Below are 57,671 nucleotides of genomic sequence, written 5' to 3'. Positions count from 1 at the left end.
AATTTCATAAGTCCTAGAGCAATTATTGCTGCAAAAATTATTATTGGAACTAAGTTTTTAAGAACCATCATTGCTGGGAAGCCTGCAACTAATCCTCCAACAAAAGCTCCAACTGGTATAGTTATAACACCAGCTAATATTCCTGTAGCTAAATATTTTTGATCTCTCTTTTCAATAATTCCAAGTGCTACTGGTATAGTAAACACTATAGTAGGTCCCATCATTGCTCCTACTATTAATCCTCCAAATAAACCTGCTTCTGGGTTAGTTGCAAGTTCCATAGCAAGAGGAGCTCCACCCATATCGTTTGCAAGTATTGATCCCGCAAACATAGCAGGGTCTGCACCTAATGCATTAAAAATTGGTACAACTACTGGTCTTAATACATTTGCAAGTACAGGTGCTAAACAAATAACTCCAACCATTGCAACTGCAAGTGAACCCATAGCCATTATTCCTTCTTCAAATTGTTCACCTAACCCAAATTTATTTCCTAAACATTTATCTATAGCTCCTAAAGCCATAAAGAATACCATTATGTAAATGATAATTTCATTAATACTCATTTTGCTTTCCCCCTCAAATTATATTATGTGTCTAATAAACTCCACTTCTGGAGATGGAATAATTGAAGTTGCTACTATATCTTTAGACTCTACTTCCTCAATAGCTGTATTAATAGAATGCTCTACGCTACTTAACGTACCCGATAATATATAAACTAATTTTCCACCAATTGCAAATGCCAATTGAAGCTTAACTAAATTAACATCTCCAGATTTTAAAGCTTTATCTAATGCCTCTAATCCAGCACAAACTTTGTTTGTTTCCATAATTCCAACGGCTAAGCCTTCAATATCTTTTGATTTATATCTATTTTTTAGACCATTTACTATATCATCATGAACTCTATTTAAAATAAAAGAATCAACTATATACTTTTTATCAAAATTCAACCCATAATTAACGGACTCATGAACCTCAGAAGCATCTCCGCTTATCATTATAATAAACTTCCCAGGACATATACTTTTTGCGTAAATCACATCTACATTTGCCCTCTTAACCATCTCATTAGCAATTTCTATCCCTTTGCTTATGCTTCTAAATTCAATTGACCCTATACTCTTATTCATCGTCTATATCAAGGGAATCTATTATGCCAACAATCGTCGCATCAATTGGTACATCCTTTGAACCAACTGCTTGTCTTGCTGCACCACCTTTAGTTATTAAAACTAAATCTCCATTCCCAGCTCCTACGCTATCACAAGCTACATATAACCCATTTTTCACAGTATCTTTAGATTCTAAAATTTTTACAACTAGAAACCTTTGACCACTAAGTTTTTCATCTTTTCTTGTAGCCCATAAATTTCCTACAACTCTTCCTATCTCCATAGTAGTACCTCTCTTAAATTCTTTCTACTTTTAAATGATGTATCCTTATATAATCAGATGCTAGAGGAGTTATCATTGTCTTTTTATCAACAATAATTTTCTTTGCTCCATTTATATGAGGCTTTTTTAAATCTCCTTCAGAAATAAGTTTCTTATTTCTAAGTTCTATAACTTTCTCCTCAATCTCTACATTTGATATTTCTCTCTCTTTAGTAACTTTACTATTTCTATCTAGCAGTAAAGTATCTATATCCTTTATAACATGTACACCATAACTTACCAATTCTCTTTCAAATAAAACAAATTTCTTATATAATTCTTCTGGTGCAGTATCCTTGTATCTTCTGTATTCTATACCATTTTCCATTACGTATACTTCTTTTCCAAGCATAATGGCTTTTAAGATAAATTTCTCTTCACTTGATATACTTGAACCTTGTGCTAAATTTGATAATCCTCTAAGACATAATGATGAAATTATAACTACATCATACTCTCTTATGCCCTCTTCATATGATATTATTTCATACTTAGAGCTTAACTTTGAATAATTATCTAAATTATCATCCCATAGCACAATAGCTTTTTTCTTATCTATAATCTTATCATTAATAGTTGAATTAGCTTTTTCGTTTAATTTTTTGTATACTTCTTCAACTATTGAATTAATTAAATCATCATAATTCATATATTGTCCCTCCTTTATGAGGTGTCTATTTTATTATTCTTGCAAATGTTCCTGTTTTAAATCCACATGCATTTGCTTCATCATAATCAATATGCATAAAAGTATTATAATTTTCACTTACTCTAATAACTACATCATCAAATATTAATGGTCTTTCTCCAAAAACCTTAACTTTAACTAAATCGTTATCTTTAACTTCAAATTTTTTAGCATCTTCATTTGACACATGTATATGTCTCTTTGCTGCTATTAATCCTCTATCTAAATTAACTGATCCTCTCTCACTTTCAATCGTAATACCTGGAGTATCTAAAAGCTCTCCACTGATTTTAATTGGTGGTTTAACTCCTAATGATAATGCATCTGTAAGAGAAACTTCAACCTGTGATTCTGGTCTTGTAGGTCCAAGTACAACAACATTTTTAAGGCTTCCCTTAGGACCCTTAATTGTAACTCTCTCTTTACATGCAAATTGTCCTGGCTGAGATAAATCTTTTATCTTAGTAAGCTTATAATTAGCTCCAAATAATTTTTCTACATCTTTTTCAGTTAAATGAACATGTCTTCCTGAAGCTTCTACTTCTATAAATGCTTCATCTTTAACTCTCTTAACAACTTCATCTATAATGCTATTTAATAGATCTTTCATTTTTTCCTCCTGGTTACTTGTACTTATTTGTTCTAACTTTAAAGATCATAATCCAGAATGCTGATGACAATCTATTTAATCCTCTTATTATATCTTCTCTAGTAACACTGCCATATTCACCTTTAAACGCTTCAAATGCAGCAAGTTCCACTTCTCTAGTTAAGGCTCTTAAACTGTTTATTGAAACAACTACTTCACCCATTCTATAATCTGGAAATTCATGCCCAATACCAAAGTATTTTTTAGGATTATGTGATTGAGCTCTTAATTCCTCTTCTTTAAGACCTAGAAGTGTAAAATCATTAAGATCCTCATCTAAAACCTCTGCTCTTATCATATTTCTTACAAAAATCAACATCTCTTGAAGTTCATCTACAAGCTTTGGTATACCATTTTTTTGACATAAAATTTGACTCTCTAAAATTTTTGACTCTAGTGTATCCATCCTGCCTCTAAAAACTATTCTTTTATGGTCCTTAAATACTAGAAGGTTTCCCTTTAAATGTGTCATATGCTCAGGTTTATAATCAAGTTTTGTTCCAAACACTGTAACATACTTATATTTTTTTTCTTTAGGCTCTTCTGATTTTATTTCTTTAAATTCAACTCTTTTTTGCTCTCTATATTTAGATGAATTATTATTTTCTTCTTCATCCTTGTATTTTAAAACTATATTTTTTTCAGCTAAATAAGATTTTGCAGAAGGTGTTATTATCTGTCCTTTTTCTATGACAAATTCCTTAACCTCATTTAAATCTGCTCTTTTTAATCTGTTTCTGATTTCACTTTCCGTTAATACTGCCATATTACTAACATCTCCTATCAAAAATCTATAAAATATGCTACCTTAATTTCAGGTAGCACATCTTATAAAGATTTATTTAAACTATTCAGTAACCTTTGGTAATATAGCGTCAACCTCAAAGTGTGGTCTTGGGATTACGTGAACTGATACTAATTCTCCAACTCTTTCAGCAGCAGCTGCTCCTGCATCTGTTGCAGCTTTAACTGCTCCAACATCTCCTCTTACCATTACAGTAACTAATCCGCCACCTACTTGTTCTTTTCCTACTAATTGTACGTTTGCTGCTTTAACCATTGCGTCAGCTGCTTCAATTGCTCCTACTAATCCTTTAGTTTCTATCATTCCTAATGCGTTTGCGTTTGCCATAATAAATTCCTCCTAAATTTTCATATACTTATATTTTTTATTCTTTATTTATAAATTTTTATTGTAAGCTATTTTTGTTTTGGTAATTTAATTTAATTCTTTAAGTATTCTTTTAACTAATAAGTTTATTAATTCTTCTTTGTCATCTAAGCTAATGTTCTCAGTATTCTTTGGTGCATTTCCTCTTAAGTCATCTAACTCTAAAGTTCCTACTGCAACTCTCTTTATGTTTAGAAGATCAAGTGGTCCTATATTATTTGAAGTTGAACTTCCTCCAATTGCACCACAACCTAATGTTAATGCAGGTATTAGTCCAGTGCTTGCACCAATTCCTCCAAGAGTACTTGGTGTATTTAAAACCATTCTTGATACTGGCATTTTAAGAGCAAATCTCTTAACTAATTCATCATTATTAGCATGCATACTAAATGTATGTCCAGCACCTTCATTTAATAAAATTTCTCTACATATGTTGATAGCTTCTTCTAGGTTGTCCATAACATAGAATGCAAGTATTGGTGTAAGCTTTTCTCTTGAAAAAGGAACATCGTGTCCAACTCTATTTTCTCTAACTACTAAAACTCTCGTTCCACTTGGAACTCCTTCAAGATTTGCTAAAGCACAAATTGCTTCAACGCTCTTACCTACAATTTGAGGATTCATAGTTCCATTTGCTCTCATTATAAACTTTGAAAGTTTTTTGCTTTCTAACTCACTTAATATATGAGCTCCTTGAGAAGTTAGTTCTCTTACAACTTCAGCTTCCATTGCTTTTTCAATTACTATTGATTGTTCTGAAGCACATATTGTTCCATTATCAAAAGTCTTTGAGTCAATTATTCTTTTAATTGCAAGTCTTATATCAGCACTCTTATCTATAAATGATGGGCCATTTCCTGGTCCTACTCCAATAGCTGGAGTTCCTGATGAGTATGCAGCTTTTACCATTGCTTCTCCACCAGTTGCAAGAATTAATGCTGTATCTTTGTGTTTCATTAATTGATCTGTAGCTTGCATTGTTAAAATTGTCATACATCCAATTGCACCTTTAGGACATCCTGCTTTAATTGCAGCTTCTGTTATAACTCTAACAGTTTCAAAGATTGCATTTTTTGCATTTGGGTGTGGTGAAAATACAATTGAGTTTCCAGCTTTAAGTGCTATCATAGCTTTATAAATTACTGTTGATGTTGGGTTTGTTGAAGGAATAAGTCCTGCAACAACTCCTACTGGAACACCAATTTCCATAACTTTCTTTTCTTTATCCTCATTGATTATTCCAACTGTCTTTGTATCTTTAAGTGATTCATATACCATCTTTGATGCAAAAACATTCTTTATAACTTTATCTTCCCATTTTCCAAAGCCTGTTTCTTCATTTGCCATTTTAGCTAGCTTTTCTGCATTTTCATATCCTGCGTCTGCAATAGCTTTAACAATTCTGTCTATTTCTTCTTGGCTCATATTACTTAGTTTCTCTTGAGCTTCTTTGGCATCCTTAATTAAAGTTCTAACTTCTTGCAGGGATAATAAATCTTTATCTAAAAGTTCCATTAATTACGCCCCTCTTCTTTGCTTAGTTTTAATAGTAACTCTATTAATTCTTCTTTTTTAAGATATTTTATTTTACTTGAAGTCTTTGCTGGTTTTAAAGTTAAGGCTAATCTTCTAAGTTCTTTAACAGTCATTTTTAATAACTCTTCTCTGTTAAACTTATTTTCTGTGTTAGCTTCTTCTTTTTTTATAGAACTAACTACTAAATCTTCTTTGCCTTCCTTTTCATCTATAACTTCTAAGTTTTTTATTTCATCTATTTCTTGGACTTTTTCAATCTCTATATCTAAGTTTTCAACTTGTATTTCTTCAATTTTTAAATTTTCTTTAATATTCTCAATCTTTATATCTGATCCTACAATTAAAGTTTCAACCTCTAATCCTTGAGTCTCTACATTGTCTACACCGTTAGATTCTTTTTTATTAATATCTAATTGATCCTTAAAAATCCTATTATTAGTATTTATTTCTTCTACTATGCTAAATACATCTTCATGAAGTCTTGAGATTACATGTGCACTTCTTAAGTTTCCACTATGTTCAATCATTGACTTACTTGATTCTACAGCAGCAGTTACAGCACTTACATCTCCTATAATCTTAACTGTTACTATTCCACCTGTAACTTTTTCAATGCCGAGTATATTGACACTTGCAGACTTTACAGCTTCATCAGCTGCAACAATAGCTTGAGTTAATCCTATCACTTCTATAAGGCCTAATGCTTTATTCATAATTTTTGCCTACTAAAATCCTAATGGATTCTCTGAAACACTTCTTACAGCTTCTGCAAATGCATCACAAGCTGCTTTACAAGCTGATTGTGATCCTGTAAGTAATGCTCCTCCAAAGTTTGTTTCTGTTGGCGGTTCAAAGAATTCACATAACTCAACATCTGCTGCCTTAAGTGCTGCATCTAATGCATACATTGCTTCAAGAGGTGGAGCAACTAGATAAGCTAATGCTTCTCCTTCTCTTATGTTTGCAACCTTTGAAAGGTATGAACCGGTTCTAGATACACAGTGCGCATAGTACACTATTGAATCATCATTATTTGCACTTATAAAGCTTGGTCCAAATTCTATAAAATCAATAATTGAGTTAAGTCCACTTCTTACTTCTGCTGGACTTGGCCCTGCAATTATACCAATTACTTCACCTGCAAGTTTAGTTGAAGCATTTCCTGCTCCTGCATACATTGACTTTGCATATACAACATCAACTTCAGCAGCTTTAGTAGCTTCATCTAAAGCAGTGTATGTAACATCATCACAATCTGAAGTTATTAATCCAAGACTTTTATGATGTGACTCTAAATTAAGCTTTTTAGCCATTTCTGGACTAACATTTGATATTATTTTCGTACTTAATACATTTACTTTTATTGCATCATTCTTCAAAACTTTTTCCTCCTAAATATCTATTTAAGGTCAATTCCTGAAGCTTTCTTCTCTAGCATAGTTTTAATTAATTCTGCTATATGAGCTCCTGCCTCAACTGCTGTTGTTCCACCTTCGTGAATATTTGATATGACAGTTCTCTTTGCTTCTGGCATACCTATAGTTGGCTTATATGCTATATATGCTGACATTGATTTTGCAGTTACAAGTCCTGGTCTTTCACCTACTAATAAACAAACAACATCTGCTCCAGTAGCTTCTCCAACTTGATCCATAGCTCCTACTCTACAATGCTTAACAAATACTATTTCCTTTGCTGGTTCAATTCCATACATCTTAAGCCCTTGTTTTATTGAAGGAATAATATCTTCTATATTTGCTTCTATAGCTGCTGAACTTAGTCCATCACCTACCATTATTACAACCTTTTGGTTAGTTCCAACCTTCTCTTTAACTAACTTTAAAGTTTCTTCTGAGAACTTTCTTCCAAGGTCAGGTCTAGTTAAATAAGTATCTTTATCTTCACATAAAGTCTCAATTGAAAGCATATTATTCTTTTTTACAAAATCTTCTGCTACATATGAGAATACTGAGTCTTGTGCTGCTGCATGGTCAGCTCTAACTCTTAAAGCAGTTATAGTTTTGTATCTACATCCAACTCTTCCTGTTCCAAGTCTAGCTGGTGTTCTAGCTTTCATATCTAAATAAGCATCTCTATCCTTTGGGTTATTAACTAGTAGCTGTTTCTTTAAATCTATTTCAGTAATGTCATCAAGGCATCCTTCTGTATTTATAACCGTCTTAGAAACTTTATTTATAGCTTCATTTATTATGTCAGTATTACCACTTCCAACCATCTGGCTTACTAATTGCTCAACCATTAATTTTAATTCTTTTTCATTCATGGTGTTCTGATCCTCCTATCCTAATAAAACTGATGCATCTCCAGCTTTATCTGTTAATTTACCATCTTTAATAAAGCCCATATTTTGCATCCATTCATCGAATTCTTTTATTGCTGTTAATCCAAACATTTCTCTAAGTGCTGCTGTTTCATGATATCCTGTTGTTTGGTAATTAAGCATTACATCATCACCATGAGGAATTCCCATGAAGTAAGTACATCCAGCTGCTGTAAGTAATACCGCTAAATTTTCTATATCATTTTGATCAGCTTTCATATGATTTGTATAACAAGCATCACATCCCATTGGTAATCCTGAAAGTTTACCCATGAAGTGATCTTCAAGGCCTGCTCTTATTACTTGCTTACCATCATAAAGATATTCAGGTCCTATAAATCCAACAACTGTATTAACTAAGAATGGCTCAAATTTCTTAGCAAATCCATAACATCTAGCTTCCATTGTAACTTGATCTATTCCATGGTGAGCTTCTGATGAAAGTTCTGATCCTTGTCCTGTTTCAAAGTACATTACATTTGGTCCTGAAGCTGTACCTTGTTTTAATGCTAATTCTCTAGCTTCTTCTATAGTAGCTGCATTAAACCCAAATGCCTCATTTCCCTTTTCTGAACCTGCTATTGATTGGAATATAAGGTCAGTTGGTGCTCCTTGTCTTATTGCTTCCATTTGCGTAGTTACGTGAGCAAGTACGCAGTTTTGAGTTGGAATATTAAATTTCTCCTTTATTTCTTGGAATCTATTTAATACTTTAACAACACTTTCAACAGAATCATCAACTGGATTTAATCCTAAAACTGCATCTCCAATACCATAAGTTAATCCTTCTAATAAAGATGCAAGTATTCCATCTGGATCATCTGTTGGATGATTTGGTTGAAGTCTTGCAGATAATGTTCCCTTTTTACCTATTGTTGTATTACAGTGTGCTGTAACTTCAATCTTTTTAGCACCACAAACTAAATCCATATTTGACATAAGCTTAGTTACAGCTGCTACCATCTCTGAAGTTAATCCTCTTGAGATTCTTCTTATATCTAGAGAAGTAGTTTTATCATCTAAAATCCATTCTCTTAAATCTGAAACTGTCCATGACTTTATTTCTTCGTAAATTTTTTCATTTACTCCATCTTGGATTATTCTTGTAACCTCATCTATTTCATAAGGTACTGCTGGATTATTTCTTAAATCTTCTAAAGTTATACTAGCTAAAACAACCTTAGCTGCAACTCTTTCTTCTGATGATTCAGCTGATAAACCAGCTAATTTATCACCAGATTTTTCTTCATTAGCCTTTGCCATTACATCGTATAAGTTCTTAAACTCATAAGTACGTCCAAATAATTTAGTTTTTAAAATCATCTGTTGTTCTCCTCTCATCCTAATTGAAAACCAAAGTTTTTATAACTACTGGTAATACTTTACCCTCAGCTATTGGCCCTCCAATATCTATATAGTCTCCATTGTCAACTTTAATGCTATCAATGCAGATTACATCCTTTTTAAAATTTAATAATGAATAAATAGTTTGTCCAAGTACCTTTGCCATGTCATTTTCAACAACAATTACAAGTGGTAACTCTCTCTCTACTAATTCTTCCATACCTTCTATAAGTCCATTTGCATATTCTAAAACTTCCTTAAAAGAAGGACTCTTTTTTCCATCTACAGCTATTGCAACTCTTTGAATATCATTCTCTAATTTAAACCAGTTAAGTTTTTCCCTTATTGCTTTCTTTATGGAATATTGTCCATTTTCTTCATCTTCCTTTGAAAGCTTTAATATAGGTAAATTCTTTATTGGAAAATTATCTTCAGTAAAAGTAATAGTACTTCCACTTATTTCTGTTGTATGAGATCCTGCACCAACAACTGTAGCTCTTATTGTTTCTATAGCTTTTATTACTTTTAAGCTATTACATAATCTTGAAGTTTTAATTGCCTCTCCAAGTATTATTCCAATATCGCCAAATTTAAAATAGTCATCAATCTCTGACTCGTTATATATATAATCTGCAACTCCTCCTGAGAATGATATACATTCTATTTTTTCATTTAGAGCAATTGATTTATTTGTAACTATAAAGTCAAACAAATCTTCTTTTTCTCTAAGCCCTACACTCTCTTCTAAAAGTCTAACCATTATATCTACTACAGGCTTAATATTTTCTACTGTCCCTTTTGTCCCAATCTTTAACCCTAGGTTATTATCTTTAATAATCTTTTCTATTTTAGGTGAAATATAAGTTATCTCTTTAGTTACTTTGTCTAATTTTATAAGCCTTCCACCAATATCTAAGCATCCTGTTTCTTTAACTTCTCCTCTTGTAAATAGTGCAAGGTTGCTTGTTCCGCCACCAATATCAATATTTACGACTGAAGTTGAATGTTCTTTTGAATATATATGAGCTCCTGCACCTTTTCCTGCAATTATACTTTCAAGATCTGGCCCTGCTGTTGCAACAACAAAATCACCAGCAAATCCACTTAATGTATGTAATACATCATTTGCATTTTCTTTTCTTGCTGTTTCTCCTGTTATTATTACTGCACCAGTTTGTATATCTTCTTTATTTACGCAAGCTTTTTTATATTCTTTCTCTACTATTTCTCTTATCTTTTCTCCATTGATTTCGTTATTAGATACTAGTGGAGTAAAATAAACTTCACTTCTGTATATAACTTCTTTATCAACTATTGAAATTCTTGGAACTGAAAAACTTGATGCTGTGTTTTCAACTATTAGTTTTGAAAATATAAGTTGAGTTGTACTCGTTCCTATATCTATTCCAACACTTAACATTTCCTCTCTCATATAATCACCTCCTATTTTTATGGAACTAAAAAGGCTTAAAGTTACAGTGAATAAATTGGAATATTTATAATTCCTATTTAATCTACCTATAACCTTAAGCCTCTTTGCTCAATTAAAACTACGTCTTTGTAATTCATAGTTATTACTTATATTTAATTGTTTAAAAATTTTATTATTGTTTTTGTACCATCATGTCCAGAGTATAATTCTATATGTCCTCCTAATACCTCTGTGATATAACTATTTATTATACCCATTCCAAGGCCTCCTAAGTTAACAGTATTTAAATCAAATCCTACTCCGTCATCTAAGATAGTTATTGTAATATTGTTATCTTCTTTATCTAGAATTATTTTAATATTTCCAGTATCTTTACCTTTAAATGCATGCTTATATGCATTTTGTATTATTTCATTTATGGCAAGTAATAGCGCCGTTGCCTTCTCTCCATAAATTTCAAAATCCTGTCCATATATTGAAATTTTAATTCTACTATCATATTCTATTGAATTTATATTATCTATAATTGAATTTATAGACTCTTTAATACTTACTTTATTATTTTTGCATCTTGATAATAAATCATGAGTTGTAGCAATTGTTAATATTCTACCTATGCTCTCATCTAGTGTTTCTTTTGATTCATCATAAATGCAATCTCTACTTTGTCTTCTAAGTAAAGCCACTGTTGTTTGAAGATTGTTTTTTATTCTATGATGAGCTTCTCTAACTTCAACTTCTTTAAGTTCCATTTCTTTTTCTTTTCTTTTTATATATGTAATATCTTTTATTACACTAAGAACTTGAAATTCTCCCTCATTATTTATAAATGTTCTTGTTATTTTAAAGTAATAATCAGCAAACTTAATTTCTTCTATCACTTTATTTTCTTCTTTAAGCTCTTTAATTAACTCATTATATTTAATTTTAGTCAATGATAAATTATCATAACTCATATTTTTTATATCTTGAAGATATCCTAATTTTTTATATATGTCACTAGCATTTTTATTGCTAATTATTAATTTGCCTGTATTATCAAATATTAAAACAGCATCATCTAAGCTATCTGTTATAATATCATTATTCTTCATTAAATCAACAAGTTCTTCATTTGAGTTCTTTATCCTAAACTCTTCTTTTACCTCTTCACTTATATCTTTTTCTGCAATTATTACACCTATAACTTTATTATCATTTACAATAGGCTGTATCTTTTGCTTTACAATTTTATTTTCTTGAGTTACTGCTGTTATATCTTTGCAAGGAACTCCAGTTTCTAAAGTTTTTAATACACCGGGTTCATTTTCTCTTAATGCTTCTTCACCCGTCATATCCTCTAAATACATGGATTTTACAGTACTTGGTTTTGCATGAAATACTACAATTGCTTTATTTTTATCCATCGATAAAACATCTATAAACACATCTCCATCATAAAAGTCTGCCATAACACCTATTGTTTTGGACACTTCTATAATTTTTTCTATATCATTTTGTTTTAGATATGTGTTTTTTATACATAAGCCATAAATTGTATCTCTAATCTTCATAGCCTAATATTATTACCTTAGCAATCTCTGCCATCGTAGTTCTTTTATCCATGCAAAGTTTTCTAATTCTTCTATAAGCCTCGTCTTCTGATATATTAAATTCCTTTATTAATATACCTTTTGCTCTTTCAATTATTTTTCTTTCATTTAATTTATTACTTACATTATCTAAATCTTTTTTTAACTTTTCAAACTCTGAAACTTTAGATAAACACATTTCAATATTTCTTATAAAAGATTTCTCTTCTATAGGTTTAACTAAATACCCAAATGCTCCTACACTTTTAGCTTTTTCTAAATACTCATCACCTTCATGGGCAGTTAATAGTATTACTCCTCCAGCTAAATTATCCTTAGTAATTATTTTACTTGTTCTTATTCCATCTAAATTTGGCATATCTATATCCATTATTACTAGATTTGGCTTGTACTTTTTACAAACTTCTATTGCATTAAATCCATCATTTGCTTCACCTACTACATTGTAGCCTTTAGCTTCTAGGATGCTTCTTATATCCATCCTTGTAATAGGCTCATCGTCGACTATTACTATGTTTTTTTCCATTTAACCATTCACCTCAAATTAAAACGCTTTTAAATAATTACTTAATTCTTCTACTCCTACATCATCTAAAGTATCAACTTTAAAAATCCTTGAAACTCCAGCTTGCTTTATCCTATCTTCTGCAATCTCTATTCTATTTTTAGAAACTTTATTTATCTTAGTTATAATTCCTATAACATCTTTGCAAAACATACTTGCAAAACCAGGAGCAAAATACCCTTCGTCTTCTGTAGAATCATATACAAGTGCTATAATATCAGCATCTGCTGCTGTTACTATTAGTGCACTATATAAATTTCTATTTTCTAAATATTCCCCTGGAGTATCAATTGAATTATCATATATTTCTACTGATTGAGTCTTTTTATATTTAATTTCTAATTCATTTAATTTTTGACAAAGAGTAGTCTTTCCACTTCCTGTTTTTCCTATAAATATAACTCTACTCATATCTTAAGTCCTCGTTATTACAGTTGATGTAAATTGTAGTAAGTTTCCTAAAACATCTAAAACTTCACTTAACGCAGATTCAACTGAACTTACATCTCCAGTAAAAACTACTGATCCACTGAATCTATCAATAAATCCTAGTGTTACTCCTGAAGCTTTAGTTGCAACATCTGCTGCTATTATTGATGCTTCACTTGGTGTTATTGTTAAAATACCAATTGCATCTTTATTATCTAAGACTAATCCAAGCTTCTTAAAAATATCATCTGTTGGATTTGCTATTATATGAGCAAGAGTAACTTGCTTACCAGGAACATATTCCTGTACAACTCTTTGCTTTTCTTCATTCCCCATACTTATACCACCTTTTATCTTAGAAATTTAAATATATTTGAATAAATTTAAATTTCTATAAAACCTTTTCATCCATTGTTCAAAAAAAGCTCCTTAAAGATAAATCCTTCATTGGATAGAGTATCTTTTAAGAAGCCCCGTTGCTTTCAGTTTAAACATCACACCTTTGTGATAATTAAATTATATTGCTTAAGTAAATAGTTGTCAATATTTTTTTATATTATTTAATTTTTTGCAAAATGTCTATTATTTCTATGTCGTTTGGTGTTCTTGGATTAGTAATTGTACAAGCATCTTTAATTGCAATTTTTGCTATTTCATTTTTCACTTTTAGAACTTCATCACTCTTAATTCCGCATTCTGAAAGGGTTGTTGGCATATTCATATTTTTTTGCATTTTCTTTATCTCATTTACTAAACTCTTAACATTTCCTCTTATATTAGAATTTGATAATCCTACAATTTTTGCTAAATTTGAATACTTATTTGCAGTAATAGAATAATTTGTAGAAGTATATCCTGAAATATTAGCATTATATTCAATTACATGAGGTAATAAAATTGCATTTGTTCTTCCATGCGGAATATGGAATTTACCTCCAAGAACATGTGCTATACTATGATTTATTCCTAAAGATGCTGCGTTAAAAGCAAGTCCTGCAAGACATGATGCATTATGCATTTTTTCTCTAGCCTCTATATCATTTCCATTTTTATATGCTCTAATTAAATATTTAAATACTAAACTTACAGCCTTCTCTGCAAGTGCATCTGAAAAATCTGTTGCATTTTTTGATACATATGCTTCAATTGCATGAGTTAAAACATCCATTCCAGTATCTGCCGTTATAAAATCTGGAGCACTTTTAACTAGTTCTGGATCTAATATTGCTGAATTAGGTAATAGTTCATCTGAAACTAATGGGTATTTTATTCCCTTCTCCTTATCTGTTATAACAGCAAAAGATGTAACCTCTGAACCAGTACCACTAGTTGTCGGTATTGCAATAAACTCTATTTCTTTAATATTTACTATCTTTTTTGAAAAATCCATAATAGCCTTTGCCGCATCAATTGCAGAACCTCCACCTAAAGCTACAATAGTATCTGGGTTAAACTTTCCTATCTTTTCTATACCACTTACAACGAGCTCTATTGGGGGATCTGGTACTATATCACTAAATATTTCATACTCTCTTCCTATTAAATTATCAGTAATTTTATTAATTGTTCCAGACTTAACCATGAATGGATCTGTTACTACAAACACTTTCTTACCTTTTATATTTTGTAGATACTCTAAAGATCCCTCACCAAAATATATATTTGTTTTAATCCCAAAGTTTTTCATTTTACATCCTCCTATACTTTTCCATATAAAAAAACAAGGAGCTCCATAGATATCTATGGAGCTCCTTTGCTCTCTTATACACTTCATTGTGTATATAAAAAATATACTCTGTTGTGTAATCATTGTCAATCTATATGTTTACTTTTTATATTGTATTTATAGTAGATATTTTTTACTTACACAATTTCCAAGTAGTGACACTTATAATTTCTGTCACATAACTATATGACAGAAAATGAATGTTTATGGATATTTTATGACAGATAAAATACAAGAATAAAATTATCATTATTTTAATAAATCAATTATTTTCTTAACAAAAACTTATGTAAATACTTGTTACATTGAAATATTTTATGTAAATGATATATGTAAACATGCACATTTGAAATTTTCTCAATTTCATTTATTAAAACTTTTGTGATATTCTTTATTTCGTGCTTGAGTGATTTTGAGCACTATATATTTTTTAATACGGAGGTTAAGTGATGAAAAAGCTTGATTGTAAACAATTAATTAAGAAACTAGTATTTTTCTTTCTTGGTGTATGGATAATTCAAATAGGTGTAGCAATATTTATAGGAACTAATATAGGTTCTGACCCATTTACAGTATTTACTCAGGGATTGGCTAAGGTTGTAGGTATAACCCCTGGAATAGGTAATATGATTATTACATTTACTTTCTTAGTTATAATATTAATTTTTGCAAGACACTACATAAATATAGGTACGGTTCTTGCTATGATATCTGCTGGTCCATTTATTGATCTAATGATTAGAGTTTTTAGAGACATGCACTTTGAAGACCTAAATATCGTATTTAAAATGATATTACTAGTTCTTAGCTGCGTAATAATCGCTATAGGTTTTTCATTACTTAAAGCTACTGAGCTTGGAGTTGCTCCAAATGATGTAATACCATTTTTATTATCAGATAAATCAAAACTTCAATATCGTGTAGTTCGTATAGCTATGGATATAACATTCTTTGTTGTTGGATATTTACTAGGAGGAGTAATTGGTATAGGTACCGTAATCGCAGCATTACTTCAAGGGCCTTTAATACAATTCTTTATGCCTAGATTAGAAAAATTTGTACATAGAGTTATATATACTGACGATCAATTAGAAGCTATGGCTAATGAAATAGCAGAATAATTTAAGATAAGCTAAAGGGTGCTAATAAGCACCCTTTTTTATTTACCTAATTTTATCTAACAGCAAATTCTTTTTCTTCATCTATTTCCTTACCGCTATTTTTTGCTTTTACTATAATTTTTCTTATCATATCAAACGGAATAATAGTTACCGCTATACCAACTACTAATAACCATCCCTTTAGGCTTATTGGAGTACATTTAAAGAAATCTCCCCCAACATATGTTAATCCAATTTGGACTAACACTATTATTCCCATAACCTTTAAGAAACCTTTATTTTCATTAATATTTTCTAATATATTAACGCCTTCATTTCTAACATTAAATCCATTTGCTACAGCCATAAATACAAACATTGAGAAGAATCCTGTCATAAGCTCTGCTTCACTTCCAAAATAGCTTAAGAAGAATGGTGTTTTTAAGAATATAAAGCTAATTAAAGTAATCCAGAATCCTGCAAATAAAACTTGAGTCATCATCTTTTTAGAGACAATACTTTGACTTCTTGATTTTGGTTTCTCCTCCATATACTCTCTAAGAGGTGGCTCTGCACCTAATGCTAGTGCTCCAAGTCCATCCATCACAAGGTTTATCCATAAGATATGAGTAATGCCCAAAGGTTGTTCTATTCCTAAAAATGGTGCAATGGCACAAACAGCTACAGCTGCTACGTTTATAGTTAATTGGAATTTTATAAACTTCAATATATTATTATATATAGTTCTACCATATAGTATCGCATTTTCTATCGATTTAAAATTATCATCTAGTATAACTATATCGCCGACTTCCTTTGCTACATCTGTACCAGATCCCATAGCAAATCCAACATCCGCCCTCTTAAGCGCTGGAGCATCATTTACTCCATCACCTGTCATTCCACAAACTAAATCTAATTCTTGTGCCAATTTTACCATTCTTGATTTATCTGTTGGCAATGCTCTTGAAATAACCTTCAAACGTGGAAGTATTTCTTTAACTTCTTCATCTGTCATACTATTTAGTTCATCTGATGTTAAAGCTATATCATTACTACTATTTATTAAACCACTATCTTTAGCTATAGCTACAGCAGTCTCTTTTCTGTCTCCAGTAATCATAACTACTTGTATACCTGCGTTTTGAACTTCTTTTATAGCTATCTTTGCTTCTGGTCTTACATCATCTCTTATTCCTACAAATCCTACAATCACCAAATCGTTTGGAAGTTCATCAGACACTAATTCACTGTCGCTGCATGCAAAGGCAAGTACTCTCATTGCCTTTTCTGCTAATTGATCTATCTTTTTCTCTATCTTATCTCTACTTAGTTCTTGTATTTCTCCATTTTTGTCAACATATCTATTAGCATTAGCCAATAATTTCTCTGGTGCTCCTTTATATACAGTTGTATGTTTTAATTGAGCTGCTGAATATTTATTTTTTGAATTAAATTGTTGAGTTCCTTCTACTGCTATATTAGAATACTTATCCATTTCTTCTTTTGTTAAGAAGTTTAATAAGGCTTTATCTGTTGCATTACCACCAATAACTTGATTATCCGCATCAAACATTGCTGTAGTATTCTTACCTATACATAGAGAAACTAGTTCTTTAATTGTTTTACTTTTGTTATAACTATTCTCTAAGTTACCATCAAAAAATTCTACAACTTCAAGCTTTCCTTTTGTTATTGTACCTGTCTTATCACTAAATAATATATTTAGTGATCCTGCGGTTTCAATTCCAACTGGTTTTCTAACTAATACATTTCTTTGAAGCATTTTTGCAGTATTTCTCATAAGAACTATAGCAATCATAAGAGGTAACCCCTCTGGAACTGCCATTACTATTATTACAACAGCAAGCATTATAGTTTCAAGAAAATCTTTAAGTACAAATGCAAATCCAGTATCTAAATATGCATTAATACCTCCACTTATAAGTACCTTATGAAATATTAATGCTAAAGCAATAACAACAGCTCCAATATATCCAAATTTAGATATTTTATCAGCCAAATCTGTTAATTTAACCTTTAATGGACTCTCTACATCCTCTTCAGCCATATCTTCAGCCATTGATCCCATAACAGTACTCATTCCAACCTTTTTAACTTCCATTACTCCATAACCGTTAAATACAACAGCACCTCTAAATAAAGATGATTTATCTACAAAAATATCTCCTGTAACTGCAACCTCTCCATCATATATATAATCTTTAGATACAGCAATCTTTTCACACTCTTCAGCCTCTCCATTTAAAGCTGAATTATCAATTCTTAAATCACCGCTTATTAAAATACCATCAGCTGGTATTTTATCACCAAACTCAAGAATTACTAAATCAGAAACTACCACATCATCAACTGGTATTTCTATAGCCTTACCGTCTCTATAGACTTTACAGATGTCTTTTTCAGCACTACTTTTAAGTTTCCTATACTCATTATCAGATGCCATTTCTGTTTTAGCTGATATAAATGTTACTAAAAATACAGATATAACAATACCAACAAGCTCTCCCCATTCTGCATATCCCATAAAAGCCATCACTGCAAGTATTGCTGCAATTGCTAGTAACAATTTAATCATGGGATCTCCAAAGGCCTCTTTGAATTTATGAAAAAACGTCTCAGGTTCAGCTTCTACTATTATATTGCGACCATATTTATCCCTGCTTTTTTCTACCTCTTTTTTATTTAACCCACTATACAATTCTCTATACTCCTATCTTTTAATATTATATAAAATACTATGTCAATCTTTTCAGATTAACATAGTATTTCAACCCAAACCCATGTAATTATTATAATGTTATTGATATAATGCTAAAACTCCATTCAAGTCTGCTATTTTACCTTCTCCTATAGCTTTAAATTGCCATTCTCCAGCATCCCTATGAAGTTCTGCAAATATTATTGAAGTTGCTGTAGATCCATTTTCTTTTAAATTAAATCTACAGATTTCTCTCTCCCCATTATTCACATCCAATAGTCTAACATATGAATTATTAATCATTCCAAATGTTTGTCTTTTTTCTCTAGCCTTATCTATAGTAACTACAAATACAATTTTTTGTATTTCTGGACTTACGGCGCCTAAATCAATAGAGATTCTTTCATCATCTCCATCTCCAGCTCCAGTTCTATTATCTCCTCCTAATTGAATTCCTTGTCCTACTTTATTGTTGAAGAATATCACATTAGACACAGTATTAAACTTATTATTAGCATCAAGCATAAATGCAGCTATATCTAAATCAAAATCTGTTCCTCCACTTGCTATGTCCCATCCTGCTCCAAGTATTACTTTTTCAAGACCTGGATTTCTTTTTGTTAAATCTAAAACTGTATTCTTCTCTAAATTTAAAATATTTGCGGCTTGATTATTACTATTATTTAAAGGTGAATTACCACCTAAGTTACCTAAATTTATTCCCATCTATTTCACTCCTTAATAAATTATCTATATTCTCTTTCTAAATCTTCTATTGTTATTTGTAATAGGTTTCCTAATGCTTTAAAGTTCCAATCTGATCCGTCTCTATATAACTCTGCAAATAATATTCCTGTATTATCTCCACCGTTTTCCATTAGGTTAAATCTACAAATTTCTTTTTCTCTATTATCTGCATCTAGTAATCTAACATATGAATTTTGTACCATTCCAAAATTTTGTCTTCTTCTTTTTGCACCATATATAACTACTGAAAAAATAACCTTTGTACACTCTTGTGGAAGATTTGATAATGTAACTATTATTCTCTCATCATCACCATCACCTTCTCCAGTTAAGTTATCTCCTGTTAAATATATCCCTTGTGATTTCTTTGACCCAAAATATACTAATCCTTTTTTCTTGATTAGCTTACCATTTTCATCTAATAGTAGAGCTACTAAATCTAAATCGATATCTGCTCCTCTTCTACTAACGTCCCAGCCGGCACCAACTATCACATTATTAAGAGATGGATTTCTTTTTGTTAAATCAAGAATATCATTTTTTTGAAGATTTAATATACCTTGTCCCATATTTTGAGTATTCGTATTTTCGATAGACTTATTTTCTAATTCATTTAATTTTTTCTTAAAAAGTCCAAACATATCTCACATTCTCCAATCTTATATTACATATATAAATTTAATATACCATTTAAGTCTGCTATTTTACCTTCTCCTATAGCCTTAAAATTCCATTCTCCATTATTTCTATAAAGTTCTGCAAATATTACTGAAGTTGCAGTTGAACTATTTTCTTTTAGATTAAATCTACAGATTTCTCTTTCACCATTTTTTGCATCTAATAATCTTACAAAAGAATTCTCAACCATTCCAAAAGTTTGTCTCTTGCTCATAGCTTCAAATATACTTACTACGAAAACTATTTTTTGAACTGCTGGACTTATTTGTGATAAATCAATCTGAATTCTTTCATCATCCCCATCTCCAGCTCCTGTCCTATTATCTCCTTCTAAAAGGATACCTTGTCCTTGCATGTTATTAAAGAAAATAACATTTTGTTGTACATCAGTTACTTTTCCATTTGCGTTTAATAAAAATGCTGATATATCCAAATCAAAACTATTACCCGTTTCTGCTACATCCCATCCAGCACCTAGTATTACTTGCTCAAGTCCTGGTTCTTTTTTAGTTAAATTTAAAACGTCATTTTTCTTTAAATTTAATGCTCCTACTGAATTTTGATTATTTGTCATTCCTGGATTAAAATTTCCACCTAAGTTTATAGCCATAATATCCCTCCCAAATTAGATATATAATATAAAATTTATTATTAACTACTAGTTTTATCATACATAATAACTATATTTAATAACTAATTTCATTTTAACATATAGTATCTCCATGTCAATATATTGCAATTTATAACATTTTTTATATATTAATAAATAAATATACATTATTGTAATAATTATTCGGAAATTAAACTAGTAAGGTTAAAAATATATAGTGATTCTATCTACTTATAAAACAAATCCTATATCTTAAATTATAAGATATAGGATTTGTTTTGTTTTCTTACTGTTTTTAATCTGTTGATAATTTTGGGTTTTTAAGGACTTATTCATAAAGTATTTATAACTTTTTCTATTTTAAGAACTCCTCCAAAATAAATTTTTATTCTCTATTTTCTATTATCTTAGCTACCAATTTGCACAAATCAGCTTAAACTTTTTCAGCTGTTTATACAACTCTTTCGTGTGAATGTTTTGTATTCCTGTCGCCATGTTTGTAGTGCATACTATTCTAAGTACATCTATCCCTAAATAATTAGTTGATGTTAGTTGGAAAATGCACCAATATTTTTTTGAAGTTATAAAGCATACTATATTAATAAACCTTGCAGCAGACTTATATAAGTAAATCAATTTAAAATATAATATCCATAATTATAGATACAAAAAAAGAGTAAGGTATATCTTATATAACTTACTCTTAAAGCTTATATATATTCTATAATTTAGATTCCTTTTATATAAATTATAGTTTTATAGTCTTTTTCATATCTTGCTTAATACTTTCAAGTTTTACAACATTTTGACCTCTTTGTTGCTTATTTGCTTCTTGAATCGCTCTTGTTTCTTCAATACCTTTCATAATAGTATTATAAGATTTTTCAAGAGTTTCTATACTAATTGAGCTTGTAGATGCCATTCTTGCAATATTAGCTGATTGAGTAGCTGTGTTTGCAGCATTTCTTTGTATAAGCTCGTTTGTTTTATCATCTAATTGTTTAATTGACTTAGCTTGTATTTCTTGTCTTTTTAATATTATAGCTTGAGCTAAACATTGCTTAAATATAGGTAATGTTATGATAAATGATGAATTTATTTTTCTCATTAAGTTAAAGTTTGACATTTGAATATTTTGAATCATAGGTACAGCCTGTATTGCAACATTTTCAGCTATTCTTAAATCATAAACACGTTGATCTAACATCTCCTTTGCTGTCTCAAGCTTTTGTACCATCATTTGTTTTTCTTCTTGATTTATTTGATTATTATATTCATATTGATTTATATATAAATTAATTTCTTCTATTGCCATTTCACCAGCAACTATATACTTTTCTAGTAATTGATAAAACTCTATGTTTCCATCATATAATCTTTTAAGCTTATTATTAGACTCTCTTATTTCAGATTCATATCTCTTTAATAACACATATACTTTTTCAACTTCTAATCCCATAGTATCATATTTTTGGAAAAGTTTAGCCACACTTGTTTGAGCTGCTTTAAATATCTTTCCAATAAAAGATGGTTCCTTTATATCTTCAAGCTCTTTAACATCAAACTTGTCCATTATCTTTGTTAAATGAACTAACATTTCACTAACTTCTTCTGATTTAACTTCTTTCATAGAACTTAAAAGCTCATCTGAAATTTTTGATATGTTTGAACTAGCTTGTTGACCAAATTGAATTATTGAATTAGGATTAGCTATTTCAACTTCACTTGTCAAAGCTTGGACTTCTGGTAATTGTCTTAATCTATTTTTATATGCTTCTGCATTTTCCATAATATTAGCTTCTTGAGTTGTTTGTTGCTGGCCATATCCGTTCATCATACCTTGATTACCCATCATATTTTGGTTGCCCATCATATTTTGGTTACCCATCATGTTTTGATTATTCATCATATTTTGATTACCCATCATATTTTGATTATTCATCATATTTTGGTTATTCATCATGTTTTGATTGTCCATCATATTTTGGTTATTCATCATATTTTGGTTATTCATCATATTTTGGTTATTCATCATATCTTGGTTATTCATCATATCTTCATTGCCCATCATATTCATATCATTATTATTCATACTTCTCAATTCTCCTTAAATATTTATTTAAACAATCTAGAAAAAATACTGTTATTTGCAGGTTCAAGCTTTTTGTATTTTGATTTGTAATTCATTTCTTCTAATCTAATTATATTTACTCTATCTTTCCTTATAATTTTACATATATTATATAATCCTGATGGATTGAAGATAATTATATCAACTCCTATAATATGTAAATATGCAAGTAATCTTGTCATATCATCATTAATTTCATCTTCTCCATTTAAGTATATAACTATCTTTGGAATATTTGATGTAAAATCAAAGTTATCAATTAATCTAACAATATTTTTATTTAAAGAAATTACTAAAACCAGTAATTTCAAAATTGTATTTTTATCTAGTGGTTCTACAAACAATGTTTTATCTAATATTACCTCATTAAATTTATTTAAAAGTAAATCCTGAACTTCTATACTATATTTAGAAAATTTATATATTGGAAGTTTCTTTATCTCTTCAATATCAAATGTTCCATCACTTAATTGACAGAACATTAGTTGAAACATATCATCTGTAACTTCAACATCTTCTGATATATCGCCATTATTAAAAAATAAGGTATTTGTAGAATCTGTACAGTGCTTTACTAATTTATAATATTTATCTTTATCTAAATATTCTCCATCAAACTTTTGAAAAAAGCATGGAACTTTAACTGTTTCAGTTGATGTCTTAAATCCTTCTCTTAATTTTGCTGGTTCATTCCAATATATAAATACATCTTCATCTATTCCATTTAACAATACACTCTTTGTATATTTCCCTCTAAATTGCCAAGGGACATACATTCCTGTATTAGTAAATAATTCTTCTCTTACATCTCTTTGAAGCTTTTTAGTTAAAGTCTCATTATTTTCTATTACTCTTCCCATTGAAGTTCTTTCACTAAAGCTTCTAACATCTAGTATGTTCATTTTCTTAATTTCAGTGCTAAGCTTATCTGTATCGATTCCTTCAAAATACTCTTCTTTTAATGGATTAATATAGATTACATCAAAATTCATTAAATATAAAATCATTAAAAAATATACTTCATGTCTCTCTATATTCCCATAAAAAATACACTTTGGATTTATATCATCATTAAAATTAATTTCTCTTAAATATGAATATGCCCAAACAATCAACTTTGTAATGAAATTATTTCTTACATTATCACTAAAGAAATTTTCATTTCTAATTGAAAGTGGAATAACATAATCCATGGCTCTTAAAAATATATTATTAACCTGACTATCATTAAATATAATAATATCCTCATTGACCATGTTGTATATATTCATGGATGATAATTCATTATATATATACTCAATAAGCTCCATCTCTCCATTTAAAGGAATTCCATTATCAAAAATTAATTTTCTGTCAGAAATTTCTTCACACTTCACTTCAATAGTTTTTAACAAATTATCATAGTTCTCAATATCCTCTACCCCTATAAATCTATAAAAATATGGTATGAATTCACCATTATTTTTTCTATCATATTTGCTTCTAAACATAGAGTGAATTATAGTCTGTAAATTTATAGTCATTAAGATCACTCCTCCCATGCACAATTATATTTTATAACAATATATCCAATAATATCAATATTTTATTCCTTAATTTACATATATCTTTCTAGTATATCTAGAATGTCTTCTGTAGAATATATACCATCTTTCTCTGTAATTATGGCATCATCATGTTTAAATATACTATGCTTTGGAAGAATACATCTGCCTCTTCTTGTGAATTCAATATCAACCTCACTATCTCCAGCTGTAAATACATTATTTATATCAAACTTTTCTATAACATAATCAACAGCATGTATCTTATCTATTTTCTCATGTATTATAAAGATCTTAACTCCTATTTGCATCACTTTATAAGGTGATTTAAAGTATTTAATCAAAATACTTGCACCTTCTTTGGCATCAATAACAGTTTCGCATTTTACCGTAATATAAAAATCTTCTATATTTCTAATTTCTATATTTTTTATGTTTAAACTTTTAATAAGTTCTATACTGTCTTCTATCTCTTCTTTTTTAACTAAACTTTTCATTTTTAAATCCCACTCATAATCTAGTACTCCATTCCTATATATCTGTGCTCCATTTGTACATATAATAAGTTTAGGATTATATTCTTTTATAAAATTGATTCTTAAGGTCTGATCTATATTTCTCATAGTGCAAGGTATAAATTCAATAATATTTTCTTTTAGCATATTTTGAAGTTTATTGTAACTTTTTTCTGTCATATAGGTTATTTCTCTATCCCCTATATGTTCAACACATTTAAAGCCTTTATTCTTTGAATGTATTATAGTTCTATCTAAGTCTGTTATAAAATTTATTTTCCCCATATCTTTGCATTCCCCTTTTAATTTATTATTTTATAATAGCAATACATTCATAATGGGTTTTATCATATTTCAAAACTTTAACATCCTTTTCTTTTGAAAGCTGAATTATATGCTTTACATCTTTCTCTTCTATGTCCTTTATTAATATACACCTAACCTGTCTTCTTAAAAGAGCTCTAGATGCTTCTCCGATACTAAGCTTTATCTTATTTATATCAGCTACATCAAACTCTTCTCTTATATCTTGTACAATTTTTTCTGCTGTTTTCTCTCTTTTATATTTCTCTATATCATAATTCTCTACTTTAAAGCATTCTTCAATTTTCTTTATAAATTCATTTGAAAAATCATATTCTTCTAAATAATCCAAGTATTTAGCTCCATGAAAATCATCTTCATTAATATATTTATCATTATGAATAGTTCTGCTTATAAGTCCACTCACAGTAGAATTTAGACAACAATTTGGAATTGCTATATCTTCCCTAGTTCCACATACTGTACATAACATAGCAGGATCAGCTATAGCAGCTAGTCCACTTGAAACATTTTCTCCAAACTCTCTATTAAATAACTCTATTGATTTATCTAACTCCTTAGTTATTGATCCCTTTCCAGTCCATCCATCAACAAATTGTATTAATCCACCTTTATGCTTTTTTAATATAAATTTCAAAGCATTAAAATCTATTCCCTTACCTCTAATTATAGATATACTATAGTGCGGTATATCTATATTGTATTTAAATTTAATGTACTTTTTAATAAGTATTCCAAAAGGTGTTCCTGCTCTTGCAAGAGATACTATTACTAACTTCTCTCCCTTTTCTTTAAATATAGTATCTGAAATTATTTCTACATATTTTGCTATTTCTTCTTTTTTATCCTCTAAAAGACTTAAAAATATTTCTGTCATTTCTTTGCTTGGTATACTTTCCTTCGAAATAAATTCTGAATAATTTATTCCACTATTTATAAGTTTCTCCTTCTCTTCAACTGTAATCTCATTTATCTCTTTAGATAAATCTTTTAAAAGAAATACTACATCTTCCTTATAGCTACTCTTAACTAATTTCATAGCTGCCTCCCAATCTATATTTTATATATAAGTATATTTGATGTTAATTTCATATTTAAATCATTTTCTGTAATAAGAATAACCTTATCATATCTCTTTTCAATGTCTTCTTTATTGTACATATAATACTTAATACCAGAATCATAAAATACATGTGCAGTCTTTATTGGGTATTCATCTATATTCTCACAAAATATAGGACTTCTTGTAGTAGATTTAAAATAAGTATCATTTTTTAAATATGATGCAATCTTACTAGGTATATAAATATTTTCTCCATGTCCTAGAATTAATATTTTATCACTATCTTCTATATCATCTTCAATCATCTTGGCTATGCTTTCACATTTTTTATCTAAAAGCATAATATCTTTCTGATTTACTCCAAACCTTCCACTATCTTTATAGTAATCCACATTTTCATCTTCACTTTCAATCTGAATTCTATCCAATATATTAAGGTTATTTACTGACGTTTTTTCCTCTATTTCATTATCTATGTAATTATAAAATACACTATTGTCATTTATACTTATATTTCCACTTATAAGCGATAACACTTCTATATCTATTCCTTTTTCAAGAGCTAAAGAATCCATTAATTCTTTATTTAATGAATTTCTCCAATCTAATATACTAATTATTGTATATTTCTTTATTGAAGTTACATTAGATAATTCTCTTATAATATTAATCATTGATTTCCCAGTTGTTATCTCGTCATCCACTAATATCATTCTATCTTTATTAATTATATCTTCTTTTAATATTGGAAAACACTTATGCATAGTTGCATGAGAATGCTCTTCTTCAAAATTAACAAGAGACTTAATTCCTGTTATATTCTCTCTAGTTGTTGTTAAATAATAAGAATCTTCTATTGATGAAGCAACTGCCATACCAAGGCCTGTTGCAGTTTCTGCAAATCCTAGTACACAGACTTTCTCACCTCTAGTATTAAAAGTGAATTTATCAATGACCTCTTTAATATGCTCATCAATATAATTAGTAGATTTTATATATGCTAATATATCTTTTAAATCTTCTAATTCTTCACTAGATGGCTTGTACGTAAGAGAAGCAAGAAGAATTCCTATTGCCTTGCATACGTCTGCTTTTACTTCAATATGTTTTCCAAGTACCTTGCTAATAAACAGAAAATTTCTAAGCTTATTATTTATTCTTTTACCCATAACTATTAGATCATCTAAATTAATGTCATAAACATTTTTATCTATATTTATATCTATACTCATAATACTCCTATACCATCTCTTTCTTTAATAAATCATAATTACATATACCTTCATTTAATACTCCAAAAGCTTCTGACCTAAGAATTACTTTTCTTGCCCAATTTAAATGAGGTAAAACTTCATTCATTTTATTATCATTTTCCCCTTTAAAAACTCCACCCACATTGGAATTTTCTATTATGTTTGTTGCATCAATATATTCTTCATAAGTTACAACATACATTGAGTTTACATATTTCACTTGTGCTGGATGTATAACTGTTTTCCCTAAAAATCCATTTACTTTATCAAGCTCAATTTCTTTTAGTAAACCTTGTACCTCTTTTGAATTTATGTCTTTTGAAAAATACTCAAATACCGGAGCTGAAATAATATAATTATCAGTATTTCTTGTAAAAAAGTTTAAAACATCAGTTAAACAATCAGAAACTACCATTAAATCATATATCGATGTACTTACAGTTCTTCTTAAAGAAAATTTAGAAGAAAAATCTGTTCCTCCAACTCTTATATTTAATATTAAATTCTTATATGGCTCCAATAATGACTTAATTTTATCTAATTCTAAATACCTAAATTCCTTATATATAACCTTTTCATCTTCAATTATAGGCATTCCATATAATACTGTTTCATATTTATCATTTAATTTTTTTAAATGGCAAAGATATTCCTCTCCATTGTTTGAGTTAAACTTTGGAAATATAAATCCTGCCAAAATATTAGTATGATCTTTTGTTAGGCTACTTGAAAATTTCTTGAATTGATCTATACCTCTTACTCTTAAAAATATTAAAGGTAACTCTTCATCATTTAAATCTCCTTCTTTCAAAAGCTTGCATATATCACCGAATAACTTTAATACATTCTCTTCTGCAAAATTAACTTCACTTTCCTTAGTTGCATCCTCAAAACAAAGAGTTATACATCCTATATTTTTAAATTCTTTATTCTTTATTTTTTTCAAAATATTTTTTGTAGCGCTCATATACATATTCGCCCCTAAACAATACTTTAAAACTTCTTTATCTATATATTTATTAAAATTTCCTGGTTCTTTGTAGAATATGCCCTTTAAAACCTCATTAAAATACTTCACTTAATCCAGCCTTCTTTCATATAAATGATAAAATACAAAGTCGATCTATAGAATAAATTATATAGACCGACTCTCTTTATTTACATATACTTCTTAATTTAATGTCCCTTTACTCATCTCTGTCTAGTATAGATTTTATCTTTTCATTTTTTTCATCATATGATATTATTTTGATTTCATATTGTTTCTCTATATTTTTTATTTCATCAAAATATATAACTTTATTTTCATGAACTTTCAATTTTTTAAAGTATTCATCTTTATTTATTATATCCATAGCAAGAGCTTTATCTAATTTTTCCTTCTCGCTCTCAAACTGTTCTTTTACTTTTTTCTTTTCTTGAAGGATTAGTTTATCATTTAATTCTTTTGATGCTTCTACTACTTTAGCCTTAAGCTCTTCTCTTTTAGCTATTTTTGAATCCAAAGTATTTAAAACGTCGTCAACATTAAATGTCCCAATTTCATTATTTAAATTTTTATGTTCTACAAATCTTTCCCCAATCTCTGCATAAACTGATTTTATCTCTAGATTTAAACACTTTATTTCTTTTTCCATAATGTTTATCTTATCTTGCTCTCTAGTAGTAACTGCAATAGTATTAGCTAAGTCTGATACATTTTTCCCTATAGATTCAGTCATATTTTTAATATTTTTAAATAACATCTCTCATACCTCCAATTATATAAAGTCTAAATACCCACTTTATTTAGTATCAATTTTACCATAATATATACACTAAGTATATATTATCCTTTTATGATTATTATTAACTTAAATAAGTAAAACAAAAAAAGTGAGATTATAATATTCAAAAATTTATCATAATCTCACTTTTTAACTTTATTTCCTATTTATTATGTAATATTAAATTAACGTAACTATAATACCTTGAATTAAGCCTATAATTCCCCCTAAGAAAAAACCTAATATTTCTATATGCTTTAACTCTTTTTTAGCAACACTTATTATAATTCTTTCAAGTTCTAAAAGATCTGATTCATTTACCTTCTCTTCTACTATTTTTTCTATGTCTATTCTTTCCTTAACCTTTAGAAGCATCTTTTCTTCTAATTCTTCTAAAGCACCATCTACTTCTTCATTTATAATTTTATCTATTGGACCTTGTACCATCATTCTAAAAGGCGCAGGTATAAAATCCATTTTTTCATTTACTAAATTTCTTATTTTATCTTTTATATAGTTATTTAAGTCTTCTTTATCATTCTCATTTATAGATGAATTAATTATATCATCTACTGATAATAATTCCTTTGAAACAACTTCTCCAATATTCTTTGCTATTTCTTTTTTTCTTTTTGGTATAAGTCCTATTATTTCTATATTTAGTATTGGTATTTTTATTGGATTTATTGGTCTAAACATTAGCTTTATAGCTAAAACATTTGTAATCCATCCTATAATTCCACCAACTAAAGCTAGTACAATTATTAAAACTACTGTATTCATTTGTAATTCCTCCTAATAAAATTTCACATTATATAGATTACAATAATCTTAAAAATTAGTCTACTAACAATTTAATTAATATAAATATTTAAAAAATTATAAAACTCTATCACTTTTTCATCAATATTAAATTTAAATCATATATTTAATTAACTTTTTACTATATTTGTCTTTAAATGAAATATTTTAATTATTTATGTTATAATATAGCTATGTCATATCGAAGGAGGCGTATGTAAATGGTGGAATTTAGCGTTCAAGTGCTATAGCAGTTCACTAAACAGTTTACTAAATATCGATATAAATATTAAAACTCTTAAGCTGCTTATACCTTGATAAAATCACTTATTATTTATAAAAGAAAAGAGGAATTTATTATGAATGAAAAAGCATTTAAGATAAGTAAAAGAACGTCAAATGAAAAAACAAACAAATTAAGAAGAGATGGATATGTACCATGTATTGTTTATGGAGAATCTTTAACTGAGACTATTCCAGTAAAAATTCCATTCACTACTCTTTTAAGATTGTTCAAAGAAAATACTAGAGGATCAATTATTCCTTTAGATATTGATGGAGAAATTAAAAATTGTGTAGTAAAAGACATACAAAAAAATAATCTTGGAGAAGTTATTCATGTTGACTTCCAGTCTGTAGAACATAATGAAATTGTTAAAATGAAAATTCCAGTTAATTTCTTAGGTGAGGAAAGTCTAGAAAGTAAAAATTTAATATTTGAAATATGTACTCCAGACTTAGAATTCCATGGAAATGTAGAAAAAATACCAGAGCTAATTGAATATAATATTTCTGGTTTAAATTTTGAAGATAAAGTATTTGCTAAAGATATTTGTATCCCATCAGGTGTAGAATTAGTAACTGATCCAGATACAATTTTAGCTGTTGTAAATGCTTAATATATTGAAGGAGCATGTACATAGGGTATAATTCGCCTTATGTACATGCTCCTTATTTTATCTTTTTAAGTCTAATTATTATATATTATTAATAAATTTTCTACATCAACTTTATTTTTCTCTACTTTATTCATAATTTCAAATCTACTTAAAATCTACTTAATATCTTTTCATTTTTTATTTTATTAAAAAATTCATGAAACTCTTCATTTCCTCTATTTATTATTAATAAATTCTTTCTACATCTTGTAATTGCAGTATATATAAGTTCTGTATTTTTATCCTCTCTATCTATTATAAGAACTAGATTATCTATTTCCCAGCCCTTAAAACTTTCAGTCGTACACATTTTAATTCCTTCCCCTTGTGTAAAGAAATTAAATCGTCTACTCTCTCTTAAAAGTTCTAGTTTTTCCTTACTATTTCTAAGAGATGAAACATAAATAAACTCTTCTTTAGTTTCAAACATTCTCTCTACCTTTATGAAATATTTTTTTCTTGCATAATACTCCATTTCTCTAAGTTCATCTATAGAGCCTCCAATAATACAGGTATCATTATAATGTATTTTCTTGCTATCAAAAAATTTCTTACTAATATCAAATACATCTAAATAATCTAATTTAATATTATACATATATCTTACTTCATCTTCATTTATTGCAAGTCCTATTTGTTCCTCAATCTCAATATTATCTAATTCATATTTATTTAAAAAGAATTCTTTTTGAAACTCCCTAAGTAAATTTGCTATATTAGTTGATACCCTATATGATTTTGTAAGTTCATTCCATCTTCCCTTTATATTTGTTATAACTCTTTTTTTATCATCTAAAGCTCTATTATATATATTCTGTTTTTCATCTCCAAATATCAAATATTCTCCATCTTCTTTTAAAAATACATCTTTTAATAAGTCTAGCCACTCCCTTTTAAAGTCTTGAACTCCATCTATAAATATTGCATCATACTTATCTTCCTTTGATATAACTTCTTTAAATAATCTATAAGTCTCATCATTTATAATATTTTCTAAATTTCTCTTTATTTCTATTCCACATTCATAAGCTTTTTGTTTAATAAACATATTAAAGTGTACTATATCAAAAACATTCCAGTAAAAATTTTCTCTTACTTCTCCAATTTTATCTTTAATATAATTTCTTAATGTCATATTATAACTTAATATAAGTATTCTACATTTTCCTTTTTTTCTTATTACTGCTCCAACTGCCCTATTTGCAAGTAATACTGTTTTTCCACTACCAGCTATACCTTTTATTTTTATATTTGCTCCTTTTTTGCTTCTCATTAAATTTCTTTTCTTTTTTTCTAATATGCTAAATTTACCCTCTTCTCCTCCATGATACTTAACTCTAAATCTATCAAAACACTGTTCATATAACTTATCATCAAATAATTTATTTTCTATAAGACTACTTTTTATATCCTCTACAATGTTAGAGTCTACTCCCCATATCTTAATAGACCTCATCTCTTTTGTATTATTGCTAAATTTAAGTTTTATTTCTTCTTCTGTTGAGTTGTGAAAGTACACAGCCGTTTTTACCAAATTACTATAATTAGCATCAAGTAAGGATTTTTTAGTTAGTTCTTCTATATGATAGTTATACAAATTTTCCTTGTAGCCCATAACCTTTTCAAAAGGTGTTATAAGAGGAATCTCACTTTTATCTTTTGATATTATAACTCCATATGCTCCTGCATACCCACCATTTACATATACATATTCATCAAGATTGAATTCTTTAACTTCTATTATAATAATTCCTGATCCTTTTTTTAATATAACAACTGATGGTCTATCTCCATTTATATTAGGTTTAAAAAATATATAAAAACTTTCATCTAAATTATCTCTTAAATATTCTGCTAAGCTCATTTCTCCATCCTTAGGAATTAATGCAATTTCATCTATATTTTTTTGATATAAAATTGACATATAAATTTTCCCCCATACCATATCTTACAAATAATTATATTATTATATAACTTCTACTCTTTAATCCAATTTCCTTCTTTATTTAGAAAATTTTGTAAGTAGTTATATAAAAAACACCTTAAGAAGAAGTATTCAAAAGAACTCTTCTTCTTAAGGCAATATATATCCTATGATAATCGATCTAAATCAGCTTCATTTTCTTTTATTATTTCTATAAAAACTTTTGCTATTTCTGGATCGAATTGAATTCCACTAAATGCTGTTATCTCTTCAATTCCTTGCAAATAAGTTTTTCTCTTATTATAAGGTCTATTAGAAGTCATAGCATCAAAACAGTCTACCACAGTTAATATTCTTGCAAGATAAGGTATTTCTTCCCCTTTCAAACCACAAGGATATCCTGTTCCATTATATTTTTCATGATGATGAAGAATAATTGGAGCAACATTTCTAAGAGACTTAACTGGCTTTATTATTTCAACCCCACTTTGTGGATGCTCTTTCAACATACTCCACTCTTCATTTGTTAGTGTCATTTTTTTTATTAAAATATCTTTTGAAATATTTATTTTACCTATATCATGCATGTAAGCTCCATATACTAATGTTCTCATATCCTCTTCATTAAGACCAAGCCTTTCCCCAAGAAGCCTACTATAAAATACTACTCTTTCTGAATGGCCATAAGTATATCTATCTTTAGCATTAATTACACTTATTAATGCCTTTATTGATGTAACTAATTCTCCTTCACTCTCATCTATATCATCTTTTAATTCATCTAAGACTGAAGTATAACTTTCAACTCTATTTTTATTAAAGAATTTTGCTCTATATAAGGCATCATCTGCACTTTTTACTAATTCCACATCACTCTTTACTTTATCTGGGAAAACTGAAATACCTATTGATACAGTTAAATTTCCATTAGGCTGATTTTCTTGACCCTCAAAATATGTGCTCTCTATCTTGCTACGTATATGCTCTGCTATATCTGTAGCTTTATTTTCATCTGTGTTAGGCAAAATTATGGAAAATTCTTCTCCACCATATCTAGCAACAATATCACTCTCTCTTGTTGCCTCCTTTAGCATATGTCCAATTTTCCTAAGCACCTTATCTCCTTCTTGGTGACCATATAAATCATTATATTGTTTAAAATAATCTATATCTATAAATATCATAGAAACTTTACTATTTTCATTTTTTGCTTTATCTATTTCGTTGGTTAAAGTTTCATGAAAATATCTATGATTGTAAACTCCAGTTAAACCATCCTCATTAGCTAAACTTTTAAGATTGTCAATGTGTTCTCTCTCTATTTTAACGTAAAATCCAAGTGGCCATGCTGTTAACATAAATATAGCTGATAATACTAAATCATTCTCAAAATATATATTTACACTGCTTCTAGGCATACATAATAAATCCATAACTAATATAATAATTGATGAAATTATTGAAACTAAAATTCCTTCTTTCATTCCTGATTGAATAGTAGTTGTTGTTATTATAAATAAAAATAGAATTTTATATTCACTGGTATTTGCACCAGAAATTACTATTGCCAAAGTAAATATTAAAATAAATATAGTAGTTTCAATATTTTGAATTAATCTAGGTGTATTACTACTTATTTTATTTGATGTAGAAAATGACCATAATATATATATAAATAGTAGTAAAAATATTATAAACCCAAATCCTAATATGCTATATTCTATAAAAACAATATTAATTTTACTATTCTCTTTAAAGAAGCATTGAAGTAAAATCATTCCTGTAAATAATAAGGATGCTAGTTTAACTATTGCTACTATATCATTTATTTGTTTGTATTTATTGCTTTCTATATCACTCATCTTTATTTATCCTCATATTTAAAAAGATCGGAATTTCCGATCTTTTTATCTTATTCTTCTCTTAAACTCTTTGGCTCTTCTGGTTGATAGAAATTCCAGAAACATGCTGATGTAGCTAAAGCTCCAGCAAATACAGTTGCTATTGTAGCAATTCCCATTAATAATTTACTATTAAATTTTTTCATTATTATACCCTCCTAGTTATAAGCATATTTATTTTATTAAAAATAAAATCTAATTTACCTAGTACTATATGTCCTAATTTAGTTAGAGAAAACACCTGCCATATTATACCTGAATAAATACACATACAATATAAAAGTAATTTTCTTGATTCTGAATTCTTATATAAAAATAATAAACAGATAACTAACATTAGATATATAGTTAAGATTATTATAGATTTTCTTTTTAATTTTTGTCTTCTTTCTAATTTCTTTATAGGTTTATTGGGACTATCTACAGGAGCTAATTTATATATTAAATAATATGAAATACAAAAAACTATCCCCCCAAATATTACTACTCCTTTAAATCCAATCAAAATCTTCGATATCATTAAAGGTATAATAATACATATTAATGTTCCAATAACAGTACATGTATTTGCTGTGCTAGCATGTACCCCTCCTGAATACTTTCTTAAAATGCTTATAGCAAAAGACATTATAAGAGCTTCAAGTAATATATTAAATACTGCTCCAAAAATTATTACTAAAAGTATAGATATTCCAATTTGAAGCATACCAAAGATTCCATAAGCAATTACTGCTCTTTTGTCTTCATCACCATTTACTTCTTTTACTAATTTATCTGCTAGTTTGTTTGATATGCTTTCTATACTAAACACTTTTAAACCCTTTTCTATTAATCTTAATAAATTTATATACTAATAATATTATTGTAAATATCATTAATGATGGGATTCCATATACTGTTTTCAAAACAGGATCAGTAAATATCCTCTCCATATCACTTCCATGTGTTATTTGAATCAATCCCATATTTATTCCTTCACAAACAAACATTAAAATTGCTGTAAGTATACCTGATCTTATTGCATCTATAGGAGTTACTTTAATTATTACGGTTGCAATAATTACAAGTACAATTATATTAAGTATCGTATGTATTCCATAGCTAATAGGTAACATTCTTACTAGAAATGTAGCTATAGCCAAACTCAAGCTAGAAATTATAAATTTTTCACTTTCAATTTTAGTATTAGAAAATACATATACTGAAAAAATAAATAGTATTCCTTCTGGAATACCTCTAACTACAAATTCCAAGAAAGATAAATGTAATGTCATTATTTTACCTCCAAAGCTGTCTTATAAATCAAAGATTTATTTATACTTTTTACAACATTAAATATTATTATAAAAACATAGAATCTTATAAATATATCACCAATACTTAAAATGCTATATCCTAAATCAAATATATCGGTTAAAAATTTCAAATTAGTATCTGCGTTGCCTAATACATGTATACCATTAACTTTAGCAAAAGAGTCAGGTTTTACATAACCTGTTATATACGACAAATTTGGAAATACTGGCATCATCCCTCCATTTGTTCTTATAGCTATATCATTTAATAATCCACCAATCATAACAAATACAGATCCTATTATGGCACTTATATACTGACTATATTTTAAAACCATAGGTAGATATGAACATATATATAATATTTTTAATATTTCTCCATATTTTATGAATGTATAATTTCCCATGAATAAGTTTACTTGCATAATAATATTTATGATTTCTATAAAAATCACAGGATAGACTGTCCAGCTTTTAAATAAGGGCTTTATCTTATATCCTTTTATTTTGCAAACTATTAAAGCAATTAATATAGTCTCTAGCATTTAAAATCCTCTCTTTTGTCTATAGTTTATAATTTATCTCTACTTTAATCTTCTTTTTTTATTATACTATAAATTTCTATTTTTTTCTATATTTTTGTCTTTTTAGTTATTATTTTTATTAAATGCAATTATCTAATACTCTACTTTAAAAAACATATAAAAAAACTTAATATATTTAAATAAATTAATACTTTCTATATATAATTTGTAATGGTTTTAATACTTTATTAATAATTATTATACATAAAAAAACACCAGACTTTTTAATCTGATGTTTTTATACAACTATCTCTTTTTATAAGTTTAACTGGTAATACAATTTTTTTACTCATCTCTCTATTATCTTTTATTCTTTCAATTAATGTATTAACTGCAGTTTCTCCCATAAAATCAGTATAAACTTTAATAGTTGTAAGAGCTGGTGTTAAAAATTTTGCAGTTACAATATCATCAAATCCAATTATACTTATGTCCTTTGGTATACTATATCCAGCTTCCATTATAGCTTTATAAGCTCCTATTGCCATTGGATCACTAGCTATAAATACTGCTGTAGGTATGTCTTTATTAGATAACATACCTTTCATTAATTCATAGCCATCCTCTAAAGTAAAATTACCCTTATATACCCATTCATCTCTATAGTTATTTATATTTTCCATAAACTCTCTATAAGTCTTTTCTCTATAATTTATAAGTTCTACTCCATTGATATCATTATGTGGAACTACCTTAGCACCTATATATCCAATGTTTCTGTGCCCTAATTCATATAAATATTTCATGGCACTATTAACACCATGCTTAAAATCAACTACTATAGAATCAAATTCCCATTCATCTGGAGATGAATCAACAAATATTATATTTTTTGTTATTGCCTTTAATATCTTTATCTCTTCTTCTTTAAAAATTCCAACAGCTATTATTCCATCTAATTCTTCTTCATTATTAATACTATTATCTAAAATTTTATTTATATAAAGAGATTTAAAATCTATATTTTCTTCATTGCACTTTTTTTCTATAGCCATTCTTATAGATAAGAAGTATGGATCATTTAGCTCTTTGAGTTCTACAAAGCTACTTATAACTCCTATCTTATATGACTTTTCTTTTTGCTTTCTTTGCCTTATGGTAACATAATTCATCTCTTCAGCAATTTTTAGCACCCTTTTTCTTGTCTCTTCTGATACATTAAGTGTTTTATCTAAATTCAATATTCTAGATATTGTTGAGATTGATACTCCCGCTTCTTTTGCTATATCTTTAATTGTAGCCAAATTTTAGTCACCCCTTTTCTTAAAAAATATTATATAATAAATCCTTTTCACTATCAAAGGAAAAGGGTAATATTAAAAATATTACCCTATTTTTCAATCTGCTTTACATTAATTTATTTCTGTTTTTAATACATCAATATATCTTTCCATTGCAGCTTTTCCATTATCATCCCACTTGAAGACTCCACAATGTTCTAACACTTTAGTAAATACTTCAGATACCTCATTATTTACTATCTCCTGCACATTCTCTTCATTAATTAAAGAATATTTTTTCTTTATATCATAAAACCAATCTAAATGGCTTTTCATCATTTCCATATTTGTTACTTTTTCATCATCCCTTAAAAGATTTTCTTTAATAGCTTCAAGTTCATCCTTTAATCTAGCTGGAAGAACGGCAAGTCCAAGTACTTCTATAAGTCCTATATTTTCTTTCTTTATATGATGAAGTTCTTCATGAGGATGGAATATACCATCAGGATGTTCTTCTGTAGTTCTATTATTTCTAAGAACAAGATCCAAAACATATTTTCCATCTTCAAATCTTCCAATTGGAGTAATTGTGTTGTGTGGAGTTTTATCACTATAAGCTAATACACCTACACTTTCATCACTGTACTCTCTCCAATGTTTTAAAATTTTATCTGCAAGAATACTTAAATCCTTTCTATCATCACCCTTTAATCTTAAAGCTGTTAAAGGCCACTTAATTATTGATAGATCTATATTTTCATAAGAGTTTATTTTAAACTTATATACATCTTCTGCCTTATTCATAGCAAATGTATAATTTCCACCTTGATAATGATCATGAGTAAGTATTGATCCACCAACTATAGGTAAATCTGCATTTGATCCAACAAAATAATGGGGAAATTTTTCTACAAACTCAAGTATTCTATCAAAAGTATTCTTGTTTATAACCATAGGCACATGCTCTCCTGAGAAAACAATACAATGCTCATTATAATATGCATATGGTGAATATTGAAGATACCAATCCTCTGAAGAAAGCTTCATTGGAATAACTCTAAGATTTTGTCTTGCAGGATGATTAACTCTTCCACTATACCCCTCATTCTCCTTGCAAAGCAGACATTTTGGATAATTTGATGATGGTAAATTTTTTGCTGCTGCTATTGCTTTTGGATCCTTTTCAGGTTTTGAAAGATTAATCGTTATATCTAAATCTCCATAGTCAGTATTTGATTTCCAGACTATATTTTGAGCTATTCTATCTGTTCTTATATAATCACAAGCTTTACTTATATTATGAAAATATTCTGTAGCAAGCTTTGGATTTTCATTATACTTACCATTAAATTCTCTAATAACTTCTGATGGTCTTGGCATTAATATACCCATTATCTTTGTATCAAATAAATCCCTATATATTGGAGTATTTGATTCTAAAATTCCATTTTCATAAGCATAATCTAATAGATTATTTAAAATAGATGTAGGCGTGTTTAAATTTTCATCTTCTATATTAACATATTCAAGCTCATCTAAATTAAATAAATCAATAAGTGAATTTCTTATAAATATCTTATCTTCATCTTCTATCAAATTATTTTTAATTCCATATTGAACTAATCTTTCAATATTTCTATAGATACTCATAATATCCTCCTACACTTCTCTAGTTCCGCTTCCTATATTTGCAATATAAAAATCAGCATTATAACCTATCTTTTCTTTATATCCTTCACCTACTTTTTTTATGAAGTCTTCCGCACAGTTTCTCTTTACTAAAGATACTGTACATCCTCCAAATCCTGCTCCAGTCATTCTTGATCCAAGAGTTCCTTCTTGTTCCCATGCAAGCTCTACTAATGTATCTAATTCAATACCTGTAACTTCATAATCATCTCTTAAAGAAATATGTGATGCATTCATAAGCTCACCAAATGTATTTAAATCATTCTTTTCTAGAGCTTCCTTCGCTTTAAGTGTTCTTATATTTTCATAAACAGCATGTTTTGCTCTTTTTCTTCTTATATCATCTTTTATTAATTCTTTATTTTCTTCAAACTCTTCTATACTAACCTCACCTAATGCATTAATATCTAATTTTGTTTTAAGTTCTTCTAATGCACTCTCACACTCACTTCTTCTTTCATTATATTTAGAATCAGCAAGTCCTCTTCTTTTATTTGTATTTGCTATTATTAAGACTTCATCCTTTAAATCAATTTTTGAATAATTATATTTTAATGTATTACAATCAAGTAATATGGCACTATCATCTTTACCCATACCTATAGCAAACTGATCCATAATCCCACAGTTAACACCTATAAATTTATTTTCAGCTTCTTGTGAATATTTAACTAAATCCACTCTATCTATATTAAGATCAAAAAGCTTGTCTAACATAACTGCTATAAGAAGTTCTAAAGATGCTGATGATGATAGTCCTGCACCATTTGGAATATTTCCATCTATAACAATATCAAATCCTTTATCTATTTTATGACCTTTTTTATTTAAGACATCTATAACTCCCTTTGGATAATTTGCCCAATCATGATCTTTTTCATATTTTATTCCTTCTAAATCAAATTCTATAATTCCTAAATCTTTAAAATTATTTGAAAACATTCTTATTTTTTTATCTTCTCTTAAAGAAATAGCTCCGTATGTACCAAAGCTAAGGGCACATGGGAATACATTCCCGCCATTATAATCAGTATGCTCCCCAATTAAATTAACTCTTCCTGGTGAAAAAAATGCTCTTACACCTTCCTTGTCTCCAAAAATATTATAAAATGTATTCAAAATTTCTTTTTTCATAATTCAACCCACCCTTTAAAAATTTTTACTTTATATTTATATAATATCACCATCAGAAAACATTTTCAATAAAATTTTACTTATTTTTTACTAATAATTTTATTTATTTTTACTAATATTTTTACTTATTACTTTTTAGTATTTTAACTATTTAAAATCATTTTTTAGATTTTAAAATATATTAATATAAGACTGCATACATAATATTAAGCTTATAAAAAAGGAGAGTTTTTATGAATTCTATAGAAAATAAATTTAATTCATTGAAAGAACTTATTGGCAATACTCCTCTTATAGAAATTTTATTTACTTATAAGGGTAAAGAGATGAAAATCTACACTAAACTGGAGTACTATAATTACAGTGGAAGCGTTAAAGATAGAATGGCTCTTTATATCCTTGGAAAAGCTTATAAAGAAAATAAACTTAAAGCATATGACAGAATAGTTGAAGCAACAAGCGGAAATACTGGGATTTCCTTTGCATCAATAGGTAGTCTTTTAAATCATCCTGTTACTATTTTTATGCCTGAATGGATGAGTGTTGAAAGACAAAACTTAATAAAAAATTTTGGTGCAGATATAAAGTTAGTTTCAAAACAAGAAGGTGGTTTCTTACGCTGCATAGAACTTGCTAAAAGATTTGCTCTTACTAATAATAATGTTTTCTTACCATCTCAATTTGATAATAACGACAACATAATGGCTCATTATTTAACTACTGCACCTGAAATTTATAAGTCATTATCATCACATAATTTAACACCTAGTGCATTTGTTGCGGGAGTAGGTACAGGTGGAACTGTTATGGGAATAGCAAAGTATCTTAAGAGTAAAGATTCAAGAATAAAGGTTCATCCTCTTGAACCAGCAAATTCTCCTACCCTTTCATATGGATATACTGGTTCGTCACATAGGATACAAGGTATATCTGACGAATTCGTTCCTAAAATAGTAAAATTGTATGAATTAGATAGTATAGTTGACGTGTGGGATGGAGATGCAATTATAATGGCTCAGAAACTTTCAAAAGAACTTGGTCTCGGAGTTGGCATATCATCTGGAGCAAACTTTATTGGAGCATTAAAGCTATTATTAGAGAAAAATAATAATTCTGTAGTTGTCACTGTATTCCCTGATGATAATAAAAAATATTTATCTACTGATCTTATGAAAAATGAAATATCTTATACTGAATTCTTATCTAAAGATGTGGACTTATTATCTATTAGAACATTATAATATATAAATTTTTACTATTTTAACCTTAGGATATTTTATTTATAAAATAATAAAACTTAAATAATAAAAGGAAGGAGTTAATATCTGAACTCCTTCCTTTTATTATTTTCATACTATTTTAAGGTTAATTTCCCTTTTATAATTTCTTTATAATTACATATCTTTCTTGTAAAAGTTTTAAATATAGAAAAGAATGAAAATATAATTTTTAATAAGTATCAATATCTATCTTATATAAACTATAATATTGTTAACTTTTTTACATAATAAGATTAAATCCATTTTACAATTGTGACTATTTTATTACTAATATATCAATTAAGTCAATTTTAGATATAATGTATTGATTATTTGCTTGTAAATGTCTACAATTTTTTTAAGGTTAATTTTTATTTATATCTATTATTTAACCTAAGTAACAAATTACATAAAGTAACATTCAAAATTTAAGTATTACTTGTAAATTGTTATTAATATTCATACAAAAGGAAGCGATATTTATGTCAGTATGTCAAAATTTAGAACCCAAAAAAGTATTTGGATTTTTTGAAGAATTAACTAAAATTCCACATTGCTCATATCACGAAAAACAAATAAGTGATTATCTTGTAAACTTCGCTAAAAAACGTAACTTAGAAGTTATTCAAGATAAAGCTTTAAATGTAATTATTAGAAAACCTGGTACAAAAGGATACGAAAATAAAACTCCAGTCATAATTCAAGGTCATATGGATATGGTTTGTGAAAAAACTGAAGATAGCAAACATGATTTTTCAAAAGATCCTTTAGAATTAAGAGTCGTTGGAGATAACTTATATGCAACTAACACTACTTTAGGCGCTGATGATGGTATAGCTGTTGCTTATGCTCTTGCTATATTAGATTCAGATGATATTCCACATCCCCCACTAGAAGTTGTAGTTACAACTGCTGAAGAAGTAGGTATGGATGGTGCAATGGCTTTAGATACTAGCCTTTTAAAAGGTAAAATAATGCTTAATGTAGATTCAGAAGAAGAAGGAGTGCTATTAACTGGATGTGCTGGTGGTATAAATACTAGAACAATCTTTTCAAATGATTTAATATCTAAATCCGGAAAGTGTATTCAATTATCAGTAACAGGTTTACTTGGTGGACACTCAGGAATAGAAATAGTAAAACAAAGAGCTAATGCTAATAAATTAATGGGTAGATTACTATTTGAACTAAAAACTTCTATTGAATTTAATATAGTAAAAATTAATGGTGGTACAAAACATAATGCAATTCCTCGTGAATGTATCGCTTCTATAACATTAAAAAATGATTCTGATATTTCAAAAGTTAATACCATTGTAAAGAAAATGGAAGAAGATTTTAAATCTGAATATAGAGTTACAGACCCAGGTTTAACACTTAAAGTATCAGACTGTTGCTGCACAGATGATGATAAAGAATTTACTTCTAAGAGAACTTCTGAAGTTATAGACTTTTTAGTTGCTTCTCCAAATGGAGTACAAAACATGAGTGAAGATATTAAAGGCTTAGTTCAAACTAGCCTAAATATAGCCGTTATAGATACAACTAAAGACGGAATAGAAATCACAATTTCTATAAGAAGTTCTATGAAAAGCTTAAAATATGAAGTATTTAACACATTATCAGTTATATCTAAAATGCTAAATGCAAAACTTGAAAAGCTTACTGAATACCCTGAATGGGAATATGATCCTAATTCAAAAGTAAGAGAACTTTGTCTAAATGTATATAAAGATTTATTCAATAAAGATGCTGAGGTTTCAGCTATTCATGCCGGTCTTGAATGTGGTCTATTTAAAGAAACTATGAAAGATACTGATATGATAAGCTTTGGCCCAAGTATTTACGATGCTCATACTACAAATGAGCATTTATGCATATCATCAGCTGAAAGAATGTATAAATTACTTTTAGAAGTTTTAAAAGAAATTAACTAGATAAATATTATATAGAAGTCACTACACTATTTTAGTAGTGACTTCTGTAAACTTAAATACTTAAGGAGTGATCGTAATGGCTCAAGAAAAAAAGAAATTATCATCTACAGCCTACGGAGGTTGCACTGGAGACGAATATATACCATTTGTTCCAACCTCTGATGTTATGCCTGAAACCACAGGCTACTCAATCATAGTTGGTATAATCATTGCCTGTGTATTTGCTGCTGCAAATGCTTATTTAGGATTAAAAGTTGGTATGACTATAGCCTCTGCTATACCAGGTGCCATACTCGCAGTTGGTATTTTAAAAGGATCCTTTAAGAGAAATAGTATATTAGAAGCTAACCTTGCTTGTTCATTATCTGGTATGGGTGAAGCTGCTGCTGGATGTTCAGTATTCGTACTACCAGCACTTATTTTAGCTGGATTTAATATAAGCCTTTTAACTATAATCTTAATCATAGTTGTTGGTGCATCAATGGGGGTTTTCTTTATTACTCCCCTTAGAAGATATTTAATAGTTGAAGAACACGGTACTTTAATTTATCCAGAAGGTATGGCTGCCTCAGAAGTTTTAGTTACTGCTAGTCAAGGTGGTACTTCATTTAAAACAGTTTTAACTGGTATTGGTTTAGGTGGTTTATATAACTTACTATCTGATGGATTTAAATTATGGGGAAGTCAAACAACTTATATCTTTAAAGGATACCAAGGAACAATGATAGGACTTGATACCTTAGCTCCAGTTCTTGGTGTAGGTTTTATAGTCGGAGTCAGAGTTGGTCTTTTAATGTTTGGTGGATCATTAGTTGCATGGTTTGCACTTATTCCCTTAATAAAATTCTTTGGTTCTGGACTAACTAATGCAATTTTCCCATCAACAAAAGTAATTTCACAAATGTCTTCTATGGAAATATGGTCTAACTATATTAAATATATAGGTGCTGGTGCAGTTGCAATGGGCGGATTTATATCTCTTGCAAAATCAATGCCTACAATAATAAATAGCTTTAAGCAAGCTATATCTGGTCTTATACATGAGGAAAAGCATGCTGATAATACTAAAAAGAGAACTGATATAGAAACTCCTATAGTATGGCTTATTGGTGCTGCTCTAGTAGGATTTTTTGCTACATGGCTTCTACCAATGATAAAGGGCGGAATAGTTGGTGGTATTTTAGCAGTATTATTTGCTTTCTTCTTTTCTGTTGTATCAGCTAGAATGGTTGGTATAATTGGTGAATCTAATAATCCAGTTTCAGGTATGGCTATTGCTTCATTATTATTTATAGCTATTATCTTTAGATTAACTGGTTTATCTGGCTCTGTTGGTATTGAAAAATCATTACTTGTTACTTCAATAGTTGCAGCTGCCGTAGGTGTTGCAGGTGCTGCATCACAAGGTTTAAAAACAACATTTATAATAGGTGGTACCCCAAGAGATAATCACATCTGGATGTGGGTTGCCGTTTTATTTTCAGCTGTTATAGTTGCTGTTGTTATATTCATGCTAAACAAAGCTTATGGATTAGGTTCAGCAAGCGTTCCAGCACCTCAAGCTACTCTTATGAAGATGTTAGCCGATGGTATTATAACAGGACAAATACCTTGGACATTAGTATTTATAGGTGCATTTATATCAATATTCTGCGAAATGGTTGGAATTTCAATTCTACCTGTTGCACTTGGTGTATATCTTCCTATAACTTTAAACGCAACAGTACTATTTGGTGGCGTAATAAGAGTTTTAGTTGAAAAAAGATTCAAGAAACCTGAAGATAAAGATGCACAAGGTGAAGCAGTTGAAAAAGGTGTTCTTACAGCTTCAGGGCTTGTTGCAGGTGGTGCGATTATGGGTATTATAGTTGCAATATTTACAACTGTTGGAGTTGATATTGGATTTGGTGCAAATATTATACCAGCTGTTACTCAAAGTAACTGGCTACCACTTATAATGTTTTTAATTCTATCATGCTGGTTCTACACTTCATCAGTTAAAGGTGGAAAAGAATTTAAAATAAAACAACAAAAAGGAAATAAATAGTATGGCTAGTTCTTTAAATAGTAATAAAAGAAAATCAAAAACTGAAAAAAAAGCTAATTATAACTTTTTACTTTATGTACCTGAGATTAAACATGATAATTGGAAGCTTGTAGATAACAAAGTAGTAATTTATTTTTCTGTTAAAGATCCTGTAAAAAGATTTGTAGGATGGCTTTACAAAACATCACCTACTTGTGATATAACATTTGACGACTTATGTTCAAAAGCTTGGCTTCTTATCGATGGTAAAAGATGTATATATGATATAGCTAAAATAATGGCTACCGAATGTAACGAAAGTTTAGATGGTTCGATTCATAGAATTGTACCATATATGCATCATATCGCAAAAAAAGGTTGGGTATCATTTAAAGAAGTAAAAAAAGTAAGCTAAAAAATAGAGTATGGGTAAAACCCATACTCTATTTTATCTATCACTTTATTTTTAATATAGTTACTTATTTATATTTATTACTTCTTTTATCTTCCAACCGGTTAGCTTACCTTCTCTAGTAACTATAAACTTTTTGTTATATGTTCCAGTCTTCTCTTTATATGTTTTGCTATTTGCTTTAACTTCTACATCATATTTTACATTAAATATTAAAATATTGTCTCTACTTATATCACTATCTGTTAGTCCAACATTTTTTAAATAGTTATCATATTCCTTATTGTCCTTCACTCTTTTTAAATCTTTTAGCTCTATCTTTTTTATGCTATCTATATAGCTAAAATCTATTTTATCTCCATTTACATAGCATTTTGCTAAATCTTCTTTGTTATGTGAATTCTCATATCTAAATGAATCCTCTATAACTATCTCTGGTCTATTAATCCCAATGTAAAAAGATATAAATACAAGTATTACCCCAACTACAGCAAAAATCAATTTCTTCATATAGTTTAATCCCTTCCTTTTTCTTTTAAATTTCTTTACATCTAATAACAATACTATAAATTATTATAATTAATCCCATATCAAAACATATTATCACATCATATACATAATAAGTAAAGAAAATAATACAAATTTATATTAAATTTTATTATTATTATTTTCCTTTTAATTCATATACTAAACACTTTGAAATGATTTCACTACACTTTTATTTATCTCTATTGTAAGTTCCTTTATTTCATTTATATAAGCCTTTTCTGGTAAAGCTGTATTTTCATAAGCATATTTAAAATCTTTCTCTAATTTATCTACCATTAGAAATATTTCATCATATGAGTATACCCCATTTCTTATGTCTAATAATAAATTTCTATCCTTTTCTCTATATGTGTTTATTCCCTTACCTTCTAATATTTCTTTACCCATAAGTAATAATCTAACTAGATGCATTGAATGTTTATTAAGATGAAGTGTATCTTTTTTAGAATTTCTTTTATTTAATTTATCATAATCCTTAACTACCATATTCATCTCAGATAACATTCCTTTGATATCTCTTAATGGAAATCCTTTGATATTTATATCTATAAGTATCTCTTTTTCATTATTATACTTACTATTATCTATATAAAGATTTAAATTGTCTTCACTTAAATCTCTATACCTATCTTCAAATGTACTCATCTGTTTCTTTATACTTCCTAATATGTGTCTTTCTTTTTCTTCCTTTGGATACTCATCTCTAGCTAATGCATTTTGAAGTCTTCTAAGCTGCTGTATTGCATATCCTCCAAAGGAAGCATAAGCTTTTTGCGATAAAAATAATTCTCTATTATCCCTTATTAATTTTCCTTCTTTACTTTGTATAAATAGATGTTCATCTTTAGTTCCAAGCATTTCTATAACATTTGGATTTACATTTACTAAAAGATTTATTATTTGCTTTAATGGATAAATTACTAAATCTAACTCCTTATCTTCATAAGGTCTATCTATACAATTCATAGTTAATATCTCTTCATATGTGTTTAAACATATACCTCTTACATCAAAATCACTTTCATGCTCTTTAGTGTGTATATCTGTGCCATAAGCATAACTCCCCCCAGTAGTTAAAAGTATTATATTATCTCCTAATTCCTTTTTATTTCTTAAAATATCATATTCTTTTGAATTAATCTTATCTTTCATATCTTTTATATTCATAAGCCTATATCTCCATTTATTTTCTTTAATTATATAAAATATAATATTATAATGTAAACATTTAAGTTTACTATTAGTAGTTTACCAAATTATTGATGTATAATTATTTTGGAAGGTGGTTTTTATGAATAAAATTAAAAAGTGGAAAATGCAATGTGATGCTAAAGAGATTGTAAAAATATTAAATGATTATAATTATAATGCTATTTACTTAGAATCAAGTGACTTAGTAAAAGAAAAGGTGCTAGAGTTAATTCCTAAAGGCTCATCAATAGCTTTGGGTGGATCAGTTACTCTAGATGAACTAGATATTATTCCTGAATTTAGAACTTCAGATTATAAACTTTTTGACCGTTATATAGATGCTCCATTTAGTGAAATTGTTGAAATTATGAGAGAATCAATGACAGCAGACTATTTAGTTACTAGTACCAATGCTATAACTAGAAATGGTGAGCTTGTAAATACAGATTCAGGTGGAAATAGAGCTGCGGGTATTTTATTTGGACCTAAAAATGTAATTATAGTTGCTGGTGTTAATAAGGTAGTTGATGATTTAAATTCTGCCTTTAAAAGGATTAATGAAGTTGCGATAATGAATGCTAAACGTATTAATCATAAATGTCCTTGTACGGAAGATGGAAAGTGCCATGATTGCTCCGTAAGAGGTAGAATATGCAATTTCACTTCTATAGTTCATAATGGTATGAAGTTTAAAGGAAGAATAACTATTATAATCGTTCCAGAAGAATTAGGTTTTTAAATTATAATTAGTAAATCGGTTAACAAGAATTGCATAATTATTTTTAAAATTAAAGGTGTAACTTTTAGAGCTACACCTTTAATAAAATTTAATTTTCTATATATTTTTTAAATACATCACTAAAATCTTTTACAACATAAGTATTTCTAGAGCCAGTCATCCAGTTGTAAGCAAACTCTGTTATCGCCTTCATTTCTGCATTAACATCAATTCCTTCTTTTCTAGTATTAGTTAAGACCCTCTCTGCCATTTCTAAACTCTTATATGATATATCTAATCCAATTGTATTTTCATGAGTTAATTCTTGAATTTTAATTAAAGCTTTATAAAGATCCTTTAATTGTTCTAGTTGTTTCTTATCTACATCAATTGAAAAGAATTTATCTCCAATACTAAACTTTATCTCTACATCTAAGTCTACAGTTCCTGCTGTTTCTAAACTTACATTGTCTATTTTATATTTATAATAATCATATCTATATAAATTTCTCTTTTTACTAATTGCATTTTGTCCATCAACATGAATAAGTGCTTTATTTGTAAAACAATATTCATCTGATTTTGATTTTATTAGAAAAAATATCTTTTCTCCATCTTCATTAAAAGTATAATCATCTGAATCAACCTTATGATAATCACTTGGTGATATTATCTTTCCTATATCTGATAATCCTAATGCATCTGATGCTATTTTAGTAAACATAAATCCACTTCCTTTTAATTTCATTAATAATTTTAATACTATATATTCTTTTCTATAATGTCAATTAATATATTCCCCTAATACTAAAAAGTATTTTTATACTTAAATTATATATTATATCTCCAAAATACTTTTTAGTATATTTTGATCCATTTTAAATCTATCATATCCTTTAATTTTTTCTTCAAGAAAATAATTTAACTCATCTAGAGTATATTTTTCTTTACTATTTTTTATATTTATAACTTCTTTTACAAAGGCTTTAAATGACTTTAATGATTTTGCTAATATCTTCTCTTCTTCTTCATCATATAATTGGATTACTGGATACCCTTCTTTATTGGTATCAATAAAGAAAACATCTCCTAATAAATCATTATACCCTATTATTCTCCAGCCATCTTTCCAAACATCAATTTCCTCTTCAGCATCCATTTGCGCATCTTCTAGATCTTCCAACTCATATAGAACAAAAGTTAATTTATACTGTAATGGCTGAAATATTTCGTAAATTTCCTCTATTTCTTTATCAAAATCCATATAAATCCTCCTTTTATTAAAGCTTTTCTGTTATACCTATATAATTCATATATGGTTTTAATTGTAAATGATTTTGACCAGAATATCTAGCTTTAAAATATTAAATTTAAATTCCTATAAAAAAGGATTTTTAATGGAATATTCCTTAAAAATCCTTTCTTGTTATTACTTATTTATCTTTCTTTTTCTATCATAAAAGAATAGTACAAATCCTACTCCTATTAGTATTACAGCAACTGCAATCATACCAGTATTATTAAATCCTGTAGATGGTATATTACCTGCATTTCCTGATCCATTATTTATTCCAGGAGTTGTTGGATTATTTGGTTTATTTGGCTTATTTGGTATGCTTGGTTTATTAATCTTAACAAGTTTATCTATAGCCTTATTTAGTTCATCTATTACTTTATCAACTTCTTTTTGTGTTGCTTCATTATTTGTCATTACAAGTCTAGCTGACTCTAAAGCTTTTAGTAATTTATCAAAACTTTCTTCTGTATAATCATCTTTATTAAGCTTTAATGCTTCTTTTAATAATTCTTGTAACTTTTCTTTATCTACCTCATTAGGATTTCCTGGTTTTTCAAGTTGTTCCATTGCTTTTTCTAAAGCTTTTATAGCATTTTCTATCTCTTTATCTGTTGCTTTTTCATTATCCATAACTGATTTTGCTGATTCTAAAGCTTTTAAAACTTTATCGAAGCTATTTTGAGTATAGTCTTCTTCCTTTAATGCTGATGCTTTATCTATAGCCTCTTTTAATTTATCTTTATTTGGTTTCTCTGGTTTTTCTGGTTCGCTAGAATCTTTTTTAACAGTAACTGTACACTCTGCTGTAAATCCTCCATCTACTGATGTAACTAATATCTTAGTTGTTCCAGAGTCAATAGCTGTAATAACACCATCTTTTACAGATGCTACCTTTTCATCAAGACTACTCCAAATAATATTTTTATTAGTTGCATTTTCTGGAGTTATATTAGCTTTAATAGTTTCAGTGCTTCCCTTTTTTAATTCTACTGAAGTTTTATCTAACTTAATTCCTGTTACAGGTATTACTGGAGGTTCTTCAGCTTTTACTGTAATTTCAGTTGTAGCCTCTTTATTTCCTTCAAGAGAAGTAGCTGTTATTGTGGCTTTTCCAGCATTAACTCCTTCTATCATAGTTTTTATTCCATCATCTGTTTTTATCTTATTTATTTTGACTATTGCTTCATTACTACTCTTAAGAGATACATATTGATTTGTAGCTTCTTTTGGTAATACATAAGCTCCAAATTCTAATATTTCTCCAATTTTTATTTCTGATGGGTTTTCTTTATTAAACTGGACTGATTCAACCTCTAAAGTTCCATCATTCTTTCTTTCAACATCTACTTCTGCTATAGACGCCCATTTATTATATCCTTCTAGAACTCTTATTTCTATTTTATCTGCTAATACTTCTTTTCCTCTTAATTCAAATATATTTGTTGATCTATCTTTTATATTTTCTGCTCCACCTGCTCCAATTAAAGCTTCTTCTTCTCCATTTATTGCATAAACTTCATACTTTTTAATTACACCATTGTCTCCTGTCTTTCTTGGTGTTATACCTAATTTTGAAATATGAGTTTTCTTATTAAACTCAATTGTCAATACTTGTTCTTCTACTGGTGGTACTGGATCAAACCATGGTGTATGCCACATCGTATCTATATTACCATCAATAGCCTTAGCTGCTGTATCACCGCCGCCAGTTTCTTCTGACGTTGCTGTAGCTTTCATTTCATTTTTTGCTACATTTTCATATACTGGTTTAAGTTCTGGAATCTCATCTTCAGGATTTAATACTTCTCCAATTGAATCTTTGCTCGTATAATCTGTTCCAACTACTCTTGAATCATTTACCTTAAGATCAAATTCAGTATCTACCTTAGCCTTTATTTTAAATGTTCCAAGTGTTCCATCATTATTAATAGGTGGTATATTTCCTCTATTAGAAAGCGTTGTAACTAACATAGTGCCCTTATCATCTGTTTTAAGTGATGATACATTATCCATATTTTTAGTTAAACCTGATTTTACAAATACAACATCCTTACCACAGCTTCCTGTACAGTTAACTAATTCATATTTATCACTATTTAACTTAATAAAACTATCAAATGCATAAACATCCTTTAAGTTTGTACCAACTAATTTAACTTCAATTTCTTCTCCCTTCTTTAGAGATTTTTTCTCTGGAAGAAGATTTATTTTTCCTGAAACCTCATTACCTGATGGCACAAGAGTTGATCCGACCTTACTTGCTACGAATGCATAATCATAAGCATCTATATATCCATTGAAGTTTAAATCTGCTTTTTCAGCATAATTCCAATCATTATCTCCAATTTTAACGCCCATATAGTTGTCTATAAATACTAAATCTCCATTATCAACCCTATTATCTCCAGTATAATCACCAACTGGTGTCTTACTAGTTCCTTCAACCTTATATGGTCTAAATTCATGAGCTGCTGCAAAGTTTCCATTACCAGCTAAAGCATCAATTTTTAGATATCTAGCTTTTATAGGTTCTTCAAATTTTATTACTTTAGTGGCTCCATCATCCTTCCAAACTCCATCAGTATATAAAGGCATATAGTTTACACCATCTAAACTCATTGAAAGATTATATTTAGTAATATTCCCATTTGAACCCTTAGGTCTTGAAACATATTCAAATTTTTCTAATTCATAAATATTGCTCATATCTATAACAAACTCAGCTGGTATTCCATCTTCACCCCATTTAGTATGCCATAGAGTACCTATATCTCCATCAACAGCTTTATCAGCAGTTTCTCCTGGTTGTTCACTTGAGGCTGTTGCTTTCATTTCTTCTGCTGGAACAACATTTTTTAATAAATCTTCTATTGTTGAAACCTTTAAAGGATTACTCCACTCTGAAGCACCTTTGGAATTAACTGCTCTAACTTTAAATTCATAATCTGTTAATTCCTTTAATCCATCATGAGTATATGGAGATTTTACATTTGTATAAAGAATATTATTTATCATTAAATCATATGAAGTAGAATCTTCTACTTCATCCCATCCAACTACTATTTCTTTATCGATTACTTTAGTAGCTTTTAATGATGTAGGTACCACAGGAACTTTATCATGTTCTATATTACCTTTTGGCGCATCATTATTAAATTTATCAACTTTAACCTTTATCATATTTCTAATTGAAGTAGCCTCAGTTTTTACAAATAATATTGGTGCTGCTTTAGCTTTGTCTGGTCCCACTGTTATATTTTCATTAAAGTATGCAACATTTCCATTTGAGTTATCATATTCTTCTCTGCTATTAACTATAGTAACTGTCTTTTCTTCTCCTCCGATAGTTAATTTAATATTTTCTGGTTTAACTCTTGTATGAATTGAGAATTCATTCTTTCTTGTTTCTTGAATTCCTGAATAATTTCCTTTTGTAGGATTAACTATAAATTCAGCTTTTCCATCTCCATTCTTAGGTGCATTTGACTCTATTAAAGTCTTCGCATAAGCACCTTCTCTATGATCTCTTGACTCACCATCATCTTCATATAATTCAAATGAAGTTTTTCCTGATGGATAAATATCAAAAGTAATTGGATGATCTTTATCTGCTACAACTTCACTTGCATAATTTGATTCTGGATACATAGGTATTATAGCTCCATTTTTAACAAATAGAGGTAACTTCCAAAGTGGTGCATCAAAATTATTTATAACTTGTCCACCATTGTATTGTTCTCCAGTAAAATAATCTATCCATACTTGATTTTCATCTGGAAGATATATTTCATTCCAAACTTCTGTATCCTCATAAACTGGAGCAACTAGAAGATTCTTTCCAAGCATATATTGGTATTGAGTTTCTGTTCCAAAAGTATATGGATCTTCTGGATACTCCCAAACCATACCTCTCATAATAGGCGCACCTGTTTTATAACTTTCATTAGCATAAGTGTACATATAAGGAAGCATTCGTGATTTTAACTTTAAATAATCTCTATTTATACTTGTATACGGTTCTCCTTGTATCCAAGGTTGCTTATCATTTGCAGCCCAACCTGACATATTTAAAGTAGTTGGAGTAAATGCCTTCCATTGAAGATCTCTAGTATAAGTTTTAGCAGATCCTCCAAATATACCATCAATATCAGATCCTATATATGGCATACCTGACATTCCACCACCAATATAAGTTGGTATATGCATTCTAATATATTCCCAATCTCCACTTTGATCTCCTGACCAAACTGCAGCATTTTTTTGAGTTCCTGCCCATCCACAAATACTTACAACATATGATCTAGCATCTGAATTATTTTCTATTCCTTTATTTGTTGATTCAACGGCATCAAAGGCAAATTCATATCCAGGCCCTACCCATGCTACATCTGTTTTTATTGCCCTTACTCCATATTCTTTAACCTCTGTTGCAAGTTTATCTAAAGCGTTCTCTGTCCAAAGACCAGTCTTAAATCCTGATTTAGCTGCCTCATCTACAAACCCTTTAAGATCAGTATATCCACATCCATATCCGTCATTTGGAAGAATAACACCTCTTGGCATATCATTATCTACATATCCCTTTACAACTTCTAATCCATCCATTGTATCTTTATAACAGTCTGCATCAATTCCATAGAAACTATAATTTGGCATAAGTTGTGGTCTACCTGTTAATTCAGTATATCCATTCATAACTTCATCAAAAGATCCACCAGCAAAGTAAAATGCATCAAATCTATTTTCATCATGAGTCATTGTTGCAGTTTTCTTAAAATCATATTGTCCTGGTTTAAATGTATTTCTAAATACACCATAACCGTTACTACTCATATAGAATGGTACTGGATTTGATACTGAACCATCATTCCAATGAGATATTTTTAATTTTACATCTATTTTCTTATTCTTATGTGAGAAGTATCCATTTTGAACTCCTCCACCATAAAATTGTTCTGTATCAGCTGTTTTTAATGTTTGAATAGTTTTCCTGCCATTATACTTTAACGGTGCTTCTTCCTCCCATATAACTGATTTATTATCAGATTTATATAATGCTAATCTCATGGGAGATTTATATACTCTAAGAACAACTTTTTCTGTAGTTATTTTATAATAATCTCCAACATCCTCTTTATTAACATTTACATTACCATGTTCTTTTATAAATTCTTCTTCTGTTTTATCTATTATCTTTCCTCTTGTAGGATCATCAAAGTCTTTATCTGGATCCATCCATAATCTAAATAAGTCGTTTTTATAAAAAGTTATCTTAACCTCTTCATTTTCAAGCTTTATTGTAACTTCATTATCATCTTTAGTAACCTCCTTGACATCCCCTAATGTCTTGTAATCATCTTCTGCTGCTTTTGCTACTTTAATATTTAAATTAGCAATAGTCATAAAAGTAAAAATAACTAACATAAGTAGCGAGACTTTCCGACTTTTCTTTTTTAAGCTTTTCATACTACTCCCCCCTCTATTTTTGATACTTACTTAGAATATGTCTTAGTAATTTTAAAAATAGCTATACATAAATTAATTTATTTAATACTAAGCAGTATCTAATCCTGTACTCATATAATAGATATTTGTTATATATTCCAATACATTATATGTAAGTATTTTTTAATCATGTTTAAAATATTTTCTAATACTAATAATATTTTTCAAATAAAAAAGGTGATGAAAAATCATCACCTTTTCTTTATTTACTAAATAATCGTCTCCAAGTATTCTTTCCAACTATTCCATCTATAGATAATTTCTTATCTTTTTGAAAGCTTTTTATAGCGCTTTCTGTACTATCACCAAACACTCCATCTACACCAAACTTCCCAATTGAATATCCATTAGCTACTAATCTTCTTTGTACTATTTTTGTAATATTACCTCTTGCTCCTTTTGATAAATTGATACTCGCATTAAGGGTCTTATCACCAAAATATCCATCTACTTTTAAATTTGCTCCAACTTGTTTATTGAGTTCTTTTTGCAAATCACTAACTATACTTCCACTTATACTAACTTCCCAAAGTTCCTTTTTAGCATTACTTGATGAATTTGAAGAATTAGAATTATTGTTTGATCTATTTATAAATATATCATCAGTAAACTCATTTGCATCACAATTACCACTAACTCCACGAATTTTAGCTTTATCAGTATATTGGAATCCTACCCAATCAGACCATATCCCGTTATCACCTGGAGTATTAACATCATAATGCGCTATCCATAGTGGATATTTTTTAAGCCTATTATCTAATTTACTTTTTGCAAAATATGTGTAAGTATATATAATACACTCATATCCGCTTAAAGATTTAAATTCGTTTAAAAATTCAATACATCTATCTGTTACACCTTTTGCATTTCTTCCTTGATTCTCTTTTTCTATATCAAGAACTGGAATTACATCAAATTTCTTATCTTTTATGACGTTCCAAAAATCCTTTGCCTGATCTTTTGGATTAGTTGTATCACTCATGAAATGATAAAAACCTATCTTAAGCCCCTGATTTTTTGCACCTTTATAGTGTTCATCAAGTCTTTTATCTACAAAGTTAATTCCTTCTGTAGCCTTTATTATAACTACTTCTATTCCGTCACTTTTTACTTTAGAAAAACTTACATTTGCTTGCCAATTGCTAATATCTATTCCTCTTATATTATTTGTATTTTTACTCTTCATAAAATCACCTCTTATAAATTATTAATATATGACCAAAGCCTTAAATGCCACCTTAATCAAACTATTATATAATCTATATATGCAAATCTAGTAAAATCCTATATATTAAATTTAAAATTAATAAAATAAGCTTAGGTGAATTTACCTAAGCTTATTTTTAATATATATATAATTATTTTAATTCTGGCCAGTACTCTTTATTTACTTCAATTAAATCATCCAATATATCTCTTGCAACTTTTGCACTTGGTACAGTTTTTGATAAAGTTATTGCTTGCCATAACTTTTGATATGATTTTTCTATCCATGCTTCTACAACAAGTTTTTCAACAGATACTTGCTGTTCCATTAACCCTTTTTGGAATTGTGGAATAGTCCCTATTCTAACTGGTTCCGGTCCATTATTTCCAACTAAGCATGGAATCTCAACCATTCCTGTCTTATCAAAGTTTTCTATTGCTCCATTATTCTCTACTATTAAAAGCATTCTTTCTTGAGTGTTATATGATATAGCTCTTGCTAAATCAACTATATATGAAGCATGTTCATCTATGTGTAATTCACATCCTTCTGTTGAACCTCTTTCAACAACTTTTCTACATTCTCCAAAGACAAACTTTTCTCTTCCATCCATAACTTCATTTGCTCTTGTATATTCTTTATCTGAATGCTCAACCACATAATCTGGGAATAAATAATATTTAAGATATGTGTTTGGAAGATAATCTTTATCAAG

General features: G+C 28.5%; 54 protein-coding genes (2 of these 54 cut by a window edge). 7 read left to right on the top strand and 47 right to left on the bottom strand.

What is annotated here, in order from left to right; translation table 11 throughout:
- The 18 genes from eutH to JOC62_RS11465 form a co-directional block, all read right to left on the bottom strand.
- A protein-coding gene (gene eutH / locus JOC62_RS11550; protein WP_204595426.1) for an ethanolamine utilization protein EutH crosses the window boundary here: on the bottom strand, positions 1-566 show its 5' portion. Its footprint begins 532 nt before the window's first position; 566 of the gene's 1,098 nt are visible here — the first part of the coding sequence; it begins with the start codon at positions 564-566; its stop codon lies beyond the left edge, outside the window.
- Positions 567-584: 18 nt separating this feature from the next.
- Positions 585-1,136, bottom strand: coding sequence for a BMC domain-containing protein (locus tag JOC62_RS11545; RefSeq protein WP_204595425.1), 552 nt, complete (start codon positions 1,134-1,136; stop codon positions 585-587).
- A complete protein-coding gene (locus JOC62_RS11540) occupies positions 1,129-1,401 on the bottom strand; it encodes a EutN/CcmL family microcompartment protein (protein WP_204595424.1) in 273 nt (90 codons plus the stop codon). Before JOC62_RS11540 ends, JOC62_RS11545 begins: the two co-directional genes overlap by 8 nt.
- A gap of 13 nt (positions 1,402-1,414) precedes the next feature.
- The gene (locus tag JOC62_RS11535) at positions 1,415-2,089 is read right to left on the bottom strand and encodes an ethanolamine utilization protein (RefSeq protein WP_204595423.1); all 675 of its coding nucleotides are present in this window, start codon (positions 2,087-2,089) and stop codon (positions 1,415-1,417) included.
- A gap of 25 nt (positions 2,090-2,114) precedes the next feature.
- Positions 2,115-2,738: an ethanolamine utilization phosphate acetyltransferase EutD gene (gene eutD / locus JOC62_RS11530; RefSeq protein ID WP_204595422.1), complete on the bottom strand. Its 624-nt coding sequence runs from the start codon at positions 2,736-2,738 to the stop codon at positions 2,115-2,117.
- 13 nt (positions 2,739-2,751) lie between these two features.
- The gene (locus tag JOC62_RS11525) at positions 2,752-3,543 is read right to left on the bottom strand and encodes a cobalamin adenosyltransferase (RefSeq protein ID WP_204595421.1); all 792 of its coding nucleotides are present in this window, start codon (positions 3,541-3,543) and stop codon (positions 2,752-2,754) included.
- A gap of 81 nt (positions 3,544-3,624) precedes the next feature.
- Positions 3,625-3,909, bottom strand: coding sequence for an ethanolamine utilization microcompartment protein EutM (gene eutM, locus JOC62_RS11520; protein ID WP_195971225.1), 285 nt, complete (start codon positions 3,907-3,909; stop codon positions 3,625-3,627).
- 87 nt (positions 3,910-3,996) lie between these two features.
- Positions 3,997-5,463, bottom strand: coding sequence for an acetaldehyde dehydrogenase (acetylating) (locus tag JOC62_RS11515; protein WP_204595420.1), 1,467 nt, complete (start codon positions 5,461-5,463; stop codon positions 3,997-3,999).
- On the bottom strand, positions 5,463-6,197 hold the full coding sequence (locus tag JOC62_RS11510) for a BMC domain-containing protein (protein WP_204595419.1): 735 nt from the start codon (positions 6,195-6,197) through the stop codon (positions 5,463-5,465). The genes JOC62_RS11515 and JOC62_RS11510 overlap by 1 nt, the downstream gene beginning before the upstream one ends.
- 12 nt (positions 6,198-6,209) lie before the next feature.
- Positions 6,210-6,863 (bottom strand): ethanolamine utilization microcompartment protein EutL, encoded by a 654-nt coding sequence (gene eutL / locus JOC62_RS11505; protein WP_204595418.1) that lies wholly within the window; start codon positions 6,861-6,863, stop codon positions 6,210-6,212.
- Between the two features lie 20 nt (positions 6,864-6,883).
- Positions 6,884-7,768: an ethanolamine ammonia-lyase subunit EutC gene (gene eutC, locus JOC62_RS11500; protein ID WP_204595417.1), complete on the bottom strand. Its 885-nt coding sequence runs from the start codon at positions 7,766-7,768 to the stop codon at positions 6,884-6,886.
- A 15-nt stretch (positions 7,769-7,783) separates the two neighbouring features.
- Positions 7,784-9,148 carry an ethanolamine ammonia-lyase subunit EutB gene (locus tag JOC62_RS11495; RefSeq protein ID WP_204595416.1) on the bottom strand — a complete coding sequence of 455 codons (1,365 nt, stop codon included), beginning with the start codon at positions 9,146-9,148 and terminating at the stop codon, positions 7,784-7,786.
- 19 nt (positions 9,149-9,167) lie between these two features.
- Positions 9,168-10,601: an ethanolamine ammonia-lyase reactivating factor EutA gene (eutA, locus tag JOC62_RS11490; protein WP_204595415.1), complete on the bottom strand. Its 1,434-nt coding sequence runs from the start codon at positions 10,599-10,601 to the stop codon at positions 9,168-9,170.
- Between the two features lie 152 nt (positions 10,602-10,753).
- On the bottom strand, positions 10,754-12,154 hold the full coding sequence (locus JOC62_RS11485) for a sensor histidine kinase (RefSeq protein WP_204595414.1): 1,401 nt from the start codon (positions 12,152-12,154) through the stop codon (positions 10,754-10,756).
- Entirely contained in the window at positions 12,144-12,719 is a 576-nt protein-coding gene (locus tag JOC62_RS11480) for an ANTAR domain-containing response regulator (RefSeq protein WP_204595413.1), read from the bottom strand. Before JOC62_RS11480 ends, JOC62_RS11485 begins: the two co-directional genes overlap by 11 nt.
- 18 nt (positions 12,720-12,737) lie before the next feature.
- Positions 12,738-13,169, bottom strand: coding sequence for a EutP/PduV family microcompartment system protein (locus JOC62_RS11475; RefSeq protein WP_204595412.1), 432 nt, complete (start codon positions 13,167-13,169; stop codon positions 12,738-12,740).
- A gap of 3 nt (positions 13,170-13,172) precedes the next feature.
- The gene (locus JOC62_RS11470) at positions 13,173-13,523 is read right to left on the bottom strand and encodes a BMC domain-containing protein (protein WP_204595411.1); all 351 of its coding nucleotides are present in this window, start codon (positions 13,521-13,523) and stop codon (positions 13,173-13,175) included.
- Between the two features lie 220 nt (positions 13,524-13,743).
- Entirely contained in the window at positions 13,744-14,874 is a 1,131-nt protein-coding gene (locus JOC62_RS11465; protein ID WP_204595410.1) for a 1-propanol dehydrogenase PduQ, read from the bottom strand.
- Between the two features lie 488 nt (positions 14,875-15,362).
- Here JOC62_RS11465 and JOC62_RS11460 point away from each other — a divergent pair, with 488 nt between their 5' ends.
- A complete protein-coding gene (locus JOC62_RS11460; RefSeq protein WP_204595409.1) occupies positions 15,363-16,034 on the top strand; it encodes a YczE/YyaS/YitT family protein in 672 nt (223 codons plus the stop codon).
- A gap of 52 nt (positions 16,035-16,086) precedes the next feature.
- On the opposite strand, the gene JOC62_RS11455 is transcribed toward JOC62_RS11460, so the two are convergent.
- From JOC62_RS11455 to JOC62_RS11395, 13 genes are all read right to left on the bottom strand, one after another.
- On the bottom strand, positions 16,087-18,735 hold the full coding sequence (locus JOC62_RS11455) for a calcium-translocating P-type ATPase, PMCA-type (RefSeq protein ID WP_204595408.1): 2,649 nt from the start codon (positions 18,733-18,735) through the stop codon (positions 16,087-16,089).
- Between the two features lie 99 nt (positions 18,736-18,834).
- Entirely contained in the window at positions 18,835-19,461 is a 627-nt protein-coding gene (locus JOC62_RS11450) for a TerD family protein (protein ID WP_204595407.1), read from the bottom strand.
- A gap of 20 nt (positions 19,462-19,481) precedes the next feature.
- On the bottom strand, positions 19,482-20,123 hold the full coding sequence (locus JOC62_RS11445; protein WP_243425060.1) for a TerD family protein: 642 nt from the start codon (positions 20,121-20,123) through the stop codon (positions 19,482-19,484).
- Between the two features lie 23 nt (positions 20,124-20,146).
- Complete coding sequence (locus tag JOC62_RS11440; RefSeq protein WP_204595406.1) at positions 20,147-20,770, bottom strand: TerD family protein; 624 nt, start codon at positions 20,768-20,770, stop codon at positions 20,147-20,149.
- Between the two features lie 411 nt (positions 20,771-21,181).
- Positions 21,182-21,406 carry a hypothetical protein gene (locus JOC62_RS19190; RefSeq protein ID WP_243425059.1) on the bottom strand — a complete coding sequence of 75 codons (225 nt, stop codon included), beginning with the start codon at positions 21,404-21,406 and terminating at the stop codon, positions 21,182-21,184.
- A gap of 112 nt (positions 21,407-21,518) precedes the next feature.
- Entirely contained in the window at positions 21,519-22,862 is a 1,344-nt protein-coding gene (locus JOC62_RS11430) for a toxic anion resistance protein (protein WP_204595405.1), read from the bottom strand.
- A gap of 23 nt (positions 22,863-22,885) precedes the next feature.
- Positions 22,886-24,424, bottom strand: coding sequence for a YceG family protein (locus JOC62_RS11425; protein ID WP_204595404.1), 1,539 nt, complete (start codon positions 24,422-24,424; stop codon positions 22,886-22,888).
- A 74-nt stretch (positions 24,425-24,498) separates the two neighbouring features.
- Positions 24,499-25,245 (bottom strand): HAD family hydrolase, encoded by a 747-nt coding sequence (locus JOC62_RS11420; RefSeq protein ID WP_204595403.1) that lies wholly within the window; start codon positions 25,243-25,245, stop codon positions 24,499-24,501.
- Positions 25,246-25,270: 25 nt separating this feature from the next.
- Positions 25,271-26,323, bottom strand: coding sequence for a cysteine protease StiP domain-containing protein (locus tag JOC62_RS11415; protein ID WP_204595402.1), 1,053 nt, complete (start codon positions 26,321-26,323; stop codon positions 25,271-25,273).
- A 14-nt stretch (positions 26,324-26,337) separates the two neighbouring features.
- Positions 26,338-27,579, bottom strand: a complete 1,242-nt coding sequence (locus JOC62_RS11410) for a phosphoribosyltransferase domain-containing protein (protein WP_207758184.1) — start codon at positions 27,577-27,579, stop codon at positions 26,338-26,340.
- 7 nt (positions 27,580-27,586) lie between these two features.
- Complete coding sequence (locus JOC62_RS11405; protein WP_204595401.1) at positions 27,587-28,678, bottom strand: HpcH/HpaI aldolase/citrate lyase family protein; 1,092 nt, start codon at positions 28,676-28,678, stop codon at positions 27,587-27,589.
- Between the two features lie 109 nt (positions 28,679-28,787).
- A complete protein-coding gene (locus JOC62_RS11400; RefSeq protein WP_204595400.1) occupies positions 28,788-29,345 on the bottom strand; it encodes a hypothetical protein in 558 nt (185 codons plus the stop codon).
- A gap of 201 nt (positions 29,346-29,546) precedes the next feature.
- Positions 29,547-30,149 (bottom strand): DUF445 domain-containing protein, encoded by a 603-nt coding sequence (locus JOC62_RS11395; protein ID WP_204595399.1) that lies wholly within the window; start codon positions 30,147-30,149, stop codon positions 29,547-29,549.
- 377 nt (positions 30,150-30,526) lie between these two features.
- Between JOC62_RS11395 and JOC62_RS11390 the strand changes: the two genes are divergently transcribed.
- Positions 30,527-31,066 carry a 50S ribosomal protein L25 gene (locus JOC62_RS11390; protein WP_204595398.1) on the top strand — a complete coding sequence of 180 codons (540 nt, stop codon included), beginning with the start codon at positions 30,527-30,529 and terminating at the stop codon, positions 31,064-31,066.
- A gap of 148 nt (positions 31,067-31,214) precedes the next feature.
- Here the strand turns inward: JOC62_RS11390 and JOC62_RS11385 are convergent, their stop codons facing one another.
- The 9 genes from JOC62_RS11385 to JOC62_RS11345 form a co-directional block, all read right to left on the bottom strand.
- Positions 31,215-33,029, bottom strand: a complete 1,815-nt coding sequence (locus JOC62_RS11385) for a DEAD/DEAH box helicase (RefSeq protein ID WP_204595397.1) — start codon at positions 33,027-33,029, stop codon at positions 31,215-31,217.
- A 167-nt stretch (positions 33,030-33,196) separates the two neighbouring features.
- Positions 33,197-34,891, bottom strand: a complete 1,695-nt coding sequence (locus JOC62_RS11380) for a bifunctional diguanylate cyclase/phosphohydrolase (protein WP_204595396.1) — start codon at positions 34,889-34,891, stop codon at positions 33,197-33,199.
- A gap of 50 nt (positions 34,892-34,941) precedes the next feature.
- Entirely contained in the window at positions 34,942-35,076 is a 135-nt protein-coding gene (locus tag JOC62_RS11375) for a cyclic lactone autoinducer peptide (RefSeq protein ID WP_204595395.1), read from the bottom strand.
- A 2-nt stretch (positions 35,077-35,078) separates the two neighbouring features.
- Positions 35,079-35,741, bottom strand: a complete 663-nt coding sequence (locus JOC62_RS11370) for an accessory gene regulator B family protein (RefSeq protein WP_204595394.1) — start codon at positions 35,739-35,741, stop codon at positions 35,079-35,081.
- The gene (locus tag JOC62_RS11365) at positions 35,734-36,204 is read right to left on the bottom strand and encodes a hypothetical protein (protein WP_204595393.1); all 471 of its coding nucleotides are present in this window, start codon (positions 36,202-36,204) and stop codon (positions 35,734-35,736) included. The genes JOC62_RS11370 and JOC62_RS11365 overlap by 8 nt, the downstream gene beginning before the upstream one ends.
- Positions 36,204-36,770 (bottom strand): DUF5317 family protein, encoded by a 567-nt coding sequence (locus tag JOC62_RS11360; RefSeq protein WP_204595392.1) that lies wholly within the window; start codon positions 36,768-36,770, stop codon positions 36,204-36,206. Before JOC62_RS11360 ends, JOC62_RS11365 begins: the two co-directional genes overlap by 1 nt.
- Positions 36,771-37,033: 263 nt before the next feature.
- On the bottom strand, positions 37,034-38,053 hold the full coding sequence (locus tag JOC62_RS11355) for a LacI family DNA-binding transcriptional regulator (RefSeq protein ID WP_204595391.1): 1,020 nt from the start codon (positions 38,051-38,053) through the stop codon (positions 37,034-37,036).
- Positions 38,054-38,161: 108 nt separating this feature from the next.
- Positions 38,162-39,679 carry a UDP-glucose--hexose-1-phosphate uridylyltransferase gene (gene galT, locus JOC62_RS11350; RefSeq protein ID WP_204595390.1) on the bottom strand — a complete coding sequence of 506 codons (1,518 nt, stop codon included), beginning with the start codon at positions 39,677-39,679 and terminating at the stop codon, positions 38,162-38,164.
- Between the two features lie 9 nt (positions 39,680-39,688).
- Positions 39,689-40,852: a galactokinase gene (locus tag JOC62_RS11345; RefSeq protein WP_204595389.1), complete on the bottom strand. Its 1,164-nt coding sequence runs from the start codon at positions 40,850-40,852 to the stop codon at positions 39,689-39,691.
- Positions 40,853-41,085: 233 nt separating this feature from the next.
- On the opposite strand from JOC62_RS11345, the gene JOC62_RS11340 reads away from it, so the two are divergent.
- The 4 genes from JOC62_RS11340 to JOC62_RS11325 all read left to right on the top strand — a co-directional run bounded on the left by JOC62_RS11340 (position 41,086) and on the right by JOC62_RS11325 (position 46,489).
- Complete coding sequence (locus tag JOC62_RS11340; protein ID WP_204595388.1) at positions 41,086-42,093, top strand: PLP-dependent cysteine synthase family protein; 1,008 nt, start codon at positions 41,086-41,088, stop codon at positions 42,091-42,093.
- A gap of 500 nt (positions 42,094-42,593) precedes the next feature.
- Positions 42,594-44,048 carry an aminoacyl-histidine dipeptidase gene (locus JOC62_RS11335; RefSeq protein ID WP_204595387.1) on the top strand — a complete coding sequence of 485 codons (1,455 nt, stop codon included), beginning with the start codon at positions 42,594-42,596 and terminating at the stop codon, positions 44,046-44,048.
- A 76-nt stretch (positions 44,049-44,124) separates the two neighbouring features.
- Positions 44,125-46,095 (top strand): OPT family oligopeptide transporter, encoded by a 1,971-nt coding sequence (locus tag JOC62_RS11330; protein WP_204595386.1) that lies wholly within the window; start codon positions 44,125-44,127, stop codon positions 46,093-46,095.
- Position 46,096: 1 nt separating this feature from the next.
- Positions 46,097-46,489 carry a PqqD family peptide modification chaperone gene (locus JOC62_RS11325; RefSeq protein WP_204595385.1) on the top strand — a complete coding sequence of 131 codons (393 nt, stop codon included), beginning with the start codon at positions 46,097-46,099 and terminating at the stop codon, positions 46,487-46,489.
- A 60-nt stretch (positions 46,490-46,549) separates the two neighbouring features.
- Here the strand turns inward: JOC62_RS11325 and JOC62_RS11320 are convergent, their stop codons facing one another.
- Together JOC62_RS11320 and JOC62_RS11315 are read right to left on the bottom strand one after the other, a co-directional pair.
- Positions 46,550-46,996: a DUF4829 domain-containing protein gene (locus tag JOC62_RS11320; RefSeq protein ID WP_204595384.1), complete on the bottom strand. Its 447-nt coding sequence runs from the start codon at positions 46,994-46,996 to the stop codon at positions 46,550-46,552.
- Positions 46,997-47,173: 177 nt separating this feature from the next.
- A complete protein-coding gene (locus JOC62_RS11315; RefSeq protein ID WP_204595383.1) occupies positions 47,174-48,202 on the bottom strand; it encodes a DNA polymerase beta superfamily protein in 1,029 nt (342 codons plus the stop codon).
- Positions 48,203-48,326: 124 nt separating this feature from the next.
- Between JOC62_RS11315 and JOC62_RS11310 the strand changes: the two genes are divergently transcribed.
- On the top strand, positions 48,327-48,965 hold the full coding sequence (locus JOC62_RS11310) for a lactate utilization protein (RefSeq protein WP_204595382.1): 639 nt from the start codon (positions 48,327-48,329) through the stop codon (positions 48,963-48,965).
- An 88-nt stretch (positions 48,966-49,053) separates the two neighbouring features.
- Here JOC62_RS11310 and JOC62_RS11305 read toward each other — a convergent pair whose 3' ends face one another.
- The 5 genes from JOC62_RS11305 to JOC62_RS11285 form a co-directional block, all read right to left on the bottom strand.
- A complete protein-coding gene (locus JOC62_RS11305) occupies positions 49,054-49,668 on the bottom strand; it encodes a PH domain-containing protein (RefSeq protein ID WP_204595381.1) in 615 nt (204 codons plus the stop codon).
- 114 nt (positions 49,669-49,782) lie between these two features.
- Complete coding sequence (locus JOC62_RS11300; RefSeq protein WP_204595380.1) at positions 49,783-50,208, bottom strand: hypothetical protein; 426 nt, start codon at positions 50,206-50,208, stop codon at positions 49,783-49,785.
- A 165-nt stretch (positions 50,209-50,373) separates the two neighbouring features.
- Positions 50,374-55,707: a discoidin domain-containing protein gene (locus JOC62_RS11295; RefSeq protein WP_204595379.1), complete on the bottom strand. Its 5,334-nt coding sequence runs from the start codon at positions 55,705-55,707 to the stop codon at positions 50,374-50,376.
- 241 nt (positions 55,708-55,948) lie between these two features.
- Positions 55,949-56,935 carry a GH25 family lysozyme gene (locus tag JOC62_RS11290; RefSeq protein WP_204595378.1) on the bottom strand — a complete coding sequence of 329 codons (987 nt, stop codon included), beginning with the start codon at positions 56,933-56,935 and terminating at the stop codon, positions 55,949-55,951.
- 172 nt (positions 56,936-57,107) lie between these two features.
- Positions 57,108-57,671 carry the end of a 6-phospho-alpha-glucosidase gene (locus JOC62_RS11285; protein ID WP_204595377.1) on the bottom strand. It continues 762 nt past the right edge of the window, so the window shows 564 of its 1,326 coding nt (coding positions 763-1,326); its start codon lies beyond the right edge, outside the window — the gene reads right to left on this strand; the stop codon is at positions 57,108-57,110.

It is taken from the genome of Clostridium sardiniense (genome assembly GCF_016907995.1).
In the GTDB taxonomy this organism is placed as follows: domain Bacteria; phylum Bacillota; class Clostridia; order Clostridiales; family Clostridiaceae; genus Clostridium; species Clostridium sardiniense.
This window is presented reverse-complemented; position numbering and strand designations above follow the sequence as displayed.

Bases quoted from the DNA above. Each gene is read 5' to 3' on its own strand.
- JOC62_RS11320 (WP_204595384.1), bottom strand. From the start codon at position 46,996: ATGAAGAAATTGATTTTTGCTGTAGTTGGGGTAATACTTGTATTTATA.
- JOC62_RS11420 (WP_204595403.1), bottom strand. From the start codon at position 25,245: ATGGGGAAAATAAATTTTATAACAGACTTAGATAGAACTATAATACAT.
- JOC62_RS11535 (WP_204595423.1), bottom strand. From the start codon at position 2,089: ATGAATTATGATGATTTAATTAATTCAATAGTTGAAGAAGTATACAAA.
- eutM (WP_195971225.1), bottom strand. From the start codon at position 3,909: ATGGCAAACGCAAACGCATTAGGAATGATAGAAACTAAAGGATTAGTA.
- JOC62_RS11385 (WP_204595397.1), bottom strand. From the start codon at position 33,029: ATGTCAATTTTATATCAAAAAAATATAGATGAAATTGCATTAATTCCT.
- JOC62_RS11545 (WP_204595425.1), bottom strand. From the start codon at position 1,136: ATGAATAAGAGTATAGGGTCAATTGAATTTAGAAGCATAAGCAAAGGG.
- JOC62_RS11345 (WP_204595389.1), bottom strand. From the start codon at position 40,852: ATGAAAAAAGAAATTTTGAATACATTTTATAATATTTTTGGAGACAAG.
- JOC62_RS11315 (WP_204595383.1), bottom strand. From the start codon at position 48,202: ATGAATATAAAAGATATGAAAGATAAGATTAATTCAAAAGAATATGAT.
- JOC62_RS11410 (WP_207758184.1), bottom strand. From the start codon at position 27,579: ATGAGTATAGATATAAATATAGATAAAAATGTTTATGACATTAATTTA.
- JOC62_RS11390 (WP_204595398.1), top strand. From the start codon at position 30,527: ATGAATGAAAAAGCATTTAAGATAAGTAAAAGAACGTCAAATGAAAAA.
- JOC62_RS11465 (WP_204595410.1), bottom strand. From the start codon at position 14,874: ATGAAAAACTTTGGGATTAAAACAAATATATATTTTGGTGAGGGATCT.
- JOC62_RS11395 (WP_204595399.1), bottom strand. From the start codon at position 30,149: ATGAATACAGTAGTTTTAATAATTGTACTAGCTTTAGTTGGTGGAATT.
- JOC62_RS11510 (WP_204595419.1), bottom strand. From the start codon at position 6,197: ATGAATAAAGCATTAGGCCTTATAGAAGTGATAGGATTAACTCAAGCT.
- JOC62_RS11340 (WP_204595388.1), top strand. From the start codon at position 41,086: ATGAATTCTATAGAAAATAAATTTAATTCATTGAAAGAACTTATTGGC.
- JOC62_RS11540 (WP_204595424.1), bottom strand. From the start codon at position 1,401: ATGGAGATAGGAAGAGTTGTAGGAAATTTATGGGCTACAAGAAAAGAT.
- JOC62_RS11440 (WP_204595406.1), bottom strand. From the start codon at position 20,770: ATGGCTATAAACTTAGGTGGAAATTTTAATCCAGGAATGACAAATAAT.
- JOC62_RS11480 (WP_204595413.1), bottom strand. From the start codon at position 12,719: ATGGAAAAAAACATAGTAATAGTCGACGATGAGCCTATTACAAGGATG.
- JOC62_RS11495 (WP_204595416.1), bottom strand. From the start codon at position 9,148: ATGATTTTAAAAACTAAATTATTTGGACGTACTTATGAGTTTAAGAAC.
- JOC62_RS11475 (WP_204595412.1), bottom strand. From the start codon at position 13,169: ATGAGTAGAGTTATATTTATAGGAAAAACAGGAAGTGGAAAGACTACT.
- JOC62_RS11330 (WP_204595386.1), top strand. From the start codon at position 44,125: ATGGCTCAAGAAAAAAAGAAATTATCATCTACAGCCTACGGAGGTTGC.
- JOC62_RS11360 (WP_204595392.1), bottom strand. From the start codon at position 36,770: ATGCTAGAGACTATATTAATTGCTTTAATAGTTTGCAAAATAAAAGGA.
- JOC62_RS11415 (WP_204595402.1), bottom strand. From the start codon at position 26,323: ATGAAATTAGTTAAGAGTAGCTATAAGGAAGATGTAGTATTTCTTTTA.
- JOC62_RS11485 (WP_204595414.1), bottom strand. From the start codon at position 12,154: ATGAAGATTAGAGATACAATTTATGGCTTATGTATAAAAAACACATAT.
- JOC62_RS11515 (WP_204595420.1), bottom strand. From the start codon at position 5,463: ATGGAACTTTTAGATAAAGATTTATTATCCCTGCAAGAAGTTAGAACT.
- eutC (WP_204595417.1), bottom strand. From the start codon at position 7,768: ATGAATGAAAAAGAATTAAAATTAATGGTTGAGCAATTAGTAAGCCAG.
- JOC62_RS11450 (WP_204595407.1), bottom strand. From the start codon at position 19,461: ATGGGAATAAATTTAGGTAACTTAGGTGGTAATTCACCTTTAAATAAT.
- eutA (WP_204595415.1), bottom strand. From the start codon at position 10,601: ATGAGAGAGGAAATGTTAAGTGTTGGAATAGATATAGGAACGAGTACA.
- JOC62_RS11305 (WP_204595381.1), bottom strand. From the start codon at position 49,668: ATGTTTACTAAAATAGCATCAGATGCATTAGGATTATCAGATATAGGA.
- JOC62_RS11430 (WP_204595405.1), bottom strand. From the start codon at position 22,862: ATGAATAATAATGATATGAATATGATGGGCAATGAAGATATGATGAAT.
- JOC62_RS11445 (WP_243425060.1), bottom strand. From the start codon at position 20,123: ATGTTTGGACTTTTTAAGAAAAAATTAAATGAATTAGAAAATAAGTCT.
- JOC62_RS11460 (WP_204595409.1), top strand. From the start codon at position 15,363: ATGAAAAAGCTTGATTGTAAACAATTAATTAAGAAACTAGTATTTTTC.
- JOC62_RS11310 (WP_204595382.1), top strand. From the start codon at position 48,327: ATGAATAAAATTAAAAAGTGGAAAATGCAATGTGATGCTAAAGAGATT.
- JOC62_RS11400 (WP_204595400.1), bottom strand. From the start codon at position 29,345: ATGTTATTTAAAAATATTAAAAATATGACTGAATCTATAGGGAAAAAT.
- JOC62_RS11470 (WP_204595411.1), bottom strand. From the start codon at position 13,523: ATGGGGAATGAAGAAAAGCAAAGAGTTGTACAGGAATATGTTCCTGGT.
- JOC62_RS11425 (WP_204595404.1), bottom strand. From the start codon at position 24,424: ATGACTATAAATTTACAGACTATAATTCACTCTATGTTTAGAAGCAAA.
- eutD (WP_204595422.1), bottom strand. From the start codon at position 2,738: ATGAAAGATCTATTAAATAGCATTATAGATGAAGTTGTTAAGAGAGTT.
- JOC62_RS11375 (WP_204595395.1), bottom strand. From the start codon at position 35,076: ATGAAAAAATTTAATAGTAAATTATTAATGGGAATTGCTACAATAGCA.
- JOC62_RS11365 (WP_204595393.1), bottom strand. From the start codon at position 36,204: ATGACATTACATTTATCTTTCTTGGAATTTGTAGTTAGAGGTATTCCA.
- JOC62_RS11335 (WP_204595387.1), top strand. From the start codon at position 42,594: ATGTCAGTATGTCAAAATTTAGAACCCAAAAAAGTATTTGGATTTTTT.
- JOC62_RS11300 (WP_204595380.1), bottom strand. From the start codon at position 50,208: ATGGATTTTGATAAAGAAATAGAGGAAATTTACGAAATATTTCAGCCA.
- JOC62_RS11290 (WP_204595378.1), bottom strand. From the start codon at position 56,935: ATGAAGAGTAAAAATACAAATAATATAAGAGGAATAGATATTAGCAAT.
- galT (WP_204595390.1), bottom strand. From the start codon at position 39,679: ATGAGTATCTATAGAAATATTGAAAGATTAGTTCAATATGGAATTAAA.
- JOC62_RS11295 (WP_204595379.1), bottom strand. From the start codon at position 55,707: ATGAAAAGCTTAAAAAAGAAAAGTCGGAAAGTCTCGCTACTTATGTTA.
- JOC62_RS11380 (WP_204595396.1), bottom strand. From the start codon at position 34,891: ATGAGTGATATAGAAAGCAATAAATACAAACAAATAAATGATATAGTA.
- JOC62_RS11525 (WP_204595421.1), bottom strand. From the start codon at position 3,543: ATGGCAGTATTAACGGAAAGTGAAATCAGAAACAGATTAAAAAGAGCA.
- JOC62_RS11325 (WP_204595385.1), top strand. From the start codon at position 46,097: ATGGCTAGTTCTTTAAATAGTAATAAAAGAAAATCAAAAACTGAAAAA.